The organism is Massilia genomosp. 1 (genome assembly GCF_011682185.1).
GTDB classification, from domain to species: Bacteria; Pseudomonadota; Gammaproteobacteria; order Burkholderiales; family Burkholderiaceae_D; genus Telluria_A; species Telluria_A rubra.
Window position 1 is genome coordinate 1 of sequence record NZ_WHJF01000034.1, and the last position, 55,412, is coordinate 55,412.

The window sequence follows — 55,412 nt, forward strand, 5'->3', positions numbered from 1 at the left end:
AGTATCGATTTAACCGGCGCTTCGATTTGTCGACCATCTTGACGCGCCTCTTGTACGCTGCTGTCGCCACGGGCAACCGAACCGAAGCGTGGTGTCGGTTAGCTGAAGATCAGCGCTAATCACCAATGATAAAGAGGAACGCATCAAGCAGGTCGACGCATGGGAGCGACAGAAGGCGGCGTCATTGCGTTACCCCACGAATGACGACTCGATCGGTATCGAAGTCGTTGGCGCCCCGGAGAAGAACGTATATGTCAGTTCGACCGATGCGCAGAATGCTTCCTCGCGCTGGCTAGTGAGCGAGTTGCTCATGACGTTAAAACTTGACCGCAAGCGCATTTTCGCGCACGGCAGTATGGATCCGCGCAAGTTTCCAACCGAAGGTGGCATGATTGCTTACTAATTCCTCGGGTTTTGTTAAAAGAATCCTCAAAATCGCTGCGGTGATTGTCGCCTTGTTGGTCGTCGCATTTGGGATGCTGCGTGTATGGTGGTATTGGCCAGTGTCGGTCGAAGCGAAAAATATTGTCAAAGTGACGTCCAGTCAAATCGTTGAGGAGGAGGTCGCTTTCTGTGCTGCGTTTACTATGACTCCGGAACAATTCCGCGCGTTTTGGAAAAACGTCAGGCCAATACTCACTTCCGAACTTCATGGCTATGCTTTTGGTTCCTGCCACTTCAAAGCGACAGAATATGGCAAGGAATTTATAGTGTCAGCTGGCGATGTGGGTATTGTTACCAAAGGCGATACGTCCTATTACTACGTCAAAAAGGACGCGACGAATGACTTGTCCGGCCTGGACTGACTTATTGCCCCCACGCAAATGACCGACAGAGGGTCGCAGGATTGCATACCAATTTATCGAGCGTTCTTAAGAAATCACTCAAAGTCGTTGCTGTGATTATCGCCGTTTTGCTTGTTGCTTTCGGGCTCTTGCGCCTGTGGTGGCATTGGCCAGTTGCGGTCGACGCGAACAGCATCATCAAAGTGATCGATCAAGACATTCCCCAGGACATGGTGTCGTCCTGTGCGGCGTTTACCATGACCCCGGCCCAGTTTCGGGCCTACTGGAAAGACGCCAGGCCGATACTGGCGTCCGAATTACATGAGTACTATTTCGGTTCATGCCATCTCAAGGCGACGGAAAATGACAGGGAATACCTGGTCGGCATCGGCGACGTGGGCATGGTGAACAAAGGCGAGACGACCTATTACTACGTCAAAAAAGGCGCAAAGTCGGACTTTGAAGACATGCAGTGATCCGCCGCTGACGCTGCACTATACCGGCGTCCCCAACGCTTGGCGCTGCATGCCCCAGCGCCGCACCGTCAGGCGTTCCAGGAATGGACCAGCACGAACACCAGGCTGGCGCGGCCCAGCCCGAACCACAGCAGCGCCAGCGGCAACAAGGCAATCGCCGGCAGCGGATTGAACATCGCGGTCAGGGTTTCCAGCAGGTCGCGCCCGAAGCGGGTGTCGATCGCCAGCGAGGTCAACAGCAGCGCCCCGGCCACGCCCAGCGCATAACCCTGCACCAGCACCGCCAGCGAGGCCGCCACGTAGCCGGGCAACTCGCCCGACACCATGCCGGCCGCAAACGCGCGCGCCGTCGGTAGCGCGCCCGGCAGCAGCAAGTCCTTATCCTTCCAGCGCGCCAGCGCTTCCCATAGCGCCGCCAGGACCAGCAGCAGGAGCGACTTGCGCAGCCAGGCATGTCCCAGCGCGCGCCGCGCCAGCGCCGGCGCAGCAGCCGGCACCAGCGCGGCGGGCACGCTCAGGGGCGCCACGTATTCCGGCCGGATCGGCGGCAGCGGCCGCGCGCTCATGCGTGCAGCCCGGTGGATAACTGGGTGGATAACTCTGTGGGCAAGGCTGTGGGCAAGCGGGTGGACAAGTGCATGGATAAGGCTGTGGGTAAGCCGGTGTACAACTGTGTGGACAACGCTGCCTGCGCGGGCGCCGCCAAGGTATCTTCGTCGAACAGCAGGCGGTGAATGCGCTGCGCGGCGGCCTGGAAGGCCTCGCCGCCGGCGCTGCCGAGATCGAACTGGTGACTGTTCAGTTCGGCGCTCACGCGGCCCGGATGGGGCGACAGCAGCACGATGCGGTTGCCGACCACCAATGCTTCCTCGATCGAATGGGTGACGAACAGCATCGTGAAGCGGATTTCTTCCCACAAGGTGTGCAGTTCCTCCTGCATGCTGCGGCGCGTGAGCGCGTCGAGCGCGGCGAACGGCTCGTCCATCAGCAGGATGGCCGGTTGCATCGCCAGCGCCTGCGCCCCGGCTTTGCCCATGCCGCCGGCCAGCAAGGGGAACATGACATTGCCCTTGACCGTCTTCCACGGCGGCAACTGGTCGAATTCCTGGAACACCACGATCCGGTCCGGCCCGGGGTACACGATCGGGCGGCCGTCCAGGGTCAGGCTGCCGGCGCGCGGCGTGATGAAGCCGGCAATGGCCTTGAGCAAAGTCGACTTGCCGCAGCCGGACGGCCCCAGCAGCACCAGGCGGTCGCCCCGGTGCATTTCGAAACTCACATTCTCCGTGGCGCGCACGGTGGCGGCGCCGCTGCGGTACTCGAGCGTGACGCCCTCGGCGCGCAGCAGCGCCGCGCCGGGCGCCAGGGAACAGCGGGGCGCATCCATCTCAGCTCCCCGAGGCCACGGCCGGGCTCTGGAAAAAGTAATCGCGCCAGCTTGCCGGCTGCCTTTTCAGCGCGCCAGCCTGGAACAGGAATTGCGCGAGGCCGAAGGTGTTTTGCGGCGCCACCTGGAACTGAACTGTCGGGTTCTTGATGACTTTCAGCAGCAGGGCGCGGTTGATGTTGCTCTTGTTCACGCGCAGATAGGCATCGGCCGCCGCTTCCGGGCTGGCGCCGATGAATTGCGCGGCCTCGGCCAGCGCATCGACAAAAGCGCGGTAGGTCTTCGGATGATCCTTCCAATATTTTTCGGTGGCGTACAAGACCGTCGAGGAACCGGGGCCGCCCTGCACTTCATAGGAATCGAGCACGATGTGCGCCTTGGGATTGGCCGCCAGTTCCTGCTCCTGGTAGGGCGGCGTGGCGAAATGGGCGTTGATCTCGGTCTGGCCGGCAATGATTGCGGCGGCCGCGTCTGGATGCGGCAGCGCTTGCGTCAGGCGGTCGAGCTTCTTGAACTCGGCCGTGCCCCACTGTTTCGCCGCCGCCATCTGCAAAATCCGCGCCTGCACCGACACTGTTACCGCCGGCAGCGCGATGCGGTCCTTGTCGCTCAAGTCGGCGATGGTCTTGACGTTCGGATTGGTGCTGATCAGGTAATACGGAAAGTTGCCGAGCGACGCCACGCCCTTGATGTTCTGCTTGCCGGAGGTACGGTCCCACACGGTCAGCAGGGGGCCGATGCCGGCGCTGGCGATGTCGATCGAGCCCGACAGAAGCGCATCGCTGACGGCAGCCCCGCCCGACAGCTTGACCCAGTCCACATCGATCTCCACGCCTTGCTTGCGGCCATGCTTTTCGATCAGTTTCTGGTCCTGCGCCACGTTCAGCAACAGGTACACGATGCCGAACTGCTCGGCGATGCGGATGCGCCCCTCGGCCTGCGCCGGGTTCGATACCAGCGCCCCGGCGCAGGCGAGAGCGATGGCGGCCTTGTTCAACAGTGTCATGAGGGTTTCCCTGGTTGGCGCCGCTCAGAACGGCACACTGCCTTCAATGGTGGTGCGGTACAGCAAGCGGCGCTGGTCTTCCGGGCAACCGGCGGCCTGGTGCATGACCGAGCGGTTATCCCAGAACACCATGTCGCGCGCCTGCCACTGGTGGCGGTAAATGAATTCCGGGCGGGTGCTGAAGGCGAACAGTTCATCGAGCAGGGCGCGGCTGTCGCTGTCCGGCAGGCCGATCACGGGGGTGGTGAAATGCTCGCTGACGAACAGCGCGCGCCGCCCGGTTTCCGTGTGGGTGCGCACGATCGGATGCACCACCGGCTTGACTTCCTCGATCTGGGCGCGGGTCAGCTTGGGACGCCACGGGCTGCGTTTTTGCAGTTCGGCATACTTGGCCAGGTAGCTGTGTTCGGCGCTGCGCCCGTCGATGGCGCGCCGCAGGTAGCCGGGCAGCTTGTCCCAGGCCAGGTGCTGGTTGGCGAACAGGGTATCGCCCCCGTCTTGCGGCAACTCTTGCGCGTGCAGCATCGAGCCCAGGCTGGGGATGGGTTTGTACGACACGTCCGAATGCCAGAAATGGCCGGCGTCGCCCAGGCCGAGCGACTGGCCCTTGTGCTTGATGTTGGAAATTCGCAGCACTTCAGGCTGGGTTGGCAGCTGGAACTGGCGCAGCACATGAATTTGCAGCGGGCCGAAGCGGCGGCTGAAGGCCACCTGCTGCGCCGGCGTGATGTGCTGGTCGCGAAACACCAGCACATGGTGCTCGAGGTGGGCGCGGTGGATCAGGGCGAAGTCGTCCCGGCTGAGCGGGATCGACAGGTCGAGCCCGTTGATGGCCGCGCCCAGCGGGGCGTCGAAGGGGACGATGTCGAAGCGGGTATCGAGGACGGCGGCCATGGCGGTGAGCGAGTGATGAGCGAGCACCAAGCTTATCGGCGCGCGTTTGGCGCGGCAACGAAGCATTTCAACTATGCTAATGCGGCGCGCGGCCGCCCAGCGCGCCCCGCTGGCGGCGTACAATGGCGTTATTGAAAAAACCACATTACGGGAGTCAGATGGGTATTCCAATGCGGTCCCCGCGCAGGTCTTGTGCCCTGCTGCTCGCTGGCGCTCTGCTGGCCGGCATGCCGGCACTTGCGGCACCGCTCGACGCGCAGCACATCCGGCCATCCGGCTTGACCTTGCAGCAGGCCAGGAAGGTGCTGTCCGTGGTGCTGAAACACGAAAAATTTCAGATGAACAGGAAAGACGCATATCTATGGTTCGACAATCCCTACAAGAATGCGCCGGATGCTGATGGCTACTATTTATTGCAGCTGTACCACAGCCCGCCCAAGGCGGCGATGATGTACACCTTGGGACATTTCTCGGTCAACATGTTCACTGCCGAGGTGTGGGACTTCATGCGCTGCGAACGCTTCAGTTTTCCCGCCTTGTCGGCCATCCAGCAACGCGTTTCCGCCCGTACAGGCCAGCGCGCGCCGGACGAACAGAAGGTACGCGACGCGCTCTGCCTGAACTAATCGTCCCCCGGCGGCCGCCGGCGGGGCGCCGCCCGCCCGGCGCATGCACTGGCATATAATGACGTGCCCCTCTTATCCCCGATCGACGACCCATGCCCTCCATCCGCCCTGCGCAGGCGATCATCCGCGACCTCGGCCGTGCCGACTACGAGCCGGTGTTTGCCGCCATGCGCGCGTTTACCGACGCGCGCGAGCCCGACACCACCGACGAACTGTGGATCGTCGAGCATCCGCCCGTGTTCACCCTGGGCCTGGGCGCCGACCGTGGCCACCTGCTGGCCGGCGCGCACGCGGTGCCGGTGGTCCAGACCGACCGTGGCGGCGAAGTGACCTACCACGGCCCCGGCCAGGTGGTGATTTACCTGTTGATCGATCTGCGCCGCAACAAGCCGGGCGGCAAGCTGTACGCCCGCCAATTCGTCGAAAAAATCGAGCAGGCGATCATCAATGTGCTGGAGGCGTATAATCTTGCCGGTGAGCGCATCGCTGGCGCGCCCGGCATTTATATCGCCGGCGGGCCGCGCAAAGGCGCCAAGATCGCCGCGCTCGGCCTCAAGGTGCGCGGCAACGGCTGCACTTACCATGGCGTGTCGCTCAATGTGGCGATGGACCTGGGACCGTTTTCCTGGATTAACCCGTGCGGTTACGCGGGCCTGGAAACGGTCGACATGCGCAGCATGGGCGCCGACGCCGCGCTGGCCGACGTGCAGCAAGCCCTGGCGCATGAACTGGTGCGCCAGCTCGGCCCGGTCAGCGCAGCGCAGGACGAACCGCAAGACGCATCGCAGAATACGCCGCATACCGCATCGAACAACACCACAGAGCCCCACGGGCAAGCAGCCAAATGACTTCTGACACCGACACCAGCATCGCCCCAGTCTACAACGCCAGCGACAAGCAAAAAGGCGCCAGCAAGACCTCGCGCATTCCGATCAAGATCGTGCCGATCGGACAAATCGAGCGCCTGAAAAAGCCGGACTGGATCCGCGTCAAGGCCGCTTCGGCGTCGTCGCGTTTCTACGAAATCAAGGACATCCTGCGCGCCAACAAGCTGGTGACCGTGTGCGAAGAAGCGAGCTGCCCGAACATCGGCGAATGCTTCGGCAAGGGCACGGCGACCTTCATGATCATGGGCGACAAGTGTACCCGCCGCTGCCCGTTCTGCGACGTCGGCCACGGCCGTCCCGATCCGCTCGATGTCAACGAGCCGCACAACCTGTCCAAGACCATCGCCGAGCTGCGCCTGTCGTACGTGGTGATCACCTCGGTCGACCGTGACGACCTGCGCGATGGCGGCGCTGGCCATTTTGTCGAGTGCATCAAGCAGACGCGCGCGCTGTCGCCGAAGACCCGCATCGAAGTGCTGGTGCCCGACTTCCGCGGCCGCCTGGCCAAGGCGCTGGCGATCTTCGCCGACGGCTTGCCGGACGTGATGAACCACAATCTGGAGACAGTGCCGCGCCTGTACAAGGAAGCCCGTCCCGGTTCCGACTACACCCACTCGCTGGAATTGCTGCGCGACTTCAAGGCGCTGTATCCGGACGCGGTGACCAAGTCCGGCATCATGGTCGGCCTGGGCGAAACCGACGACGAAATCCTGCAAGTGATGCGCGATCTGCGCAGCCACAACGTCGACATGCTGACCATCGGCCAGTACCTGTCGCCGTCGGGCGACCACTTGCCGGTGCGCCGCTATGTACACCCGGACGTGTTCAAGATGTTCGAGGAAGAAGCCTACAAGATGGGCTTCGTGCATGCGGCCGTCGGCGCCATGGTGCGCAGCTCGTACCATGCGGACGAGCAGGCCCATAACGCGGGCGTGGCGATCAGCGCGTAAGTTTTGCCGCTGGTGACCGTGGTACTGCTTCCGGGAATGGATGGAAGCGGCGACCTGTTCGCCGGCTTCATCGCCGCGCTCGGGGGCCAGGTTGACGCCATCGTCGTCTCCTACCCTTGCGCGCCGGCGCTCGCTTACGTCGGCCTGACCGACTATGCGCGGGCGCAGTTGCCGCGTGACCGTCCGTTCGTGCTGATCGGCGAGTCCTTCTCCGGGCCGGTGGCCATCGCGCTGGCCGCGTCAAAGCCGCCCGGACTGATCGGGCTGGTGCTGTGCTGCACCTTTGCGCGCAATCCGCGTCCGCTGCTGGCGCCGCTTAAACCACTGGCTGGCGTGCTGCCCATGTGGTCCGTCCTTACTCCCCTGATCGCCCCTTTCCTGCTCGGCTTCGATGCGCCGTTGGTCTTGCGCAAAGCCCTGCGCGCCGCGCTCGACAAGGTGCCGCCCGCGCGCCTGCGCCAGCGCTTGAAGGAAGTGATGGCGGTTGATTACACCGGGCGCGCGCAGGCCATCAGCGTGCCCGTGCTGTACCTGCAAGCGACGCGCGACTGGATCGTGCCGGCCTCGGCCGCCCGCCTGCTCGCTTCGCTGTGCGCCGACTGGCGCCTGGTGGCGCTGCCGGGGCCGCACCTGCTGCTGCAAACGATTCCCGAGCAAGCAGCAACAACTGTCATCAAATTTATGGACCCGCTGGCCATGGAAGGAAACCAATGAAAGACCTGCACGGCAATGAGGTTGCGGTAGGCGATATTGTGCGCGTACTTCAGATCGACCAATGGTTGCTCGACTTGCTCCCCGCCGACGAGCTGCCGCATACGCTTGCGATGTTGAACAACGAGTATCCCATTGACGACTTTTCGGAGGACGGCAAAATCAGCGTCACCAACTGGTGGGAAGCGGGGCCGGAGCAGTGGGCATGCAGTAGCTTGTACCTGCTTGCGCACGAATTCGAACTCGTGAAAAAAGCCGGACGCACCGGCTGATTGTGCAACTGCCCATACGCCCGGTGATCCACCCGGGCGCACGGGCGTTCTTAACGCACCTGCGTGTAATTCACCGGCACCCACTGATACGATTTTCCGGCGCTGCGCACGTGCCCGATGCCGGGAAACTGCAAGTGCGATGCGCCCACCCAGGCGCCGTCCTTGGCGGCGGCGCTGAACGCTTTCAGGCGCTGTGCCAGCGCGGCTTTCTCGTCCGAATCGAACGCAATCGTCACCGTCGGCTCGTCGAACTGCACCGCGCCCACGTGGATCAGGTCGCCCACCAGCAGCAGCTTCTGTCCGCCGCTTTCAACCACGTAGCTGGTGTGCCCGGCCGTATGACCATAGGTCGCGCTCGATTTCACGCCCGGCACCAGTTGCGTATCGCCTTCGAACGGCTGGAAGCGCTTGGCGTCGATGTAGGGCTTGAGCGAGGCCATCGCACCCTGGAAGAAACCCTTGGCGTCGGCCGGGGCTTTTTCCATGTTGGCCTGGCTCAGCCAGAAGTCGGCGTCGCGCTTGTCGGCCCGCACCACGGCATTGGCGAAGGTCGCCGCGCCGTCTTTCGCGATGCCGCCCGCGTGGTCGGAATGCAAGTGGGTGATGTAGATTTCATCGACCTGCTCCGGCTGGTAGCCGGAGGCCTTCAGGTTCGCCACCAGCTTGCCCAGGTTGGGGCCGAACAGGCCGCCCGCGCCGCTGTCGACCAGCACCAGCTTGCCGCCGGTGTTGATCAGGTAGGCGTTGAACGAGGTTTCGACCGGGCTGGCCAGGAAAGACTTGGCCAGCGCCTTGTCGACTTTCGCCGGGGTGGTCTTGAGCAGTTTGTTGACCGGCAGGTCGGTGGTGCCGTCGGACAGCGCGGTCACTTCGAACTCGCCCAGCATCATGCGGAAGTAGCCGGGGGCCGACACCTTGGCCATCGGCGCGGCGGCGTGGACGGTGCTGGCGGCGGTAAGGGCGGAAAACGCGGCGACGCCAAGGGCGGCCGCCAGGATCAGGGTGCGCGGGGTGCGGAACAATTCAGTCATGGCGTCTTTCTTTCAGGGTGATGGGAAAAACCTAAGTCGCAGCAACACAGCAGTATGCAGCGTTGCGCCGCGCGGAACAATATGGCAATGTGCAAACTATCTTTGCGTTGTGCGCAAACCTCAACGGAGTCGTTTTCATGTTCGATGCCCTGCATTGTTTTCTCGCCGTCGTCGACAGCGGCAACCTGTCGCGCGCCGCCAAGACCTTGCAGTTGGCGGTGTCGTCGGTGTCGCGCCGGATCGACTGGCTCGAAGCCGAGGTCGGCGCCAGGTTGTTCGTGCGCGGTTCGCGCCTGGTGCTGCTGACCGATGCCGGCGAGCGTTTCGTGCCGCGCGCGCGCCACCTGATAGCCGAGCTGGCCGAAGCCAAGGCGGCCGTCACGGCGGTCGATCCCGAGCCGCGCGGCGTGCTCACGGTGACCGCGCCGCGCGCGTTCGGGCGGCGCCATATCGCCCCGATCCTGGGCCAGTTCCTGCACCGCTATCCGCTGATGGAGCTGGAGTTGCAGCTCAACGACGACGTGGTCGACCTGTCGGCCCAGCGCGTCGATGTGGCGATCCGCCTCGGCCCGCTGCCCGACAGCGACCTGCTGGCCACCTGGCTGGCGCCGCGCCGGCGCATCGCCTGCGCCAGCCCGGCATACCTGGCGCGGCGCGGCACCCCGGCCACCCCGCTCGACTTGCTCGAGCACAACTGCATGAGTTACGTCAGCCGCAGCGCCCTGGCTTGCTGGTGGACCTTCGAGGGCGTCAACCGCAACAAGCCCTTGCCGGTCAGCGGCACCCTGCGCAGCGACGATGTCGATTTCATGCTGGACGCGGCGGTCGGCGGGGCCGGCGTGGCGCACCTGCCGAGCTGGCTGGCGAGCGAGGCGCTGGTCGCCGGGCAACTGGTGCCGCTGTTCGGACCGGCCAGCCAGGGTGCGTCGGTCGTCACCGACGGCATCCACGCGGTGCGCTTGCCGGGACGTTCGCATCCGGTCAAGGCGCAGCTGTTCATCGCTTACCTGCGCGACCATGTGGGCGCGCCGCCGTATTGGGAACGGGCGCTGGCGCTGCACGAAGGCGTGCTCGAGGGGACTTGAATCGGTCCGCAGGGCTGCGGGGGACTGGAGCCGGGCAGGGCGGCGCTTGCCGCCCTGCCCGCTCCGGGAAACGCCTGCGAGCGCAGGCGCTTTTGCTACATTTGCTCTGAAACGCTTACTTGGAAATGGCTTGCCGGAATGTGTCGTCATCCAGCAGCTTGCTGATCAGCTTGCGGTACTGGCCTTCATACTCGCGCGCCGCCAGTGGAATGGCGACCGCGCCCATGAACGACGAATCCCAGCTCGACTCGATCTTCAGTTCGCGATCGTAACGCACCTTGGCCGCGCGGGTGACCACGAAGCGCGCGGCGAGCACGCCCTTGCCGGTACCGATCGAGGCATCCACGTCGGTTTCGGTCAACGTGCCGGTGACGGTGGTGGCGGCGTTGGCGTCGAGCAGGCCGGCCGACAGCAGTTCGGCTTTCAGCGTCTCGCCCAGATACTGCGCGAACGAGCCGCCCGGAGCGACTACGGCGCTGGCGCGGATGCCGTGGCTCTTGTCGAGGCTGGCGTTCTTGCTGGCGTCCAGCGTGAAGCTGCCGACGGCAACTTTGTCAAACGCGGCATTGCGCAGCTTGACGGTATTGTCCATCGACGCCGTTGGTACCGACATGCTCATCGGCGCGCAGCCGACCAGTTGTACTGCCAGGGCGCCGGCGGCGATGAGGGAGGTGAGGCGAAACATTGAGGCCATGCGTATTCCTTGCTGATGGGTTGATTAAGGATTGAATGCAGGGTCGAACGACAGGTCGCGCAGCGCATTGCTGAGCACTTCGCGCGCCATGGTCTTGACGGCCAGTTCGTGTTCCATCGGCTTGCCCGCGGTTGCCGGCGGGCTGGCATTGCCGATCGTGACGTGGATCGCATGGCGCGCCACCTTGACGATCGGTTTGGCCTGGCCTGGCGGCAAATACGATACGGTGCAGATGTAGCCGTCGGTCACGGCGGTGCCGGCCAGGCCGAAGGTCATGCCGGTCATGAATGCTTTGCCGGTCGGGTCGTCGCCGACTTTCACATTGTTCAGCGAGACCATCAGGATACCGGCCGGTGTGCCGCTGCCCTCGGGCGCGAACAAGCCGCTTTCCTTGACTTCGGCCGTTACGGTATCTTTCAGAAAATTGGTTGGGGCGGCCGCTGGCGCACCGAGGGTGAGGAATTCGAAAGTCAGCTGGACTGGTTTCGGCTCAGCCACTTTCTTCATCTCCGAGACCGGCACTTGCCTGGTCGCGGTGTCGAGGTACATCGGGCTGACGCAACCGGTCAACAGGGTGGAGCCGGCCAGCAGGCAGGCGGCGAACAGGGAGCGTACAGCGCCCGCGCGGGAGGTGGTAGGGTAGGTCATCAGCGTTTTCCGTATTTTTGAATGCAATTTCTGTTTCTGAATGGTAATCGGCGTGAAGCGTAACCGACCTGTGATCAAGTTGCAAATTTGTTCATGCCGCTGAGCGATCATGTTGTAAATATGAAACTCTCTGGGCGCGGGGCCCGCTGTAACCCCTTTTTCGTCCCCCATCCGTTTCAGTGAGTACCGATCTTCCTAACTCCTGTCCGAAAGGCTCACATGCGCTATCCCTTCCTCGCTGCCCTCGCCTTCTTTAGCGAAACCGGCCTGGCCAGCACCAATGCCCCGGTCACGGCCGTCACCTTGTATCCCGGCAGCGCCACCGTGGTGCGCACCGCCCAGGTGGCCGCTGGCGCCACCGAGGTCGTCATCGACGGCTTGCCGGCCAACTTCAACCTCGAATCGGTACGGGTGCAGGCCGCGCCCGGCATCCGCGTGGCCGACGTGGTCTCGCGCGACAAGGCCGGCAGCGAAGCGGTCAACCCGCTTGAAGCGAAGCTGGCCGGCGAGATCGAGCGCCTCAAGGACCAGAAGGCCGTACTCGACGCGCAGGCCAAGTCGGCCGCCATCGTCAAGGGCTATCTGGAGCGCTACAACGGCGGCGCCGCCGACGGCGCCAGGGCGCAGGGGCCGGACAACGGCAAGGCGCTGGCCGGCGTGCTCGACACCCTGGGGCGCGGCGCCAGCGAGGCCCTGCTCAAGATCCAGAAGCTGGCCGTGCAGCAGCGCGAGCTCGACAAGAAAATCGCGGCGCTCGAAAGCGACCTGGCCGGCCTCGATTCGCACGAAAAAGAGGTGCGCAGCATGGTGGTGCGCCTGGCGGCGGCCAAGGCCGGGACCCTGACCATCAGCTACCAGCGCGACAATGCCGGCTGGAAACCGGGCTACCGCGCCAGTCTCGACTCGGCCGCGTCCAGGGTCGACCTGGAGCGCCTGGCCACGATTTCGCAGAGCACCGGGGAAGACTGGAGCAACGTCAAGCTGACCCTTTCGACCAGCCAGCCGCGCCTGTCGCCCAACGGCCGCGAACCGCAGCCGTGGCTGCTGGGCTACCGTCCGCCGCAGCCGCCCCAGCAAATGCAAGCCTACGCCGCGGCCCCGGCCCCGGCCCCGGTCATGTCGAGGGAACGCAGTCAAAAAGTGGAGATCACCGGCAGCGCGATCAAGCGCGCGAACGAGTACGATATCGCCGAACTGCAGGGCGTTTTCGCCACCGAGTTCGAGGTGCCGGGCCGGGTCAACCTGGCTTCCGACGGGCGCGCCACCTCGGTCACGCTGTCGACCCTGGCGCTGCCGGTCACCCAGCACCTGCGCGTGACGCCGCGCCTGGAAAAATTTGCCATCGTCATGGCCGAAGCGGCCCGCCCGGAAGGCGTGTGGCCGTCAGGTAACATGCAATTGTTCCGCGATGGCGGCTACATCGGCGCCACCCAGTGGAATCTGCAAGAGGGCGAGAAGGCGCTGTTCTCGTTCGGGCGCGACGACCTGGTCAAGGTGGCGCTCGATCCGGTGGCCGGCAAGACCGGCAGCAAGGGCATCTTCGGCGGGCGCGCGACCAGCGTGCGCGCCGACGTGTTCACCCTGGTCAACCGCCACAGCACGCCGGTCGAGCTGCTGGTATTCGATTCCTCCCCGGTCAGCACGTCCGAGGAGGTCAAGGTCGAGGCGGTGTTCGATCCGAAACCGTTCACCGGCACCTGGGAACAGCGCCGTGGTGTCGTGGCCTGGAAAAAGACCCTGGCGGCCGGGGCGAGCGCCAGATTCCAGGTCGAGTACAAGATCGACTATCCGAAGGAAGGCACGGTCAGCGGCTTGCGCTGACGGCGGCTTTGACGGGCGGATTGAAGCGGTAGTGCCCGGTCAGCGGATAGGCGAACAGGCTGTCTTCGATCTGGGTGCCGCGCCCGATGTTGTGGATCACCAACGGCACCCCGGCCGCGCTGCGCTGGCCGGAGACGATGCCGATGTGCGGCAGCTTACCCGGCAGCATCCAGGTGACGACATCGCCCGCCTGGTAGGCGGCGCCGTCGCGCGCCGGTGTCATCGACTTGCCGTGGCGCGTGAAAAATGTGGCCAGGTTGGGCACGCGGCGATGGTCGATATTCGGATCGGGGCGCTTGAGTTGCCACAGTTTCGGATACGCATTCCAGGACGTCTTCATGTCGCGATGCACCAGTTCCTGCAAGTCCACACCCACCTTGCGATAAGCGCGCACCACCACGTCGGTGCAGACGCCGCGCTCGACCGGCACGTCGCCGCCGGGGAAGGCCAGGCGCTCGTAGCGCGGGTCGTACCTGGTGGTCACGCCGATCTGGGAGCGCGCCGCCTCCACCAGGCGGGCCGGCGCGGCGTCCTGGGCCAGGGCGCCCGGGGCGCAGGCCCACGCGGACAGCAGCACGGGCACGTACAGCATTCTTAACGCAAATTTTTTCAAGATCGGACCTCTGCTAACCGGGCTGGGAATAAAAACGTACAATCGTGCTTATTTTAAACACGAACGGAAACGCCATGAACACGCACCAGTTTACCCCTGAATCGATGAACAGTTTCGGCGCCGGCACGCTGCCCGCTTACATGGGCGTGGAAATTACCCGTGTCGGCGGCGGCGAAGTCGCCGCGCGCCTCGACATCAAGCCGCACTTGCTCGCGCCCAACGGCTTCCTGCACGCCGGCACCGTCATCACCCTGGCCGACACCGCCGCCGGCTACGCCTGCGTGGCCAACCTGCCGGAAGGGGCGAACAGCTTCACCACCATCGAGCTCAAGTCGAACCACCTGGGCACCGCGCGCGACGGCGCCATCGCCTGCGTGGCCAAGGCCGCCCACCTCGGCAAAACCACCCAGGTGTGGGACGTGGTGGTCACCAATGAAGCGAACGGCAAGACCATCGCCCTGTTCCGCTGCACCCAGATGATTCTGTATCCCAAATAAGCGCTGGCGCGCTGGCCCCCGATCGTCGAGTCAACGTTATACATCGGGTAACTTCCGTTTGACAATTGTCTGGAAAGGCGCATCATGGCCGGACGCCTGGCGCTGCTCCAGCTCGTCGCGGCGCCACTCCACCAGCCAGAGAGTGCCGGATGCCAATCGACTTCGATCAGCTCATACTTAGCGAAGCCCCTGGCGGGGTGATTGTCACCACGCCGGGCCACACCGTGTTGCGCTGGACTAAAGGCGCCGAGCGCATCTTCGGCTATCGCAGCGAGGAAGCAGTGGGGCGCGACCTGCGCGAACTGATCGCGCTGCCCGGCAAGCAGGAGCGCGACCTGGAAGCGGCGCGCCAGCTGGAAGAGCACGGTGCGTTCGATTACGAAACCTTGCGGCGCCGCAAGGATGGCGCGTTGATCTACGTCGACTCGAACAACAAGGTCATCTACGACGAGCACGGCAAGATTGCCTACATCGTCTCGAGCAAGCGCGACATGACGCAGTCGAAAGCCGCACGCGACACCCTCCTGATCGAAGCGAAGTTCCGCGACCTGCTCGAATCGACCCCGGACAGCATCATCATGGCCAACCCGACCGGCACCATCGTGCTGGCCAACGCCCAGGCCGAGCGCATGTTCGGCTATGAACACGGCGAACTGAACGGCAAGCTGATCGAGGTACTGCTGCCGGCCCGCTTCCAGCATGGCCATGTGGCGCACCGCTCGCGCTACTTCGAACAGTCGCGCACGCGCACCATGGGCGCCGGGCTGGAGCTGTACGGGGTGCGCAAGGACGAGGTCGAATTCCCGGTCGAAATCAGCCTCTCGCCGATCAGCACCGACGCCGGCGCCTTTGTGATCAGCGCGATCCGCGATGTCAGCGAACGCAAAAAGGCCGAGCAGAAATTCCGCGGCTTGCTCGAATCGGCGCCGGATGCGATGGTGATCGTCAACCGCGATGGCGAAATCGTGCTGGTCAATTCGCAGACTGAAAAATTGTTCGGCTATCCGCGCAGCGAACTGCTTGGAAGAAAAGTCGAGATCCTGATTCCGCAGCGCTTCGCCGAGCAGCATCCGCACTTCCGCACCAGCTTTTCGGCCGCGCCGCGCCCGCGCTCGATGGGCGCCGGGCTCGAACTGTACGGTTTGCGGCGCGACGGCACCGAGTTTCCGGTCGAAATCAGCCTCTCGCCGCTGGAAACCGAAGATGGCGTGCTGGTGTCGTCGGCGATTCGCGACATTACCGACCGCAAGCGCATCGAGCGCGCCCTCAACGACAAGAAGGTCGAGCTCGAACGCGCCAACCAGGCCAAGGATCTGTTTCTGACCAGCATGTCGCACGAGTTGCGCACGCCGCTCAACGCCATTCTCGGCTTCACCCAGTTGCTGGCCAACGAGTCCTTGCCCTCGACCACCGTGCAAAAGCGCAGCTTCGTGCGCAATATCCTGACGGCCGGCGAACACCTGCTGACCTTGATTAACGAAATCCTCGACCTGGCCAAGATCGAATCGGGCACCCTGAGCGTGTCGCTCGAACCGGTGCTGCTCTGCGCCGTGCTCGATGAAGTGCAATCCATGGTCGGCGACAGCGCGGCCCGGCGCGGCATCCGCATGGTGTTTCCGAAGCCGGAGCCGCTGAAGGTGGTGGCCGACCACACGCGCCTCAAGCAGATCATGCTGAACCTGCTGTCGAACGCCATCAAGTACAACCGCGAGCAGGGCGTGGTGGTGGTCAACGCCAACCTGATCGGCCCGGCGCGGGTGCGCATTTCGGTGCAGGATACCGGCAAGGGTTTGCGTCCCGACCAACTCGGTTCGCTATTCCAGCCGTTCAACCGGCTCGGCCAGGAAGGCGGCAGCGAAGAAGGCACCGGCATCGGGCTGGTGGTGACCAAGCGCCTGGTCGAACTGATGGGCGGCGCCATGGGCGTGTCGAGCACGGCCGGCATCGGCAGCGTATTCTGGATCGAACTCGACCTGAGCGGCAGTGATCACCTGGCCGAGGGCGCGCCCGCCGCGCCCGCGCCGCGCGCCATGCCGGCCGTGCCAGCGGGCGACCCGTCGGTGGCGACCTTGCTGTATGTGGAAGACAATCCGGCCAACCTGCGGCTGGTCGAAGAAATCGTCGGCTTCCGGCGCGACCTGGCGCTCATTTCCGCGCCCAGCGCCGAACTTGGCATTGCACTGGCGCAGAGTTATCTGCCGAACGTGATCCTGATGGACATCAACCTGCCCGGCATGGACGGTCACGAAGCGCAGCGCCTGCTGCGCGACGATCCGCGCACGGCGCATATTCCGGTCATTGCGCTCAGTGCGAATGCGATGGAGCGCGACGTCAAGCGCAGCATGGCCGCCGGCTTTTTTGCCTACCTGACCAAGCCGATCGATATCGACGCCTTCACGGCGGCGGTGGACCGGGCGCTGGCTCCTGCCGCCGCGTCCGGCTAGGCACGATGCCTTGCCAGGTTTGACTGTCTGTTAACCATGACTGGAAAAAGAATGAACACGCTGACCCGGCTTTTTTGCATCGGCACGCTGGCGCTGGCCAGCGGCTGCGTCCACGGTCCCGCCGGCGACGACAGCACCTACCAGGGGCTGGGCGGGCAGGGCGGGATCAAGAAGATCGTGGACACCTTCGTGCCGCTGATCATGGCCGACGCGCGCATCAAGGAATCGTTCAAGGATACCGACCTGAAAAACTTGTCGATGCGGCTGGAAGAGCAGTTTTGCGCGCTCTCCGGCGGCCCGTGCAAGTACAAGGGCAAGGACATGAAGGAGATCCACGATGGCTTGAACATCACCAATGCCCAGTTCAACGCCCTGGCCGAGGACTTGCAGGCGGCCATGGACAAGCACGGCGTGGCGCCGGCGGTGCAGAACAAGCTGGTCGCCAGGCTGGCGCCGATGCAGAAGGAGATTGTGACGAAGTAGGCGCCGCCACCCGCGGGTAGCGGTATTTCTCCGCTTACAACCTTACCCAATTCCCTTTATACACAATCGGCCCGGTCGGTCCATTCGGATCGGGCGAGCCCCCCTTCGGCTCCAGGGTCACCGCCAGCACCGCCACATCGTCGCTGATGGCATTGTCCGTCAAGGTGAAGCGGCCCTTGTTGTCGGCCAATACCCCCAGCGAACGCGGCTTGCCCGACTTCGGCACCGCCCACAGATGCAGGCTCTTGTCGGCCGCGACCGGCGCGCCGCCCACCACGCGCGCATCGAGTGCATGGTGCTGGCGGTCGGCGGTCAGCACCATGGCGGGCTGGGCCTTGTCGTCGCTCAAGGTCGCCACGTAGGAAATGACCGGCGCATCGAGCGGACGGTAGCTTACTACCACCATCAGCAGCAGGGCCGCCATGGCGGTCGACACCATCCCCAGGTTGCGCCAGAACGCCAGGTTGTCGCTCTGCCAGAAGCGCCAGCCGCCGGTCTTTTTCGGCTTGAGGTCCAGACGCCGTTCGATGCCGCGCCACACGCTTGTCGGCGGCCTCGCATCGCCGGCAAACTCGGCCATGGGCGCCAGGCGCTGCTGCCACTGCGCGGTGATATTGCGCAAGTCGGCGTCCTGGTGCAGCCAGCCTTCGAAACGGCGCCGCGCGCCGCCCCTGAGCGTGCCCAGCACGTATTCCGCCGCCAGTTTCTGGCGCAGGACAATGTTATGTCGGATGTTCATGTTTGCTCCCGTTTCGCGAGGCAGGTGCGCAGCTTTTCCAGGCTGCGCCTGATCCAGGTTTTGACGGTTCCGACTGGTAGTTTCATCTGCTCGGCCACTTCGCTGTGCGACAGGTCGTGGTAATAGGCCAGCGCGACAACCTGGCGATGCATGCCGTCGAGCGCGGACATGCACCACGCCAGCGCTTTCGCATCGCCACTCATCTGCAAGGCCTCGATCGGCGTCGCCTGCGGATCCTGTAGAGCATTCATGACGTCACTATCAAACTGTTCCGCATCGATTTCAACCGAGACGTCGCTGCGCCGGAGGTGGTCGAACGCCTTGTTGCGGACAATGGTCGCCATCCAGGTCATCGGCGCTGCGAGATGACTCTGGTAGTTGGCGGCATTGTTCCAGATGGCGACATAGCTCTCTTGCAAAACTTCTTCAGCGAGCTCGCGCTTGTGCAATATACGCAGCGCGAAGCCAAACAGTTTCGGCGAAGTTGCATCGTAGAGGGAACGGAAGGCGCCGCCATCGCGTTTGCCGGCTGCCAGGAGCCAGGTGCGTAGTTGCTGCGGGTCGAGCGGGTTGACGTCGATGGACACTGAGCGCCTTGACAGTGGGTTCGGGTGGCCGCGGCGTGGCGCGGAGTGCCCGGTGAGGTTATCGCAAAGGCATATCGGATTACAACAAACATATTTGCAAAATACAGCAAAATAGTTGAATCCAATCGCGCGCGGTTTGCGTACGCAGTATTGTAGAGACGGCTGAGCTGGTTCGTGCAACACCTTCATCGGGAGACAATATGCAGATCGCGCGTGTGGGTAGTTTGTTCTTGGCGGCAAGTTTGACGGCTGGTGCGGCGCATGGACAGGGCCGGCCCGACCTGGGCAAGCTCACTGCGACGGGCGGCGTCAGCCAGCTCGAAGGTGCCGGCGGCGGCGGCCTGAGCCCGTGGGCGCTGATCACCGGCTACGGCAGCCGCGACAGCTGGGGCGCGAACGTACACTACACCGGCGTGCGCACCCAGGATTACACGCTCGACACGGCCGGGGTGGCGCTGGGGCTGGCCGACCGGGTCGAACTGTCGCTGGCGCAGCAGCATTTCAAGGGCAGCCTGGCGCCGCTGAACCAGCTGAGCATCAAGCAGGATATTCTTGGCGTCAAAGTGAAAGTGGCGGGCGACGCCGTGTACGGGCAGGATAGCTTGATGCCGCAGATCGCCGTCGGCGCAATGTACAAGCGCAACAAGGGCGTGGGCGGGCTGGGGGCGCTGGGCGTGAGCAAGGTCACGCAACTGGGCGCGAAGGAGGACAGCGGGACCGATCTGTACGTGGCCGCGACCAAGCTGCTGTTGCAGCAGAGTTTGCTCTTGAACGCCACCGTGCGCGCGACCAGGGCCAATCAGATGGGCTTACTGGGGTTTGGCGGCGACCAGGGCAATGTGTACAAGGCGATGCTGGAAGTGTCGGCCGCCTGCCTGGTGGAGCGCCAGCTGGTGGCCGGCGTGGAATACCGCCGCAAGCCGCACAATCTGGGGGTGGACAAGGAAAAGGCGTATTACGACGTGTTCGTGGCCTGGTTCCCCAGCAAGCATGTGTCGGTGACGGCGGCGTATGCGGTGCTGGGCGAAATCACGGTGTTCAACCCCAAGCGCCAGCGCGGCGCGTATTTGTCGGTGCAGACGGGGTTTTGAGGATGTTTATCCCGCGATGGTTTTTTCCAGCAACGTTTTTTCCAATAACCTATGCAAGGCCGGAAAATCCGGTTCCCCCACATAGCGCTTGATGATCTTGCCATCCTTGTCGATCAAGAACGTGGTCGGCGTTAACGTCACCTCCCCGAAGGCCTTGGCAATATCGCCGGCACTATCGAGCGCCACGGTAAACGGCAGGCGGTTGGTCTCGGCATAATTGAGCACGTAATTGGGCGCGTCGTACTTCATGGCCACCGCCACGAACGCCATGCCCTGGCCCTTGAACTTGTTGTACGTATCGACCATCTGCGGCATTTCCTTGACGCAGGTTGCGCACGAGGTTGCCCAGAAATTGACCATGACCACCTTGCCGCGCAAGCTGTGCGAGCTGATTTTCTGGCCCTTGATATCGATGAAGGTCACGTCCGGCGCGGGCGTGCTGCGCGCCAGCGAGCAATAGCCGATGGCGGCAATGGCCACCAGCGCCGCGCCGATCAGCGCCGGTTTGAGCCAGGAAGTACGGGGCGGGGTCTGGGTGGACATGACTGGAAGCGGGAATGGAACAGAAAGTCATTATAGCCGCGCTGCAAAAACGCTGCCCGCGCGGCCCTTCGCGAGGGGCCGTACTACAACTGGACCGACGAGGACCGTGGCGAGATCGCCTTGAGCTCGTCGTCGCTGATGTATTCCAGCACTTTGACGACTTTTTTCACGCCCGACACGCCGCGCGCCACATCGGCGGCGACCTGGCCTTCGCGCTGGGTCACGCGGCCCATCAGGAACACGGTGCCGCGCTCGGTGATGACCTTGAACGAGGTCGCCGAAATGGTCCGCATGTCCACCAGGCTGGCCTTGACCTTGGTGGTGATCAGCGAATCGCTCGACCGCGAGGTATAGGTGGCGGGCGAAGCGATGTCGAGTTCGTTGATCACGATCGCCACGCCATCGATGTTGGCCACTTCGCGCTCGACCGCCGCCTTCATGGCTTCGTCGCGCACTTCGCCGCTCAGCAGCACCTTGCGGTTGAAGCTGTTGACATTGATATGCACGTCTTCACCGGTAATTTTCGGCAAGCGCATGTCGGCCTTGAGCGCAATGGCCTTGTCGTCGGCTTGCGCACCGAGCGTGCGGCGGTCGGCCGTGGCCACTGCGCCAGCCACGGCGCCGCCCACGAACAGCCCGATGCAGCCTTGCAGGCTGCCCAGCAGGGCGAGCGCGACGATGGCCTTGGCCAGCGGGCGCATCGCACGTAATGAATCATTCATTCACATCTCCTCCGAACAAGGCGACGTCGATACCGTCGCAAATGCAGTGGATGGTCACCAGATGCACTTCCTGGATGCGCGCGGTGCGCGTGTGCGGCACGCAGATATGCACGTCGGCGTCGGTCAGCAACTTGCCGAGCGCGCCGCCATCCTTGCCGGTCAGCGCCACGACGCGCATTTCACGCTCGAGCGCCGCTTCGACCGCGGCAATCACGTTGGCCGAGTTGCCCGAGGTGGAAATGGCCAGCAGCACGTCGCCGGCTTGGCCGAAGGCTTGCACCTGCTTCGAGAAAATCTCGCGGTAGCTGTAATCGTTGCCCACCGCCGTCATGATCGAGGTATCGGTGGTCAGCGACATCGCCGGCAGCGGAAAGCGCTCGCGCTCGAAACGGCCCACCAGCTCGGCCGCAAAGTGCTGGCAGTCGGCGGCCGAACCGCCATTACCGCAAGCAAGAATCTTGTTGCCGTTCGACAAAGCGAAGAACATCAGTTCGATCGCTTGCGAAATAGGTTGAGCCAGGGCAGAAGCCGCCTGAATCTTGAGTTCGGCGCTTTCGTGGAAGTGGGCGAGGATGCGTTGAGTATTCATAGTGGGGGATTATAGTGCAGCAGATGGCGAACCCGGAGAAGTACGACGAAATTTGCTCAGCCGCTCTGTTATAACTGGATGGCGTTGCGCAGCCATTCCATGCGTTCGCCGTCGATGGCGACCACGTCGAAGCGGCACGGCGGCGTCTGAGGAAAGCGCAGCAGGTAGGTCTGGGCCGCGCGCGCCATGCGGCCGATCTTGGCGGCGGTGATGCTGGCGGCCGCGCCGCCGCAGCGGCTGCTGGCGCGCTGGCGCACTTCGACGAACACCAGTTCTTCGCCGTGGCGCAAAATCAGGTCGATTTCGCCGCCCCGGCAGCGGTAGTTGGCCTCGACCAGGCGCAAGCCCTGGCTGGTCAGGTAGTCGAGTGTTTTCTGTTCCCACAGCTGGCCCTGGCGCTGCTTGCCGCTCAGCCGGGCCGGCCACATCTTACTGCCCGCCGCCCGACGGCTTGAAGCTGCCGCCCTGGTACACCGCGGTCGGCTCGATCCGCTCGAAGCGCGCCGGGCCGTCGCCGAAGCTGACCGACAGCCGTCCCGTCACGCCATCCATGGTGAACGACGCGCCCGGGTGCAGGGTGATTTCGCGCGCTACCCGGAAGGCATCGATGCCGAGCGCGTACAGGCGGTCGAGGTCGAGCGTGCGGCGGCTGGCGTTCCAGCGCGGATACACCATCACGGCCGGATGGTCGGGTTGCACTTCCCACGGCAGGTCGAGCAGGCGTACGCCGTCGAGCTCGGCCAGGGCCGTGCCCGGTTCCGTGCCCGGATTGACCGACGAGGTGCCGTAGGCCGGCACGCTGGTGCCGATCGAGGCGCGCACCTGGCGCAGCTGGTCGGCGTCGAGCGCGGTAAAGAGCAGGGTCGGCTGTTCGGCATCGACCCGGTTTCTCAGCTGCGAGATGCCCGCTTCGCTCAGGTAACCGTTCGAGGCGGCCAGTTCCAGGGTCTGCGACTCGTTGCCCAGCTGCTTCCACTGGGCGGCGAAGGCGCTGGCGATGCGGCGCTGCCAGGCATTCGCGCCGGATACCACCAGCGCGCGCGCGCCCGGATGCTCGCTCGCGGCCCACCGCGCCACCTGGCGCGCTTCGTCTTCGATCGACAGGCCGATCACCAGCAGGTTGTGGGACAGCGCGCCGCCCGTGCCGCGTCCGTCCGGATGATTCAGGGCGACGGTCGGCTTGCTGACGGCCACGCCGGCGCCGGCGATCGCGCTCACCGCCGAGCGCGCCAGCGGGCCGACCACGATATCGTTCTGCGCCAGCGCCGTGGTGTAGGCGGCCAGCACGTCTTGCGGGCTGTCGCCGGTTTCGATCAGGTTCACTTCGAAGCCAGTGCGGTCGCGCTCGTAAGCGGCCATGAAACCGGCGCGCAGCGCGCCAGCCGGCGGGCCGAGCGCGTCGGAGCGGGTCGGCAGCAGCAGGCCGATGCGGGTGGCCGCTTTGTTGTCGGGCGCGGCGGCGGGCACGGCGGCCGCGCGCGGATGCTCGGCCACGGCGCCCGGCGGCGCGTCGACCGGCATGGTCTCGACCTCGGCTTCAGGGATGACCGGCGCGAGGACCTCGGGCGCGCGCGGCTGGGCCGGTGCGACACTTGTGTTTGGCTCGATAGGCGCGCACAATCCCCCCGGCCTGTCGCAGGGCGTGCTGCAGGCACTCAACATCGTGAGCGCGCTAACGGCGAGCAGGCCCTTCAGACTTTTAATCAGCATTACCACTCCCACATGACAGAATTCCAGACCAGTCCGATCGCCCAGCTTCCCGTCATTGGCGAGGCCGTGCATCAGTCCTATCCTACAGCAACCCTGTATATCGTGGCTACTCCCATTGGCAACGTCACCGACATTACCGTGCGCGCTTTGCACGTGCTCTCGCTGGTCGACGCGGTCGCTTGCGAAGACACCCGTAACACCGGCAACCTGCTGACCCGCTTCGGCCTGTCGCGCCCGATGATCGCCGCGCACCAGCACAACGAACGCGAAGTGGCCGACAAGCTGATCGCGCGCCTGCAGGCCGGCGAGCGCATCGCGCTGGTGTCGGACGCCGGCACGCCGGGCGTGTCCGACCCGGGCGCGCGCATTGTCGACGCCGTGCGCGCCGCCGGCCTGCGCGTGGTGCCGCTGCCGGGCGCCTCGGCGGCGGTGACGGCGCTCTCGGCCAGCGGGCTGGTCAACGATCAATTCTATTTCGTCGGTTTTTTGCCGGCCAAGGCCAAGCAGCGCGAAACCGCCCTGCAAAAACTGCTGACGGTCGGCGCGACCATGGTGTTCTACGAAGCGCCGCACCGCATCCTGGACTGCGTGGAAGCGCTGGCCGGCGTGTTCGAGCCGGCGCGCCAGGTGGTGTTCGCGCGCGAGTTGACCAAGCTGTTCGAAGAAATCCACCGTTGCCCTTTGTCCGAGGCGCTGGCCTGGGTCAAGGCCGATCCGCACCGCGAAAAGGGCGAGTACGTGGTGCTGCTCGAAGGCGCCCGGGCCGAGGGCGATGCCGAAGAGGCCGAGGCCGAGCGCATCCTGAACATCCTGCTGGCTGAATGTTCGGTCAAGCAGGCCGCCAACCTGACCGCGCAAATTACCGGGCGCAAGAAGAATGCCCTGTACGACCGCGCGCTGGAAATCAAGGGTCAGCAGGACTGATCTGCATCAATCGCACTTTCGCGCCATCGTCATTGTCCAAACGGGACGCGGGCTGCTTCGCACCATCGACCGTGCAAGTCGTATCGGGGGACGATGCCCGGCGGCTGGCGCGGAGCGGCGCCGCGTACCGGCGGGCAAACATTCGGGATCAAAAAGATTCCAATAAATAGCTGATCCACGACGTCGGCCTGCTCAACGCCCTGGCCACCTTGCCGGCCACCCGCAGCGCACTTGAGCAGGCGTCGCAGGAACTGAAGCTGCGCCTGGAATAAGCAGGCATGACCGGCCCTGTGCAACGCAGGCCCGGTCGCTTGGCTACCACTTGCACCCGCTATCCTTCTTGTCGAGCAGGAGGAGGAGCGGAGCGAGCAATCCGCCCGGAATCCCATCTTTGCAGTTGGACCGCCTGGCCTGGGCGATCACGCGGGCCGCCTTGGTGTCGGTGGCATACGGCTTGGGCGGAATCTGCGCCACGGCCATGCCGGCGCGGGCCGGGTCCGGCTTGGTGGCGATCTCGCGCGCAAACTTGCGGGCCGCGTCCGGATCGAACTGCGGCGTGCCCGACGGCGGCGCCACCGTGAACGCTTCCGGCGCATGCGCTTGCGTCTCCGGCAAGGCAATCACATCGGGCGCGGCGATACTCTCCGCTGGCGCTGGCCGTGTACTTGCCGTTGGCGACGCTGTCGCCGGTTCCGCTTCCGCTGTTTTCTTCCTTTGCGTGTTTACTGCCTGCTTCGGTTTGAATGCTGGCGTCGGTTTGATCTCAGGCTGAACCTGCGGCGTCGGCTCAGGCAGCACCTCGGGCGTCGGTGCGGGGCGCGCGCGCAAGGTCACCGTCAGCGCTTCGCGCGGCTGGCCGGCATCGTCCCGCCACGGCGGCGCCAGCCCCAGCCCCTGCCGGTACCCGAACAGCAGCAGCCCATGCAAGGCGATCGACACCGCGATGCCGGCGCCAATCCGCAGCAAAACGCGGTCGTTGATGGTTGGACTGTGGGCGGATGCGTAAAAATTCATCTATTTCGAAGAAAAATGCGAAAAAATCATACTGACCCTTGACCAAGTGTATTCCCTCCGCTATGATTCTTGTCCTCGGAGTGTGGCGCAGCCCGGTAGCGCACCTGGTTTGGGACCAGGGGGTCCAAGGTTCGAATCCTTGTACTCCGACCATGAATTGATATGCAGGCTGATGAAGAACACCTCATCAGCCTGTCATACTCCCCCGGCAGCATATCTTCCAGCAACATCATTCTCCTTCCCAGTAGTCGACCGATTGGCCAATGTGGCCTACTGTCCGTTGTGGCAAGGTGTTTGCACCGCCGCCCGCACCCTGCAGCAGTGTCGCATACTTCCCGGAATCGGGAAACTCCACCACTTCCGGCGACTGGTTCGTGCTCAGCGCGAGATAGCGCAACTCCCCCTCCCCTGTATTGATAATCTGATGTGCCGTTTCCTGCCCACCGGCCGGACAGGCAACAATATCGCCCTGCCGCAGCGGATAGCTGGCGACGCCGATCCTGACCGTTCCACACCCTTGGACAACGATGAACACCTCTTCGTTCACCCGGTGGTGATGAAAAGGGAAGGCGCGCTTGCCGGGCGAGAGCACCGTCAGGTTGCAGCCCAGCGCGCGCATGCCGATCAGTTCGCCAATCATCGCGATACGCGGCGCGAACCGTTCTGCGGCCGCGCCGGTGGGCGCGTACTGCGGCGGCATGTCTTGCGGCGTCAACTGGTCGAGATTGATGACGGGATGGGGCATGGCGGTCTCCTTTGCTTGATTGATCGGTCATTATAGGAGTGCTGCCCGGGAAGAAAAACAGCGGCAACCGTAATACACTGTCAAATTGCATTGACAATCGATCTCCCATTTATGCTGAACCTGAACCGGCTGCAAATGTTCGTCGCCATCGTCGAGACCGGCTCGTTCACCAAGGCTGCGGCCAGGCTGGACGTCACCAAGGCCATGCTGAGCTTCAACCTGAAGCAGCTCGAAGGCGAGCTCGGCGTGTCGCTGCTGACGCGCACCACGCGCCGCATCGCGCTCACCGATGCGGGCCAGCGCTTCTTCGACAGTTGCGTGCAGGTGCTCTCGCAAGCGGAAGCGGCCATCGACGCGGCGCGCAGCAGCCACGCGGCGCTGACGGGGACTTTGCGCGTGACCTCGACCGCCGAATACGGCGCGCACATGGTGGTGCCGGCGCTGGCCGCGTTCGCGCGCGAGCATGCGGGTTTGAAGGTGGATTTTTCGGCCTCGCCGGGATTGGCCGACCTGGTGTCGGACCGGTTCGACCTGGCGCTGCGTTTGGGCAGCCTGCGCGACTCGACCTATCGGGCCGCGCTGATGGAGCGCTTGGCCACCGTGCCGGTCGCCAGTGTCGCGTATGTGGCGCGCCACGGGGCGCCCGAGACGCCGCAGCAGCTGGCGGCGCTCGACGGCATCTTCCACGCGCGTTTTGAAGGGGCCTTAAGCTGGACGCACACGGCCAGCGGCGCGATCGTCGCCACCACGCATCCACGCCAGCGCATCGTCACCGACAACGCGGCCGGCATGCGCAGCTTTGCGCTGGCCGGTGCGGGCGTGGCGATTTTGCCGGAGTGGCTGGTGAGGGAGGACGTGGCTGCGGGCCGTTTGCTGCGGCTACTGCCCGCGTATGCGCTGCCGGAACAGGGCGTGTACGCGGTTTATCCAAATACGCGCCATCTGCCGGTCAAGGTGGGGATGTTCATTGCCTTTTTGCGCAATTTCATGGGTCGTGAAATCTTATAGAAACCATTACCCAATGAGCCGTCGTCCCCGCGCAGGCGGGGACGACGGATTCACAGTTAGAGGTTCTGAACGGTTACCCGGCCCGCTTCGCCGCAATCGCATTCCCCGCACGGCTCGACCCCTTGCGTCCCAGGTGCTGCGAAATGAACTGCCCCGCATCGACCACCATATCGAGATCGATCCCGGTTTCAATCCCCAGCCCCTGCATCAGATACAGCACATCCTCGGTCGCCACGTTCCCGGTCGCGCCCTTGGCGTACGGGCAGCCGCCCAGGCCCGACACCGACGAATGAAAGATCGACACGCCCACTTCCAGGCTGGCGTAGATATTCGCCAGCGCCTGCCCGTACGTATCATGAAAGTGTCCGCAGATCCGGTCCAGGTGAAACTCCTGGGCCGCGCGCAGCATCACCGCCTGCGTCTTGCGCGCGGTCGAGACCCCAATCGTGTCGGCGATGTCGATCTCGTCGCACCCCAGCTCGCGCATGCGGCCCACCACGTCGGCCACGGCGTCGAGCGAGACCTCGCCCTGGTACGGACAGCCGAACGCGCAGCTGATGCTGCCACGCAGGCGCAGGCCGTGTTCCTTGGCCGCCCTGGCCACGCTCTCGAAGCGCGCAATCGACTCGGCGATCGAGCAGTTGATGTTCTTTTGCGAGAACGCCTCCGAGGCCGACCCGAAAATCACCACTTCATCGGCCTTGGCCGCCAGCGCCGCGTCAAAACCCTGCATGTTGGGCGTGAGCGCCGAATACATGGCGCCCGCGCGGCGCGTGATCCCGGCCATCACCTCGGTGCTGGTCGCCATCTGCGGCACCCATTTGGGCGACACGAACGACGCCGCTTCGATATTCGCAAAGCCGGCGCGCGATAGGCGGTCGACCAGCTCGATCTTGACGGCGGCGGACACCGACTCTTTTTCGTTTTGCAGGCCGTCGCGCGGCCCCACTTCGACAATCTTGACTTGTTGCGGCAGGGTGCTCATGGCGGTTCCTTGTTCGAATATTGGTACATGCGCGCTTAATACCCGCGTGCCCGGTCGACCACGTCGGCCACGGCTTCGCCGCGTTCGAGCGCGCCGATCTTGCCGGCGATCTGCGCCACGCTTTCGCTGCGCAAGGTCAGGGCCGAGATATGCGGCGTGATGGTAATGCGCGGCTCGTCCCAGAACGGGTGCGGCCCCGGCAGCGGCTCGTTGCGGAACACATCGAGCGTGGCGCCGGCGATATGGCCCGACTTGATCAAGGTCAGCAAATCCGGTTCGGCCAGATGCGCGCCGCGCGCCACATTGACCACATACGCCCCTTCGGGCAGCTTGGACAGCTTGGCGCGCGTCAGCAGGTTGGTGGTGTCGGGCGTGAGCGGCAGCATGCACACCAGCACCCGCGTGCCGCGCAAGAATTCATCGAGGCCGTCTTCGCCGGCAAAGCAGGTGACGCCATCGATCTCCTTGTGGCCGCGGCTCCATCCGCGCAGCGGAAAACCGAACTGGGCCAGCGAGTCGAGCACGCGCCGCCCCAGCATTCCCATGCCCATCACGCCGATCGTGAACTGCGCCTTGTCGAACTGCGGCAGCGGCGCCCACAGGCCACGGCGCGCCTGGCGTTCGTATTCGTCGAAACGGCGGTAGTAGCGCAGCACCGCGTGCGCCACGTATTCGGCCATCTGGAGCGCCATGCCGGCGTCGCCCAGGCGGATGATCGGCACCGGCGGCAGCGCGTCGCCGAACTTGAGAATGGCGTCCACGCCGGCGCCAGTCAGGAAGATCGCCTTGACCTTGGCCAACTGGTCGAGCAGCGCCGCCGGCGGCGACCACAGGACCGCGTAATCGCAAGGCGCGCACGGCACGCCCTCCTGCCAGAGCACCACCTCGGCTTGCGGCAGCACGCTGGCGAAATCGCGGACCCACGGCTCGGTAACGCCATCGGCCCGATGTAGAAGAATGCGCATGCTTGTCTCCACTATGCTTTTCTGTTTTGTTTTTATGCAGCCTTGAATGCCAACAGCGGGGCGCCGTCGGCGACCTGGTCTCCTACCTGGTACAAGATTTCTTCAACCAGCCCGTCGCCTGGTGCGCCGATGGTATGTTCCATCTTCATCGCTTCCATGATGACGAGCGGATCGCCCTTCTTGACTTGCTGTCCTTTGGTGGCCAGTACCGCCACCACTTTGCCCGGCATCGGCGCGGTCAGGCGCCCGCCTGCGGCTTCGGCCTCGCCGGCGTGCGCCATCGGGTCGTTATAGACCAGCACAAAGTGCCGTCCGCCGGTGAACACGTGAAAGGTGTCGCCGTCACGCCGCACGGCGCCGTGAATCGACGTCGCCCCGAGCTTGATCGACAGTTCCGCGCCAGCGTGCATGGTCACCGCCAGATCGGCGTCGATGCCATTGACCGACAAATCCCAGCCATGTGGGCGGTAGGTCAGGCCAACCTGGTAGGCCTTGCTTTCTTTCGCCGCCGAATACTCGTCGGTGAACGCGAGCTGGCGCTGGTAGGCGCTGTTCAGGCGCCAGCCGAGCGCATTGCCCCACGGGTCGGCCACGTTGTGCGACTGGCCGATCGAGGCCTGCTTCTCGGCTCCGATCAAGGCCACCGCGGCCAACGCCAGCGCGCCGACGGGCGCCGCTTTTGGTGCCGGGAACAGGGTATCGGCATTGCGTTCGATCAGGCCCGTGTCCAGGTCGGCCGTCGCAAACGCGGCGCCTTCGACCAGGCGCTTGAGGAAGGCGATATTCGTGGCCAGGCCGACGATCCGGAACTCGGCCAGCGCCTGCGACATGCGCGCCAGCGCCTGCGTGCGGTCCGCACCCCAGACAATCAGCTTGGCGATCATCGGATCGTAATACGGCGAGATGGCGTCGCCCTCGCGCACGCCCGAATCGATGCGCACCGGCGCCGGCGAGCCACCCGCCGTTCCGCCCAGTTCGAAACTGACCGCGCTTGGGGTATCCATATGGCGCAAGGTGCCGATCGACGGCAGGAAGCCCTTTTCGGGATTCTCGGCATAGATGCGCGCTTCAATCGCGTGGCCGTGGATGCCCAGCTCCATCTGCGTTTTCGGCAGCGCCTGGCCGTTGGCCACGCGCAGCTGCCACTCCACCAGATCGGTCCCGGTGATCATTTCGGTCACGGGGTGCTCGACCTGCAGGCGCGTGTTCATTTCCATGAAGTAGAACGAACCATCCTGGTTGGCGATGAATTCGACCGTGCCCGCACCCACATAGCCGACCGCGCGCGCGGCAGCGACCGCGGCCTCGCCCATGGCGGCGCGGCGCTCAAGCGACATGCCCGGCGCCGGCGCTTCTTCCAGCACCTTCTGGTGGCGCCGCTGCACCGAGCAATCGCGCTCGTGCAGGTAGACGCAATTGCCGTGGGTGTCGGCGAACACCTGGATTTCGATGTGGCGTGGACGCAGCAGGTATTTTTCGGCGAGGACCCTGTCGTCCCCGAAAGAGCTGATCGCTTCGCGCTTGCACGAAGCCAGCGCCGCCTTGAAGTCTTCCGGTTTTTCGATCACGCGCATGCCCTTGCCGCCACCGCCGGCACTGGCTTTCAGCAGCACCGGGTAACCGATGCGGTCGCCCTGCTTCTGCAAGAAGTCCGGGTCCTGCTCATCGCCGTGATAACCGGGCACCAGCGGCACGTTGGCCTTTTCCATCAGCGACTTGGCGGCCGACTTGGAACCCATCGCACGCATGGCCGAACCCGGCGGGCCAATGAACACCAGGCCGACTTCGGCGCAGGCATCGGCGAAGTCCGCATTCTCCGACAAAAAGCCGTAGCCGGGGTGGATCGCTTCGGCGCCGGTGGCCAGCGCCACGGCGATGATCGTGTCGCCGCACAGATAGCTCTCCTTGGCGGCGGCGGGGCCGATCAGCACAGCTTCATCGCATACCGCGACATGCTTGGCGTTCGCGTCGGCCTCGGAGTACACGGCGACAGTCCTGATGCCCATGCGGCGCGCGGTAGCGGCTACACGGCAAGCGATTTCGCCACGGTTGGCGATGAGGATTTTTGTGAACATGCGTTGATCTCGATCGATTGTTATTCTAGGTTGTTGGGATCAGCCGCCGCAGCTGGCCTTGGGCGCCGATTCCAGCGTCGATGCGCGCGTCACCAGGCCCAGTTTGGCCAGCAGCACGCGGTCGTCTTCGGCTTCCGGGTTGTCGGTGGTGAGCAGCTTGTCGCCATAGAAAATCGAATTTGCGCCAGCCAGGAAGCACATCGCCTGCACCGCTTCGCCCATCTGGCGGCGGCCCGCCGACAAGCGCACGCGCGCTTCCGGCATGGTGATGCGGGCCACCGCGATGGTGCGCACGAATTCGAACGGGTCGAGCGGGTCCATGCCGTGCAGCGGCGTACCTTCGACCTGCACCAGGTGATTGACCGGCACCGATTCCGGGTACGGGTTCAGGTTCGCCAGTTGCGCGATCAGGCCGGCGCGCTGCAGGCGCGATTCGCCCATGCCGACGATGCCGCCGCAGCAGACCTTCAGGCCGGCGCTGCGCACGCGGCCCAAGGTATCGAGGCGGTCCTGGTATTCGCGGGTCGAGATCACGTTGCTGTAGAACTCGGGCGCCGTATCCAGATTGTGGTTGTAGTAGTCCAGGCCAGCTTCTTTCAGGCGATCGGCCTGGCCTTCTTCGAGCATGCCGAGGGTGGCGCAGGTTTCCAGGCCCAGGGCCTTGACTTCACGCACCATCTCTTCGACTTTTTCCATGTCGCGCTCTTTCGGGCTGCGCCAGGCGGCGCCCATGCAAAAGCGCGTGGCGCCGTTGGCCTTGGCCTGGCGCGCGGCGTCCAGCACCGTCTCGATGCCGAGGATCTTCTTCGCTTCGACGCCGGTGTCGTAACGCGCCGCCTGCGGGCAGTAGCTGCAGTCTTCCTCGCAGCCGCCGGTCTTGATCGACAACAGCGTGGCCAGTTCGACGTCGCCCGCCGGGAACTGCTTGCGGTGTACCGTCTGGGCCTGGAACATCAGGTCATTGAAGGGCAGCTCGAACAGCGCCAGCACGTCCGCCAGCGGCCAGGTGGCCGTGTCAGGCAGGGTGATCGCGGCCGCGGGCGGATGGAAAGAGACAGCTTGGGTTTGGGACATCATGGTTCCTTCAGGTTCAGTCGCGCGCGGACGGCCAGCCAGGCAGCCCCGCGAAATCAATAAATTTGGCCGCTTCGGCAGCCGTCGGCTGCTCGAGGTAGGGGATGCGCCCCAGGAGGCGCGCCGGAATGCGTTCGGCCAGCGCCTCGACATTCTCGTCGGCGAATTGCATGTCCGGGTCGATCTCGTTGACCACCCAGCCGGCCAGCACCAGGCCGCGCGCGATAATCGCTTCGACCGTCAGCAGCGCGTGGCTGATGCAGCCAAGGCGCAGACCCACCACCAGGATCACCGGCAGGTTGAGTTGTTCGGCCAGTTGGGCGCTGTCGAAAAGGTCCGAGAACGGCACCCGGAAGCCGCCCACGCCCTCGACCACCACGGCGTCCGAGGCGGCCGCGATTTCGGCATAGGCGGCGATGATCGGCACCGGCTCGATGGTCACGCCATCGAGTTTGGCGGCGATGTGCGGCGCGCAGGCTGCGCGCAGCATGTAGGGGGTGGTGATGTTGACCGGCAGGTGTACGCTGCTTTCGGCGACCAGCATGTCGGCGTCGTCGTTATGCAGTTCGCCGTCGCGCTCGGTGGCGCCGGCGGCCACCGGCTTCATGCCGCAGGCGCGCACGCCCCCGGCCACCAGCGTGTGCAGGATCGCGGCCGAGACCAGGGTCTTGCCGATCTCGGTGTCGGTGCCGGTCACGAAGCAGCAAAAGCGGAACGGCAGGCCTTCGGCCGCCAGCGACGGCTGCGGCTCGGCCACCAGCACGGCTTCGGCGTCCGGCGCCGGTTCGGTCACCACGGGTACGATGGGATCATTGAGGCTCATCTCACGTCCTTTCCAGGTCGTTGAGCACAGCGGCGAGCTGCGCGACTTCTTCATGCGTGTGCGCGGCCGACAGGGTCACGCGCAGGCGCGCAGTCCCTTCGGGCACGGTCGGAGGTCGGATCGCCGGCACCCACAGGCCGTGGCCATGCAGGCCGGCGCCGATGCGCAGGACTTCTTCGTTGGTGCCGATCACAATTGCCTGGATCGCGGTGTGTGACGGCACGCGCTGCCAGCGTTTCAGGTCGATCTGTTGGTCGAAAGCGGCAATCAGGGACGCCAGGTGCGCGCGGCGCGAAGCGCCTTCGTCGCCGCCGATGATGTCGATGCTGCTCAAGAGCGCGTGCGCCAGCGCCGGCGGCGCGGCGGTGGTGTAGATGTAAGGCCGGCCGCGCTGGATCATCAGTTCGATCACGCTGGCATGCGCCGCCACGAAGGCGCCGCCGACGCCGGCCGCCTTGCCCAAGGTGCCCATGTAGACGATGTTCGGGGAGCGCAGCTTGAAGTGTTCGAGCGCGCCGCGCCCGTGCGCGCCCAGCACCCCGAAGCCGTGGGCGTCGTCGATCACCAGCCAGGCGTCGTGCTGCTCGCACAAGGCCAGCAGTTCGGGCAAGGGTGCGATGTCGCCATCCATGCTGAAGACGCTGTCGGTCACCACCAGCTTGGCGGTGGCGTTGCTGGCGGCGAGCATGGCGCCCAGGGCCGCCAGGTTCGCGTGCGGATACACCTTGACCGAAGCGCGCGCCAATCTGGCGCCGTCGATCAGCGAGGCGTGGTTCAGCGACTCCGAGAAAATCTGGGCGTCCCCATCGGCGCCGAGCGCGGTCAGGATCGCCAGGTTGGCCATGTAGCCGGTGCAAAAGCTCAGCGCGCGCGCCGATTCCAGGTGCGGGCCGACGAAGTCGGCCAGCCGATCTTCCAGCCGCTGGTGCGCCACGCTGTGGCCCGAGATCAGATGCGAGGCGCCGCTGCCGGCGCCGTACAGGTCCGCCCCTTCGCGCAGGGCGTCGATGACGCGCGGGTGCGCGGCCAGGCCCAGGTAGTCGTTGCTGGCAAAGGCCAGCAGCGCGCGCCCGCCGACCATCAGGCGCGGCTTGCAGGGCGTTTCCACCACGCGCCGTTCGCGCGTCAGGCTTTGCTCGTCCAGCTGGCGTAGCTGGCCCTCGATTGCGTCAATCAATTTCATCGGTCAGCTCGCGATCACGGTGTCGAACACGGCGCGGGTGCGCTCGGCCAGGCCATCGCTTTCCTCGTCGCTGAGGATATACGGCGGCATCAGGTACACGGTGCGGCCGATGGGGCGCAGCAGCAGTTCGTTTTCCAGCGCGCTGGCAAAGAAGCGGCGCGAAAAGGTGGCGGCGCGGGCGGCGTCGGGTTCCACCGCATCGAACGCCCAGATCATGCCGCGCTGGCGGAAATTGCGCACGCGGTCATGTTCCGCCAGCGGCGCCAGCGCCATCGTCAGGCGCGTGGCGCGTGCGCGGTTGCGGTTCAATACATCGTCATCCTGGAAGATCTGCAGGGTCGCCAGCGCCGCGCGGCAGGCCAGCGGATTGCCGGTGTACGAGTGCGAATGCAAAAAGCCGCGCCTGACATCTTCGCTGTAGAAGGCCTGGTACACCTCGTCGCGCGTGAGCACCAGGGACAGCGGCAGGTAGCCGCCGCTGATGCCTTTAGAGAGGCACAGGAAGTCGGGCCAGATGGCGGCCTGCTCGCAGGCGAAAAAGGTGCCGGTGCGTCCGCAGCCGACCGCGATTTCGTCGAGGATCATGTGTACCTGGAAGCGGTCGCACAGTTCGCGCACCAGCGTCAGATAAAGCGGGTCGTGCATCGCCATGCCGGTTGCGCACTGCACCAGCGGTTCGATGATGATGGCGGCGATGTGGCCGGCGCGTTCTTCGAACAGCCTTTCCACGTCGTCGGCGGCGCGGCGCGCCACGTCCTGCGCGCTTTCGCCTTCCTGCGCGTTGCGCGCGTCCGGCGACGCCACCACGCGCGCGGCGCGCAGCAGCGGGCCGTACGCATCCTTGAACAGGGCAACATCGGTCACGGCCAGCGCGCCGATGGTTTCGCCGTGGTAGCTGCCCTGCAGGCAGACGAATTCCTGCTTGTCGGACAGGCCCGCGTTGCGCCACGCATGAAAACTCATTTTCAGCGCGATTTCGACCGCCGAGGCGCCGTCCGACGCGTAGAACGCGTGGCCGAGCACCTTGCCGGTCATCTCGGACAACTGCTCCGACAGGCGCACCACCGGTTCGTGCGTGAAGCCGGCCAGCATGGCGTGCTCGAGCCGGTCCAGCTGGTCCTTCAGGGCCGCGTTGATGACCGGGTTGGCGTGGCCGAACAGGTTGACCCACCACGAACTGATGGCATCCATGTAGCGCTTGCCCTCATGGTCGTACAGCCAGGCGCCGCGCCCGTGGCTGACCGGGATCAAAGGCACACTGTTTTCACCATGCGCGTGATGCTGCATCTGTGTGCATGGGTGCCACACGCTGCGCAGGCTGCGCGCTACCCAATCCTGGGACATGTCCGCCATCGCCTTAGACCAGCCACGAAGGCTTGCGTTTTTCGAGGAAGGAGGCCACGCCTTCGCGGCCTTCGTCGGACGCGCGCACCTTGGCGATGCGTTCGGCGGTGTCGACCACCATGGCCGCGTCGACCGCCTTGCCGGTAATCTCGCGCACCAGCACCTTGGCTTCGTACACGGCGTTCGGGCTGCTGGTGACAAGCGCGTTGACGATCGCCGCCACATGCGCGTCGAGCGCGTCGGCCTGCACGATATCGTGTACGAAGCCGATGCGGTGCGCTTCCTGGGCGCTGAATTTTTCGGCCGTGAGGAAGTAGCGGCGCGCCGCGTTCTCGCCCATGGCGCGGATCACGTACGGCGAAATGGTGGCCGGGATCAGGCCCAGTTTCACTTCGGACAGGCAGAAGCTGGCGCTGCCCACGGAGACCGCGATGTCGCACGCGGCCACCAGGCCCATGCCGCCGGCGTAGCAGTCGCCCTGGATCTTGGCGACCACCGGTTTCGGGCACAGGTAGATCGCGCGCAGCATCTCGGCCAGCTTGGACGCGTCCTCGCTGTTTTCGGCGTGCGAGTAGCCGGCCATTTTTTTCATCCAGTTCAGGTCCGCGCCGGCGCAAAAGGCCGGGCCGTTCGCATCGAGCACGATGGCGCGGATATCGTCGCTGCGGCCCAGTTCATCGAAGGCCAGCGACAGTTCGGCGATGGTGATTTCGTTGAAGGCGTTGCGCACGTCCGGGCGGTTCAGGGTGACGGTGGCGACCTTGCCGGCGATGGCAACGGCGAGTGTTTGATATTGCATACTGTTCCTTTACATGCGGAAGACGCCGAACTTCGTGTCCGGGATCTCCGCGTTGAGGGCGGCCGACAGGCCCAGGCCGAGCACCATGCGGGTATCGGCCGGATCGATCACGCCATCGTCCCACAGGCGCGCGGTGGCGTAGTAAGGGTGGCCCTGGTGTTCGTACTGGTCCTTGATCGGCTGCTTGAAGGCGGCTTCTTCGTCAAGCGACCACTGGCCGCCCTTGCCCTCGATGCCATCGCGCTTGACCGTGGCCAGCACCGACGCGGCCTGGTCGCCGCCCATCACCGAGATGCGCGCGTTGGGCCACATCCACAGGAAGCGCGGCGAGAACGCACGGCCGCACATGCCGTAATTGCCGGCGCCGAAGCTGCCGCCGATGATGACCGTGAACTTCGGCACCGCCGCCGTGGCGACCGCCGTGACCATCTTGGCGCCGTTGCGGGCGATGCCCTCGTTTTCGTATTTGCGCCCAACCATGAAGCCGGTGATATTTTGCAGGAACACCAGCGGGATCTTGCGCTGGCAGCACAGCTCGATGAAGTGCGTGCCCTTCAAGGCCGACTCCGAAAACAGGATGCCGTTGTTGGCGATGATGCCGACCTTGACGCCGTAGATATGGGCGAAGCCGCAAATGAGGGTGGTGCCGTAGCGCGCCTTGAATTCGTCGAAGTCGCTGCCATCGACGATGCGGGCGATGACTTCGCGCACGTCGAACGGTTTGCGGGTATCGACCGGAATGACGCCGTACAGTTCTTCGGACGCGTATTTGGGTTCGACGGATTCGCGCAGCGCCATCTGGGCCGGCTTGACCCGGTTCAGGTTCGACACGATCGTGCGCGCCAGCGACAGCGCATGCAGGTCGTTCTGCGCCAGGTGATCGACCACGCCGGACAGGCGCGTGTGGACGTCGCCGCCGCCCAGGTCTTCGGCCGTGACCACTTCGCCGGTGGCCGCTTTCACCAGCGGCGGGCCGCCCAGGAAAATGGTGCCCTGTTCCTTGACGATGATCGACTCGTCGCTCATGGCCGGCACGTAGGCGCCGCCGGCGGTGCAGGAACCCATGACGACGGCGATCTGCGGGATGCCCTTGGCCGACAGATTGGCCTGGTTGAAGAAGATGCGGCCGAAATGGTCGCGGTCGGGGAACACGTCGTCCTGGTTCGGCAGGTTGGCGCCGCCCGAGTCGACCAGGTAGATGCAGGGCAGCTTGTTCTGGTCGGCGATTTCCTGCGCGCGCAGGTGCTTCTTGACCGTCATCGGATAGTAGGTGCCGCCCTTGACGGTGGCATCGTTACAGACGATCACGCACTCCTGGCCCGATACGCGGCCGATGCCGGTGATGATGCCGGCGGCCGGCGCGGCGCCGTCGTACATGTCGTACGCGGCCAGTTGCGACAATTCGAGGAAGGGCGTGCCGGGATCGAGCAGCATCTGCACGCGGTCGCGCGGCAGCAGCTTGCCGCGCGCGACATGCTTGGCGCTGGCGGCGTCGCCACCGCCGGCGGCGGCTGCCGTGACCTTGGCGCGCAGGTCGTCGACGATGCGTTGCATGGCCGCGGCGTTGGCCTTGAAGTCGTCGCTGCGCGGATTGAGTTTGCTGTCGATGTGGGGCATTGCGATCCTTTTTTAGTCCGGGAAACTGCCGTCCAGGTAGTACCAGCGCGCCACGCCATCGTGGGTCTCGCGAACGAAACGGCTCACTTCGTGCAGGCGGTGCGCACGCCCGCCAATCTTGTAGCGGGCGACGAATTCTACGGTATCGGCGTCCGGCGATTCTAGCAGGTTTGCTTGACGTTTACGTAAACGTAAAGCAGATTTAATCTCCAGTCCCAGCCAGCGGGTTTGCTCGTTTTCGCCGACGATGGGATCGGCCGGCACGGTGTTCGGGTGCCAGGTGGCGCGCAGGTAGGCTTCATTGCCCAGGGTGTAGGCGCTGTAGCGCGAGCGCATCAGGGTTTCGGCCGTCGGCGGCACGGCCTCGCCCGCCAGGAAAGGGGCGCAGCAAGTGGCGAAGGTGGCGCCGCCGCAGGGGCAGGTGGAGGGAGAAGGCATGTTGGTTTGCAAAAACGGAATCTTGCAATTATCCGCCATATTGCCGGCGGCGATGGGATGACGTGCGCCTTTGCGTGTGCACGCGCGCATCGCCCTGGCTCAGAAGAAGCGTATTGTATGCCGGCACTCTGTCGACCCACATTGTGGGACGCGCTTGGTTCCGCTTCCTTGTAACTTGCAGTTTGAAAGATTGTTATGCCAACTGGAAAATTCGAGTTGACGGTTTCCGATCCCGATCCTGCCGAGGATGCGGATGACGATCCTGAAGTCGATGCACTATGGGAGCACTTGCCATGAAAAAAACGACTCTGCGTAAAAATCGCTTTCCTGCTCAAGCACGTCAGGCGCCGCACATCTCGTCCAAGCGCAAACTCAGTGGAAAGCTGCGACGTTTCCACGACAATCCCAACGGCGCCAACGCCAGCTTGCGGGAGAGGTTGATGCGTCAATTGGATGACTCCGGCATTGCCGAGCTTCTGGCTGCGACCGTGGGCCGCCCAACCCCGCCGGAAGCGCAGGCTTTGTACGACCATATCGACGCCGTGAAGGCGGGCAAGGCGACCTGGGATGAGCTTGAAAAACCATTCGTCAACGCGGCCGCTCAAGCGCGCAATCCAAGCCCCTCCAGGCTGACCGGCGGCGCCTCTCCCCGCATCACAGCGGCCAATATGCTGGCCGACCCGCACGCAAACGTGAACCCCAGCGGCCCGTGCCCCACGTTCAGCCACAGATTGCTCAAAGGCGTGGCCCCGATGATCGGCGCGCTGCCGGGCGTGGCCGGACGCAGCCCCGCCCAGGCGCTGACCTGCCCGTAATCGGCAGCCTGCGGCATCGTCGCGCGCGCCTGGCGCAGCAGGCCCGCGATCCGCCCCGCGTCGAGCGAAGCATCCTCGCCCACCAGGTCGACCATGGCCGCCACCCGCAACTGCCCGCCGATGCGCGCGTACAGCACCTTGCGCTCGAAGTCGGTCACGCTGATGTCCGGCGCCACGTCCCCGGGCCGGACCGGCGCGGACAGGCTGTAGCCCTTGAGCGGATACAGCGGCAGGTACATGCCCGCCGTGGCCGCCAGGGTACGGCTGCGGATGCCCGCCGCCAGCACGAAGTCATCAAACGCCAGCATGCCGGTGCTGGTATCGAGCCAGCGCACCTTGCCGCGCTCGACCACGAAGCCGCGTGCGTCGCCGCGCACCACCCCGCGAAAACGCGGATGCGTGCGCAGGCGCTGCCCCAGCCCCACGCAAAACGCATGGCAGTCCGCCACCGCTTCGCCGCGATTGAACATGCCGCCGGCCAGCACCGCCTGCGCCGCCGCCAGCGCCGGTTCGCGCGCCACGCACTCGGCCGCCGACAGCACCTCGCCGCCCGCAGCTAGCCGCGCCGCCGCGTCGAAGGCCCTGGGCGAGCGGTACACCACCAGCTTGCCCGCCTCGCGCCAGGCGAACTCTTCTTTAGGCAGGATGCCGTCCAGCCGTTCCATCGCCGTGCGGCTCAGTTCGCCCAGTTGAAGCAGGCGCGTCGTGGTGCGGCGGTGCGTGCCGGCATTGCAATGCGCCAGGAACTGCGCCAGCCAGCGCCACTGGCGGCGGTCGGCCTCGGGCCGGAAGCGCAGCGGACCATCTTTTTGCAACAGCCAGCGCAGCGCCTTGAGCGGCACCCCGGCGTCGGCGAACGGCGCCACGTAGCGATAACTGAGCTGGCCGCCGTTGCGAAAACTCGCGCCCGCGCCAAGTTCGGCGCTCGCTTCGAGCAGGGTCACGCCGAAGCCGGCCTCGGCCAGCCACCAGGCGGACGCCAGTCCCACTACCCCGCCGCCGATCACGATCACCTCGCGCATGCCGCCCCGTCCTTCGTTGTACTCATCGCACCAGCTTACGCACAGGGCGCCGCCTGCGCCAATGAATCTTGCGGCCGCACCCATAACCGCCGCTCATGAGTCTTGTCGATGAAATAAGAACTCTGGCGCCTGTGGCGGCACGGCATAAAATTTCCGGCGCGGCGCGGGAGCCGGCCACCCAATCAGGCTAGAATGTACGACCAGCGCCACACTATTTTGCCGCCAGCTATAAGGTGCTGATATGCGCGCGGTGAATAATTTCATACTGGCGCATACTGACCGGCAGCGGCATTGCGACTACACTATCGCGCGCGCCGGCATGACGGAGCAGCACAGGACCATGACCATGAGCGGAACCGTAATGAGCACTACCCACACCGATTTCAAGGTCGATTCGAACGACAATTCCCCGCTGTACATGCAAGTGGCGCGCAAGCTGATCCAGGATGTGCGCGACGGGCGCTACCAGGTCGACCAGGCGCTGCCGTCCGAACGGCTGCTGTCCGAGCAGCTCGACGTCTCGCGCGTGACCGCCCGCAAGGCCATCGACCAGCTGGTCGAGCAGGGCCTGGTGGTGCGCCGCCGCGGCTCCGGCAACTACGTGGCGCCGCGCATCGAGCAGCCGCTGTCGAACCTGTCGAGCTTTTCCGAACAGTTGCAGCAGCGCGGCTACCGTCCCGGTTCCCAGTGGCTCAGCCGCTCGCTGGTGGTCGCCTCCGCCGACGAGCAACTGAGCCTGGGCCTGTCGCCGAACGCCCGTGTGGCCCGCCTCGAACGCCTGCGCCTGGCCGACGACGTGGTCATGGCCTACGAGGTGAGCGTGATTCCCGCCAGCGTGCTGCCCAGGCCCGAGGCGGTCGGCAATTCCCTGTACGAGCACCTGGCCACCACCGGCCACACCCCGGTGCGCGCGCTGCAGCACATCCGCGCCATGAACGCCGGCGCCGTCCTGGCCGGCCAGCTCGGCGTGCCGGAAGGCCAGGCCGTGCTGTACATCACGCGCGTGGGCTACCTGGAATCGGGCCAGGCGGTCGAGCTGACCCATTCGTATTGCCGCAGCGACCATTACGACTTCGTGGCGGAGATGCGGCGCGTCGCCTGATGCGATTCTTTTCATACTGAACGCTAGTCCTTTGGCATTACACTGGCCGCATCCCAGCATCCCGGAGTGGCCATGTTGAATACCGAAACGCCCGATGGCCAGCATGCGGCCCTCGACCAGTATCCGACCGCCGACCTGGTCAACGCCCTGGTCGACGACCAGTTCAATGCCGTGCGCGCGGTGCGGGCGGCCTCAGGCCAGATCGCCGCCGCCGTCACGGCCGCCCTGCCGCGCATCGAGGCCGGCGGGCGCCTGATGTATGTGGGCGCCGGCACCTCCGGCCGCCTCGGCATGCTCGACAGCGTCGAACTGTACCCCACCTTTTCCTGGCCGCACGAACGTGCGCTGGCGCTGCTGGCCGGCGGCATCGACGCCATGTTTGTCGCCGTCGAAGGCGCCGAGGACGACAGCGCCCAGGGCGCGGCCGACCTGTGCGCCTTCAATCCCGGACGCGACGACGTGGTGCTGCTGCTGGCCGCCTCCGGCGCCACCCCCTACGTGCTGGGCGCGCTGCAAGCGGCCACCGACGCCGGCGCGCTCACGGTCGGCTTCGCCAACAATCCGGACGCGCCCGTGGTGCGCGGCGCCCAGATCGGCATCACGCTCGACACCGGTCCCGAAGTCATTTCCGGCAGCACCCGTTTAAAGGCCGGCACCTCGCAGAAAATCGCCCTCAACACCTTTTCAAGCGCCCTGATGGTGCGTTTACACAAGGTCTACGGCAACCTGATGGTAGACTTGAAACCAAGCAATGCCAAGCTGGTGCTGCGCGCGGTCCGCCTGACGATGTTTGCCACTGGCGCCGACGAGGCCGCCGCCCGCGCGGTGCTGGAACAATGCGATTTCCATGTCAAGGTCGCCATCGTGGCCCTGACCAAAAAAACCAGTATCGGCCAGGCCAGGGCCTTGCTAGAGCGCGCGCGCGGCAGCGTGCGCGACGCACTGGCCGCTTGAGCCCATCCCGTGACCTGCGCGGCCCGGCGCCAGCGGTCCGCCCTGCCTGCATGATCACGAAAGAATAATACGAACCGCGATGCAAACTGCGATGCAAACCAAGCAAGACAGAAGCCCCTGGCTGTGGGTGCCTTCCCTGTATTTCGGCCAGGCCATTCCCTACGTGGTGGTGATGACCCTGTCGGTCCTGATGTACAAGGAGCGCGGCGTCAGCAACAGCGACATCGCCTTTTACACGAGCTGGCTGTACCTGCCCTGGGTCATCAAGCCGCTTTGGTCACCGCTGGTGGACATGGTGCGCACCAAGCGCTGGTGGATCATTTCGATGGAGCTGCTGATCGGCGCCGCGCTGGCTGCGGTCGGCTTCACCATGCACCTGCCGGGCTGGTTCCAGCTCAGCCTGGCGGTGCTGTGGGTGATGGCTTTCTGTTCCGCCACCCACGACATCGCGGCCGACGGCTTTTATATGCTGGGCCTGAAGCAGCACCAGCAAGCCGCCTTCGTCGGCGTGCGCAGCACCTTTTACCGGATCGCCACCCTCGCCGGCGGCGCCGCCATGGCCGGGCTGGCCGGCAGGCTGGCCAAACGTACCGGCGATGTCGGCTTTGCCTGGTCGGTCGTGTTCTTCGTGCTGGCGGCATTGTTTATCGCGCTGTTCGCCTACCACAGCCGTGCCCTGGTGCGTCCGGCGGAAGACAAGACGGTGACCGGCGAAAACCGACTGAAGGAATTTGTCGCTACCTTCGTCTCCTTTTTCCGCAAGCGCGATATCTGGCTGATCCTCGGTTTCATCCTCACCTTCCGCCTGGGCGAGTCGCAATTGCTGAAGCTGGCGCTTCCCTTCATGCGCGACCCCGTTCCCAAAGGCGGGCTGGGCATGTCGGTCGAAGATATCGGTACGGTCTACGGAGGCATCGGCGTGGTTGCGCTGACCTTGGGCGGGCTGCTCGGCGGCTACCTCATTTCACGCCACGGCTTGAAACGCTGCCTGTGGCTGATGGTATTTGCGGTGCATATTCCCGACATTGTTTTTGTGTACCTGGCTACCGTCCAGCCGCAAAACATTGTGCTGGTCGCGTCCAGCATCGCGTTCGAACAGTTTGGCTACGGCTTCGGTTTCACCGCCATGCTCCTGTACATGATCATGGTCTCGGAAGGCGAACATAAAACCGCCCACTACGCCCTCTGCACCGGGCTGATGGCGCTTGGCATGATGGTGCCGGGCATGTTCAGCGGCAAGATCCAGGAATACCTGGGCTACCAGCACTTCTTCATCTACGTCTGCCTGATGACCATTCCCGCCTTCATCATGGCGGCGCTGGTGAAGATCGATCCTGAATTCGGCAAGAAGACCGAGCAATGACGGCCCCAGCCCGCCTCGCCTCGCTGGACGCCTTCCGCGGTTTCACCATCGCGGCCATGACCCTGGTGAACAATCCGGGCGACTGGAGCCATCTGTATTCCCAGCTGGCGCATGCGCACTGGCACGGCTGGACCTTCACCGACTGGATTTTTCCGTTTTTCCTGTTCATCGGTGGGGTCTCGATGGCGTTTTCGCTGGGCCGCCTGGCCGCCGACGGGGCCGACAAGCCGGCCCTGCTGCGCAAACTGGCGCTACGCGCCGGCATCATTTTCCTGATCGGCCTGGCGCTGAACCTGATTCCGGGGTTCGACTTGTCCACCGTGCGCATCCCCGGCGTGCTGCAACGGATCGCCATCTGCACCCTGCTGGCCGCGCCCATCGTGCTGTATTTCAGCTGGCGCCAGCAAGTGCTGTGGATTATCGGCCTGCTGGCGCTCTACAGCGTGCTGATGCTGTGGGTGCCGGTGCCGGGCATCGGCGCCGGCGTGCTCGAACCGGGCCAGGACTTCGGCGCTTACCTCGACCGCCTGCTGCTGGACGGCCACCTGTGGCCGCAGTCCAAAACCTGGGACCCGGAAGGCTTGCTCTCGACCATTCCCGCCCTGTGCAGCGAGCTGCTGGGCGTGCTGGCGGGGCGCTGGCTGTTGTCCGGCCACTCGCGCACCGAACAGACCGTCTGGATGCTGCTGGCCGGCCTGGCGCTGCTGTGGACCGGTGCCATGCTCGACGTGATCCTGATGCCGATCAACAAAAGCCTGTGGACACCCTCGTTCTGCCTGTTCATGACCGGTTGGGCGCTGATCGTGTTTTCCAGTTTTTACTGGCTGCTCGACGCCAATCCGCACGCCGCCATCCGCGGCAAGGCGGCGCGCTGGAGCACGCCGCTCATCATTTACGGCATGAATGCGCTGTTCATCTTCGCCTTTTCCGGGCTGGTGTCTAAAATGCTGGGTTTTATCGCGCCCGGCGGCGTGCCCCTGGCGGCGCGCCTGTATGCACAGGTGACGGCGCTTGGCGTGTCGCCTGTCAACAGCTCTTTGCTTTATGCTCTGCTGTTTAATGCGGCAATGTTCTTGATCGCATGGACCATGTGGCGCAAGAAGTGGTTTGTAAAAGTTTAAATTGGGGAATGGTTTGCAGCCGAACAGGACAAGACGCGCATTTGCGCGAGCAGGGGTAGCCGGCGCCATCGCGCTGAGCGGCTTGATGACAGCGTGTACCACGGACAAGCCGGTGGCGCCGGGCGGGGCATATGGCGTGGCGCCCAGCCCGGCCACCATCCAGGGCGGCAGCGAGACCGTGCCGCCGGTGGCCCCGCGCGAGTTTCGCGCCGCCTGGGTCTCGACGGTGGCCAATATCGACTGGCCCTCGCGCGCCAACCTGTCGGCCGAGAAACAGCAGGCCGAGGCCATCGCCATCCTCGACCGCGCCAAGGCGATGAACCTGAACGCCATCGTGCTGCAGGTGCGTCCGAGCGCCGACGCCATCTATCCATCCAAGCTGGAGCCGTGGACCGAGTACCTGAGCGGCACCCAGGGCCAGGCCCCCCAGCCCTGGTACGACCCGCTCAAGTTCTGGGTGACCCAAGCCCACGCGCGCGGGCTGGAATTGCACGCCTGGTTCAACCCCTACCGCGCGCGCCACGCCACCGCCAAGTCGGCGCCCGCGCACGATCATATTTCGAAGGCCAATCCAGCCGCCGTGAAAGCCTACGGGCGCTTTTTGTGGATGGACCCGGGCGAAGAATCGGCGTCGAAACACACGCTCGACGTGATCCTCGACGTGGTGCGCCGCTACGACATCGACGGCGTCCACCTGGACGACTATTTTTATCCGTACCCGATCGAAGCGCCCGGCGCCAGCGGCGCGGAAACGGCCGCGCTCGACGGCGCCTACGTGCCCAAGGCCGAGCTGGAGTTTCCCGACCAGCCGGCCTGGCAGCGCTATTTGCTTTCCGGCGGCAAGCTCGAGCGTGCCGACTGGCGGCGCCAGAACGTCAACAAGCTGATCGAAGCGATGTACAGCGGCGTCCACCGCGAGAAAAGCTGGGTGCGGGTCGGCATCAGCCCGTTCGGCATCGGCCGGCCGGACCGCCGTCCGAAAGGCATCGTCGGCTTCAGCCAGTACGACAAGCTCTATGCCGACGCCGAGCTGTGGCTCGCCAACGGCTGGCTCGATTACCTGTCGCCGCAGCTGTACTGGTCGATTGCCCAGCCGCCGCAAGCCTACGACGTGCTGCTCGACTACTGGGTGGCGCAGAACGGCAAGCGGCGCCACATCTGGCCGGGCTTGTTCACCAGCCGCATCGGCGCCGCCACCAAGGGTTTTCCGGCCAGGGAAATCGTGCAACAGATCGGCGTCACGCGCAGCCGCGCGGGCGCCGGCGGCCACGTGCATTTCAGCATGGTGGCGCTGATGGAAAACCGCCAGGGCCTGAGCGACCAGCTCAAGGCCGGCCACTACATTGCCCCGGCGCTGGTGCCGGCTTCCCCATGGCTGGGCAACGACACGCCCGGCGTGCCGACGGTAACGGCGCGGCGCGAGGGCAATGGCGTGGCGCTCAAGCTCACGGCCGGCAAGTCGAACGCGCAGTACGCGATCTGGTCGCGCCACGGCGGCGAATGGCGCTTTGCCGTGGTGCCCGCTTCGCGTGCCGACTGGACCGTGCCGGACGACCTCAAGCACGGCCCTGCCAGCGCCGTGTTCGTCAGCGCGGTCGACCGCCTCGGTAACGAAAGCGAACGCGTTCCGGTCCTCAAGCCATGAGTGGACTCGGCCTCGGCATCGACGCCGGCGGCACCTGCACGCGCTGGGCGCTGGCGGGGCCGGATGGCGCCATCGTGGCCGAGGGCGAGCTGGCCGGCTTGTCGGCCTTGCAGATGGGCAGTAGCGACGGCCGCGCCAGCGTGCAAGCCAGTTTTGCCGCGCTGGCCGCCGCGGTGCTGGTCCACGGCCAGCCGCGGGCAGTGCGCGCCGGCTTGACCGGTTTCGGCGGCGATGGCGCCCAGTTGCGGCAATGGCTGGCCGCGCCGCTCGGCTTGGCGCCCGGCGCGGTGCTGCTGAGCAGCGATATCGAAATCGCTTACCTGGCCAGTTTTGCGCCGGGCCAAGGTTACCTGGTGTACGCCGGCACCGGCTCGATCGGCGCCTTTATCGATGCCGATGGCGTATTTCAGCGTGCCGGCGGACGCGGCGTGATCCTGGACGACGGCGGCGGCGGTTTCTGGATCGCGCGCGAGGCGCTGCGCCACATCTGGCGCAACGAGGATGAAGAACCGGGCCGCTGGCGCGCCTCGCCGATGGCGCAGGCCATGTTTGCGCAGATTGGCGGCGACGATTGGGCGCTGTCGCGCCAGTTCATGTATGGACAGGAGCGCGGCGCGGTCGGGCGGCTGGCGCTGGCGGTGGCCGCCAGTGCCGAGGCCGATCCGGTCGCGGCCGCGATGTTGCGAGAAGCGGGACGCGAACTGGCGCGCCTGGCGCGGGCCTTGACGGCGCGTTTTGGCGCGCGTCCGGTGGTGCTGGCCGGCCGCGCCGCCACGCTGCATCCGCTGATTGTGAACACGATGCGCGCCGAGTTGCCGGATACGATAAGCTTGACGCAAACGACAGCCCGCGCTCATCATGCAGCGGCGCGTTTAGCCGCCACCCCCGTCGTTCCCGCGCAGGCGGGAACCCAAGTTCGTAGCGCAGCCAGCAACTGAGCGTGAAACTTGGATTCCCGCCTTGGCGCGGGAACGACGGAGGGAACTTGAACTTTTACCTCCATATGACTAGCCGATGAAAACCCTGCTCGCCGCCCTCCTGATCGCCCTGCTCACCGGCTGCGCCACCGGCCCCGCCATCGACCACAGCTACTCGGCCAAGGGCCAGAGCAGCCGCGTCAAGTTCGTGGTCCTGCACTACACGGCCATCAACCTGCCGCAATCGATCAAGGTACTGAGCCAGCAAACGGTGAGCAGCCACTACCTGCTGACCGACGAAACGGTCCCCGTGGTCTACGGCCTGGTCGACGAAACGCGCCAGTCCAACCACGCCGGCGTATCGAACTGGAAAAACTACACCCTGCTCAACGGCAGCTCGATCGGCATCGAAATCGTCAACCCCGGCTTCACCGACTCCCCCAGCGGCCGCGTCTGGTATCCCTTCCCGCAAGCCCAGGTCGAGCGCCTGATCGTGCTGTTGCAAGACATCGTCAAGCGCCACAACATCCCGCCAGAAAACATCCTCGGCCACAGCGACATCGCCCCCCAGCGCAAGCAAGACCCCGGCCCGATGTTCCCCTGGGACCAGCTGGCCCGGCACGGCCTGGTGGCCTGGCCCGACGCCGCCAAAGTGGCCGCCGCGCGCCCCGTGTACGAGCTGATGCTGCCCGACGTCGCCTGGTTCCAGGCGCGCCTGGCCACGGTCGGCTACGCGGTGCCGCAGACCGGCCTGCTCGACGAAGCGACCCGCAACGTCATCGCCGCCTTCCAGATGAAATACCGCCCGGTCGCCATCGACGGCGCGCCGGACGCCGAAACGGCGGCCCTGCTCGATGCCCTGACGGCGCCCGCCATCAAGCCAGCGGCATAGGCACGCCCGCCATGCGCCTGCGCCACATCGAAGTCTTCCACGCCATCATGCAGGTGGGCACGATCAGCGGCGCGGCCCAGGTGCTGCACATTTCGCAGCCGGCCGTGACCAAGGTCTTGCAGCATTGCGAGCTGCAACTGGGCATGCCGCTGTTCGAGCGCGTGCGCGGCAAGCTCTATCGCAAGCCCGAGGCGCACCGCCTGTTCGCCGAAACCGAAAAACTGCACCGCGACCTGCAAGGCATCCGCCGCCTCGCCGCCAGCCTCAAGGGTGGCGCGGTCGACACCATCCGCCTTGTCGCCACGCCGACGATTGCCATCAGTGTGCTGCCGCAGGCCATGACGGTGTGGCGCAAGGCGTTTCCGCACACGCGTTGCGAGCTCGGCACGCACCACACCAGCGAGATCGTCCAGACCCTGCGCCTGGGCGAAGCCGACCTGGCCCTGTCGCTGCAAGACCCGCGCCACCCCGGCATCGTGGCCGAAGCGCTGGCCGGGGGCGTGATGACGGTCATTGCCCCGGCTGGCAGCTGGGACGAGCACGCGTGCGTCCATCCGGTGTTCCACACGGTGGTGCAGACTTACCAGATCGCCCGCTCGCTGGTCGAGGCGGGCGCCGGCATGGCGGTGGTCGATCCGTTCACGGCGGCGTCGGCGCAGGACGCCAGGGTGCAGCGGCGCGCCTGGACGCCGCCGATTCCCGTGCAGCTGTTTTTGCTCACCGCCAGCAACGCGCCGCTGTCGCACGGCGCCCGTGCCCTGGTCGCTTGCATCGGTGCGGCGGCGCGCCAATGCCTGACGCGTGGAGTGGCGCCATGATCGACGGCTTGCCGATTGAACAGCTAAGTCAATGCGCCGACTTCCGCCATCTGTCCAGCATCGGCAGGATTGCCGTCGACCTGCGCTACGCGGGCGTGGATAACTTCACCGGGCGCGACCTGTACTCGCCGTTCGATTGCGCCTGGCTGCATGTCGAGGCCGCTGCCGCGCTGGAACAAGTGGTGGCCTGGCTGGGGTCCCGCCGGCCCGGCTGCACCGCGCTGATCCTCGATGCGCTGCGCCCGCAGCGGGTGCAGGAAGCGCTGTGGGACGCGCTCGACGGCACCGGCCTGCGCATGTACCTGGCGCCGCCCGAGCGTGGTTCGATCCACTCGTTCGGCATGGCGCTCGACATCACCATTCTCGATGAGCACGGGCGCGAACTCGACATGGGCACGGGGTTTGACGACATGAGCGAACGTTCGCATCCGGCGCGTGAAGACGTGCTGCTGGCGCGCGGCGAGCTGACGCCGCTGCATGTGGAAAACCGGCAATTGCTGCGCGCCGCGATGGCGCAGGCCGGGTTTGCCGGCATCTCCAGCGAATGGTGGCATTTCGATTATGGCGAGCGCGACTGGGTGCGGCAAACCTTCCAGCGCGTGCTGTAATCAGGCAGGCAGGCGCGAGCGTAGGGGCGGCGCGGTCAGTTAGGTTCCAAGCTGAGAATGAATGAGCTGAAGTCGGCAGAAAACGTCACGAGGAAAAAAGCTCGGTACAAGTTACCAGCGTTACATCGAACGCGCTGATGGCCGCAAACTTCAACACCGCCAGTCCCGTACGAACCGCAATCGAACAGTATTCAATTGCCTGAAACGGGATTTTGCACATCGCCCGGATAAGCGATCGCGCCGCCTGTTACGATTGAACATTTCCAACCCCTGGCACACGCCTGTCACCAACGATGAAAATCAGCCTGAACGACCAGATCCAAGAAGCCGAAGTCATCGCCCTGTACCGCGCCAATGAATGGTCCTCGGCCGACAAGCCCGAGCAGCTGATGGCCGCGCTGCGCAACTCGCACAGCCTGGTCACCGCACGCGAAGATGGCGTTTTGGTCGGTATCGGCAACGCCATTTCGGATGGCCACATGGTGGTCTACTATCCGCATTTCCTGGTCGATCCGGCGCACCAGCGCAAAGGTATCGGACGCCTGATGATGCAGGCGCTGTGCGCGCACTACGCCGGCTTTCACCAGCAGATGCTCACAGCCGACGGCGACGCCATCGCCTTCTACGAATCGCTGGGCTTTGAGCGCGCTGGCCGCACCGCGCCGATGTGGATTTACGCCGGTACCGAGCACTGAGCTACCGCCCAGGGCGCCCTTCTTCAATCCAGGCTTGGGTTTCTTTCATGCCGAGCCGGTATCGCGCACAGTTAAAATCGGCCAGGATATTGAGTTCCTGCGTGAGCAATTCCTGGAACCTTGGCGCGTCCTCGGCGGGCAATTCCAGGGAAGCTATTGCCTCCGTCATTGGTTGACGGCGTCGGACCACCGATCCCACCGCTTCGCTGAGTGCTTCGCGATACTTCACGCGGAACGGATCTGGCGCATCCAGGGCTCCCGCCACGGCCTGGTATTTGGTTTGGGAGCGCCGATAGGTCCATTCGAAGAGGTCGACCGCCATCGAGACATCGCACGCCTCATACACACCCATCATCGCCAGCGCATAATCCTCACGGTCCACATCCAGAAACGACAATGGCGCCTGGTTATACAGCATCAGCGGAATATTGGCGGCGATCCGGCTCACGCGTTTATTGCCGTCCTCGAAAGCCTGGAGGTACGCCAGGTTTACCCAGAGGAAAAAGGATGCTTCCAAAGGATTCTTGATTTGCTGCGCTTTCACGATGATGCGCTCGAACATCTCTTCCAGCACTGCCGGGACTTGGGGCGGAATATACGTACTGCCGCTGATGTTGACTACTTTCGTGCGGATTGTGCCGAGTGAGGCAGCATCGACCAGGAGATCGTGCATGAGTACGGCATGCACATTGCACACCAGGCGGGTGTTGAGTCCTTGCAGGGGAACCGCCTCCACAATGAACTCGATGGCCGCTTTGTGATTGAGCAGCATGATGGCGTCGCTGTCGGTCGCGGCAGCGCCGCTTTTGAACAGCCTCTCCGTATCCAGAAGGGTGTAGCGATTGCCTTCGAGACGAGAGGAGGACCACGACAGGTCGATGAGCAATTGCTCCAGCACTTTACGGGCATACGTTCCCGCCGGAAGCCGGCCGGGGAGGTGGCCGAGCGCAACCAGTTCGTCCGCGAGTTCAGGAGACAGCAAGAAAGTATCGTTGGGCTTGTAGTTGTCGACAAATTCCCGGCGATACGTGACGGGGGTGCGTGCAGCCACAGGCCGTGCCAGTTGTTGCCGGAGCTGCAGGCTGGCGGCGCTCCAGCGGGGACCGGCGGCGGTGAAAATGGCGCTGGCCGGCATTGGTGTTGTCGCCTGTTCAGGGACAACAGGAGCACTGCTTGTCAGCCGGCGATATCGCGTTGCGCGGCCCTTGCTCGATACCTCGACCTTGCCAGCTGCCGCCAGTCGCGACAACATTCTTTTCACCGTAGACCTGCTTGAGCCAGTGGCGTTGACCAGCTGGGACGATGAGACGTACTCGTTCCCAGCCGTGGCAATGTTGCCTAAGGCTTGCAGCAGAGCTTCCGGGGTCAGATGATCTTTACTTAGCATTTTGGTGCGATCTATGGGCCGATTCTACCCAAATTTGAGCCAGCTTCATCAAAATCGGCTCATTTTTCTTCAACAGCGGCCCAAATTTCGTAGAATCAGCTCAAATTTCAGCGTATCGGCTCAAAATTGTCAGTATCGGGTCAAATTTCTCGGAATCGGCTCAAATTTCCGTATATCGGCTCAAATCACATAGTATCGGCCCATAGTTCCGAGTTACGGCTTAATCGTTCCTGCCGGCGTAAGCTGAGGTCGTGGTAAATCACGACCATGTTGGGACAAGACCGCTGCCGCCTTAATTCGGCCCTCCCGAGCGCGCCACCCAGTCGACCAGCGCATCGAGCACCGCGCGGCCCTTGCCGTTGCCGATCAACTCGCTGTTGATCATGGCCACCACCACGCATTGCTGCCCGCCGGCATCGCGCACATAACCGGCCACCGCCACCACATTGCGCAAGGTCCCGGTTTTCAGGCGCGCGCGCTGGGCCGCCGGGCTGTCGGCCAGGCGCCGGCGCAGGGTGCCGTCCACCGCCGCGATCGGCAAGCTGCTGATGAATTCCGGCGACCAGTTGCTGCGCAGCCCCGCCTGCAGCACGCCGCCCATCTGCACCGCGCTGATGCGTTCGATGCGCGACAGGCCCGAGCCGTTTTCCAGCACCAGCCCGGCATCGTCGATGCCGCGCGCGCGCATCCAGTCGCGTACGGTACGGTCGGCGCGCGCCACCGTGGTTTCGCCGGGATTGGCCGCCAGCGGGCGGCTGCCCGCCACCGGATCGGCTTCCAGGCTGCCCAGGGTCAGGAACACGGTGCGCGCCAGGGTGTTGTCGGAACTCTTGTTGTAGTCGCGTACGATCTCGGGCAGGGTGCGCGAGACGTGCTCGGCCAAGAGGCGCGTGGCCGGCGGGCTGGCCGCTTCGACCGTGTCGCCCACCAGCACCCCGCCCAGGCGATGCCAGGTGGCGCGCAACAGGCGGTCGAGGTAATCCTGGCGGTCGAGCACGTTGACCCGGTAGGACTTGGCGCAGTGTTTCGGAAAACTTCCCTTGAGAACGACCGTGATCTTGCCAAGCCGGTCGCGCTGCACGTCAGGCTGCTTCCAGCCGTTGGCCCAGCTGCCGCAGTCGGCGTCGACCAGGGTCATGGCCGAGCTCACCGTCACGCCCTCGAGCGCCGGAGTCGCCGCCACCGCCACCGTGCCGGCGCCCGAGCGCAGGTCGAGTTCGAGCATGTTCTTGTTGACCATCAAGGCGTCTGGAATCACGTTGGTGTAGGCCTCGGGCGATTCGTCGAACGGTGGCGCGCCGACATCAAGCCGGGCCGGGTTGAACAACTGGCGGTCCAGTACCAGGCGGCCGTCGATCTTGCGGATGCCCTGGTTGCGCAGCGCTTGCAGCATGCGTTCGAGCACCTCGCCGCTGAAATCGGCGTCGGCCCCGCCGCGCAGCACCAGGTCGCCGCGCAGCACGTCGCCGCTGATGCTGGCGCCGCTGCGCAGTTCGGTGCGGCCGCGAAACGCCGGCCCCAGTTGGTCGAGCGCGACCATGGTGGTCACCAGCTTCATGGTCGAGGCCGGATTGAGCGGACGCTCGGCCAGGTGCGACAGCAGTGTCGTGTCGCCGCGCAGCACCAGCGCGCTCATGGCGTCTTCCGGAATGTTGGCATCGAACAGCAACTGGCTGACCGGCGCCGGTAACTGGGCACTGGCGGCGTGTGAAAAAGCCAGCAGCACGGCGAGGGCGAGGGGACGCAGCGTCTTGATATTCATAGTCAGCCGAAGAACAGGTAAGCGACGAAGATGGCCGCGACGATGCCGGCAAAGTCGGCAATCAGGCCGCACGAAATCGCGTAGCGCGTCTTGCGGATGCCCACCGAGCCGAAGTACAGCGCCACGATGTAGAAGGTGGTGTCGGCCGAGCCCTGGAAGATGCAGGCCAGGCGCCCGACGAAGGAATCGACGCCATAGGTGGTCATGGCGTCGATCATCATCGCCTTCGATCCGCTGCCCGAGAGCGGCTTCATCAGCGCGGTCGGCAGCGCCGGGGTGAATTCGGTCGGCATCCCGAGGTGGATGAAAATCCATTCCAGCCCGCGCACCACAAAGCCGAGCACGCCCGAATTGCGGATCACGCTGATCGCCACCAGCATCCCGACCAGGTAGGGAATGATGGTCAGCGAGGTCTGGATGCCGCCCTTGGCGCCTTCGATAAACGCTTCATACACGTTGACCTGCCTGCGCATGGCGCCGAGGATGAAGATGATGATGATCGAGAACAAAATCAGGTTGCTCGACACGCGCGAAACCAGTTCGATTTCCGGCTTGCTCAGGTAGTTGGTGAAAAAGAAGATCAGCGCGCAGATGGCCGCCGTCATCCCGCCCAGCCAGCCAATCACGACGCGGTTGAGCAGGTTGATGCGCTGCTTGATCGACACCACGATGATGCCGGTCAAGGTCGCCACATAGGTCGCGATCATGCAGGGAATAAAGATATCGGACGGGTCTTTGGCGCCGAGAATCGCGCGCTGGGCCATGATGGCCAGCGGAATGAGCGTCAGCCCGGAGGTGTGCAGTACCAGGAACATGATCTGGGCGTTGCTGGCCGTATCCTTGTCGGGATTGAGCGTTTGCAAGCTTTCCATGGCCTTCAGGCCGAACGGCGTGGCGGCGTTGTCGAGCCCGAGCAGGTTGGCGGAAAAATTCATCACCATGTGGCCGGTGGCCGGGTGGTCTTTCGGCACATCGGGAAAGATGCGCGAGAAGAAGGGCGAGATGACTTTGGCCAGCCAGCCGATGGCGCCGGCTTTTTCGCCGATGTTCATGATGCCGAGCCACAAGGTCATCACTCCGGCCAAGGGCAGGGCAATATCCATCACCGCCATCTTGGCCGAGTCGAAGGTACCGTCGACGATCTTCTTGAAAATCTCGGTGTCGCCGAGGAAAATCCACTGCGCCAGCGCCGCCAGGAAGCCGACCAGGAAAAAGCCGGACCAGATGTAATTTAATGCCATGTCGTCATCGTTTCGCGTTAGGGAGCCGGTGTTTCAGCGAGAGTATAGGCGCAGGTTACCGCGATTTAAGCAAACCATGCAGCTTGGCTATGTAAAAAGCCGGCAGGCATCGCCTTGGCCTATCATACGCACCGGACCACGAGGACTTGCCATGACGATTCGCCGCCTGATAGCTTCCAGCGTTGCAGCCCTGCTGCTGCTCGGCGCGCCCGCGCATGCGGCCGAGAAAGTCCTGCATACCCTGCTGACCACCAGCGAAACCGGGCTCGACCCGGCGGTGGCGTCCGACATCGCCACCCTGAGCCTGCTTGAAAACCTGTTCGACCCGCTGCTGCGCTACGACTACGCGGCCCGGCCGGTGGCCCTGGGCGGCAATGCCGCGCTGGCGCTGCCCGAGGTGAGCGCGGACGGCCTGGTGTACACCTTCCGCCTGCGTCCCGGCATGCTGTTCGGCGCCGATCCGGCCTTCAAGGGCCAGCGCCGCGAAGTCACGGCCGCCGACTATGTTTACAGTCTCAAGCGCCTGTACGACCCGGCCCTCAAGTCGCCCTGGCTGTTCCTGTTCGAAGGCAAGCTCAAGGGCGACGCCGCGCTCAAGGGCGCGTTCAGCGACACTACCGGGATTGCCGGCTTGCAGGCCCTGGACCGCCACACCCTGCGCATCACCCTGTCCGCCCCCGACAGGAATTTCCTGTTTTACCTGGCGATGCCGGCGTCAAGCGCGGTGGCGCGCGAGGTGATCGAGGCCTATCCGGGCCAGGCCGGCAACCATCCGGTCGGCAGCG

Annotated in this window: 57 protein-coding genes, 1 tRNA gene and 2 pseudogenes (1 of these 60 running past the window's edge); 29 read left to right on the forward strand and 31 right to left on the reverse strand. The window is 64.7% G+C overall.

Translation table 11 applies throughout. From position 1 onward, the window contains the following. The 4 genes and pseudogenes from F1735_RS14745 to F1735_RS14760 all read left to right on the forward strand — a co-directional run. Positions 1-119, forward strand: a pseudogene (locus F1735_RS14745) (IS1595 family transposase); the annotation flags it as partial. A gap of 23 nt (positions 120-142) precedes the next feature. Beyond that, positions 143-403 (forward strand): N-acetylmuramoyl-L-alanine amidase, encoded by a 261-nt coding sequence (locus F1735_RS14750; RefSeq protein ID WP_373888529.1) that lies wholly within the window; start codon positions 143-145, stop codon positions 401-403. After that, positions 393-806, forward strand: a complete 414-nt coding sequence (locus F1735_RS14755) for a hypothetical protein (RefSeq protein WP_167237639.1) — start codon at positions 393-395, stop codon at positions 804-806. The genes F1735_RS14750 and F1735_RS14755 overlap by 11 nt, the downstream gene beginning before the upstream one ends. A gap of 41 nt (positions 807-847) precedes the next feature. Beyond that, entirely contained in the window at positions 848-1,261 is a 414-nt protein-coding gene (locus F1735_RS14760; protein WP_222852994.1) for a hypothetical protein, read from the forward strand. Positions 1,262-1,341: 80 nt separating this feature from the next. Here the strand turns inward: F1735_RS14760 and F1735_RS14765 are convergent. The 4 genes and pseudogenes from F1735_RS14765 to F1735_RS14780 form a co-directional block, all read right to left on the reverse strand. Then, a pseudogene (locus tag F1735_RS14765) lies at positions 1,342-1,827 on the reverse strand (ABC transporter permease); the annotation flags it as partial. After that, positions 1,824-2,648 carry an ABC transporter ATP-binding protein gene (locus F1735_RS14770; protein WP_167237641.1) on the reverse strand — a complete coding sequence of 275 codons (825 nt, stop codon included), beginning with the start codon at positions 2,646-2,648 and terminating at the stop codon, positions 1,824-1,826. The pseudogene F1735_RS14765 and the gene F1735_RS14770, both read right to left, overlap by 4 nt. A gap of 1 nt (position 2,649) precedes the next feature. Next, entirely contained in the window at positions 2,650-3,654 is a 1,005-nt protein-coding gene (locus tag F1735_RS14775; RefSeq protein ID WP_167237642.1) for an ABC transporter substrate-binding protein, read from the reverse strand. A 24-nt stretch (positions 3,655-3,678) separates the two neighbouring features. Next, on the reverse strand, positions 3,679-4,548 hold the full coding sequence (locus tag F1735_RS14780; protein ID WP_167237643.1) for a TauD/TfdA dioxygenase family protein: 870 nt from the start codon (positions 4,546-4,548) through the stop codon (positions 3,679-3,681). Positions 4,549-4,670: 122 nt separating this feature from the next. Between F1735_RS14780 and F1735_RS14785 the strand changes: the two genes are divergently transcribed. The 5 genes from F1735_RS14785 to F1735_RS14805 all read left to right on the forward strand — a co-directional run bounded on the left by F1735_RS14785 (position 4,671) and on the right by F1735_RS14805 (position 7,994). Then, entirely contained in the window at positions 4,671-5,174 is a 504-nt protein-coding gene (locus F1735_RS14785) for a hypothetical protein (RefSeq protein ID WP_167237644.1), read from the forward strand. A 92-nt stretch (positions 5,175-5,266) separates the two neighbouring features. Further along, positions 5,267-6,022: a lipoyl(octanoyl) transferase LipB gene (gene lipB / locus F1735_RS14790; protein ID WP_167237645.1), complete on the forward strand. Its 756-nt coding sequence runs from the start codon at positions 5,267-5,269 to the stop codon at positions 6,020-6,022. Further along, positions 6,019-7,011, forward strand: a complete 993-nt coding sequence (gene lipA, locus F1735_RS14795; RefSeq protein ID WP_167237646.1) for a lipoyl synthase — start codon at positions 6,019-6,021, stop codon at positions 7,009-7,011. The genes lipB and lipA overlap by 4 nt, the downstream gene beginning before the upstream one ends. A gap of 18 nt (positions 7,012-7,029) precedes the next feature. Beyond that, positions 7,030-7,725 (forward strand): alpha/beta fold hydrolase, encoded by a 696-nt coding sequence (locus F1735_RS14800; RefSeq protein WP_167237647.1) that lies wholly within the window; start codon positions 7,030-7,032, stop codon positions 7,723-7,725. Beyond that, entirely contained in the window at positions 7,722-7,994 is a 273-nt protein-coding gene (locus tag F1735_RS14805) for a hypothetical protein (protein WP_167237648.1), read from the forward strand. Before F1735_RS14800 ends, F1735_RS14805 begins: the two co-directional genes overlap by 4 nt. A gap of 50 nt (positions 7,995-8,044) precedes the next feature. Here F1735_RS14805 and F1735_RS14810 read toward each other — a convergent pair whose 3' ends face one another. Next, the gene (locus F1735_RS14810) at positions 8,045-9,025 is read right to left on the reverse strand and encodes an MBL fold metallo-hydrolase (protein WP_167237649.1); all 981 of its coding nucleotides are present in this window, start codon (positions 9,023-9,025) and stop codon (positions 8,045-8,047) included. 137 nt (positions 9,026-9,162) lie between these two features. On the opposite strand from F1735_RS14810, the gene F1735_RS14815 reads away from it, so the two are divergent. Further along, a complete protein-coding gene (locus tag F1735_RS14815) occupies positions 9,163-10,110 on the forward strand; it encodes a LysR family transcriptional regulator (RefSeq protein WP_167237650.1) in 948 nt (315 codons plus the stop codon). Between the two features lie 115 nt (positions 10,111-10,225). Here the strand turns inward: F1735_RS14815 and F1735_RS14820 are convergent, their stop codons facing one another. Continuing rightward, positions 10,226-10,804 carry a hypothetical protein gene (locus F1735_RS14820; protein ID WP_229505785.1) on the reverse strand — a complete coding sequence of 193 codons (579 nt, stop codon included), beginning with the start codon at positions 10,802-10,804 and terminating at the stop codon, positions 10,226-10,228. A gap of 24 nt (positions 10,805-10,828) precedes the next feature. Further along, positions 10,829-11,452, reverse strand: a complete 624-nt coding sequence (locus F1735_RS14825) for a hypothetical protein (protein ID WP_167237651.1) — start codon at positions 11,450-11,452, stop codon at positions 10,829-10,831. Positions 11,453-11,671: 219 nt separating this feature from the next. Between F1735_RS14825 and F1735_RS14830 the strand changes: the two genes are divergently transcribed. Next, positions 11,672-13,273, forward strand: coding sequence for a mucoidy inhibitor MuiA family protein (locus F1735_RS14830; protein ID WP_167237652.1), 1,602 nt, complete (start codon positions 11,672-11,674; stop codon positions 13,271-13,273). On the opposite strand, the gene F1735_RS14835 is transcribed toward F1735_RS14830, so the two are convergent. Continuing rightward, complete coding sequence (locus F1735_RS14835; protein WP_167237653.1) at positions 13,257-13,865, reverse strand: DUF1287 domain-containing protein; 609 nt, start codon at positions 13,863-13,865, stop codon at positions 13,257-13,259. The two genes, F1735_RS14830 and F1735_RS14835, sit on opposite strands and share 17 nt — an antisense overlap. Before the next feature lie 95 nt (positions 13,866-13,960). On the opposite strand from F1735_RS14835, the gene F1735_RS14840 reads away from it, so the two are divergent. The 3 genes from F1735_RS14840 to F1735_RS14850 all read left to right on the forward strand — a co-directional run bounded on the left by F1735_RS14840 (position 13,961) and on the right by F1735_RS14850 (position 17,310). Beyond that, on the forward strand, positions 13,961-14,383 hold the full coding sequence (locus F1735_RS14840) for a PaaI family thioesterase (RefSeq protein WP_167237654.1): 423 nt from the start codon (positions 13,961-13,963) through the stop codon (positions 14,381-14,383). A 149-nt stretch (positions 14,384-14,532) separates the two neighbouring features. Further along, positions 14,533-16,827, forward strand: coding sequence for a PAS domain S-box protein (locus F1735_RS14845; protein WP_167237655.1), 2,295 nt, complete (start codon positions 14,533-14,535; stop codon positions 16,825-16,827). A 51-nt stretch (positions 16,828-16,878) separates the two neighbouring features. After that, entirely contained in the window at positions 16,879-17,310 is a 432-nt protein-coding gene (locus tag F1735_RS14850) for a group I truncated hemoglobin (protein ID WP_167237656.1), read from the forward strand. Between the two features lie 34 nt (positions 17,311-17,344). Here F1735_RS14850 and F1735_RS14855 read toward each other — a convergent pair whose 3' ends face one another. Continuing rightward, entirely contained in the window at positions 17,345-18,049 is a 705-nt protein-coding gene (locus F1735_RS14855) for an anti-sigma factor (RefSeq protein WP_167237657.1), read from the reverse strand. Then, entirely contained in the window at positions 18,046-18,630 is a 585-nt protein-coding gene (locus F1735_RS14860) for a sigma-70 family RNA polymerase sigma factor (protein WP_167237692.1), read from the reverse strand. The genes F1735_RS14855 and F1735_RS14860 overlap by 4 nt, the downstream gene beginning before the upstream one ends. Positions 18,631-18,836: 206 nt before the next feature. Between F1735_RS14860 and F1735_RS14865 the strand changes: the two genes are divergently transcribed. Then, positions 18,837-19,727: a DUF3034 family protein gene (locus F1735_RS14865; protein WP_167237658.1), complete on the forward strand. Its 891-nt coding sequence runs from the start codon at positions 18,837-18,839 to the stop codon at positions 19,725-19,727. A gap of 6 nt (positions 19,728-19,733) precedes the next feature. Here the strand turns inward: F1735_RS14865 and F1735_RS14870 are convergent, their stop codons facing one another. The 5 genes from F1735_RS14870 to F1735_RS14890 form a co-directional block, all read right to left on the reverse strand. Further along, positions 19,734-20,270, reverse strand: coding sequence for a peroxiredoxin family protein (locus tag F1735_RS14870; protein ID WP_167237659.1), 537 nt, complete (start codon positions 20,268-20,270; stop codon positions 19,734-19,736). Positions 20,271-20,353: 83 nt separating this feature from the next. Then, the gene (locus tag F1735_RS14875) at positions 20,354-20,992 is read right to left on the reverse strand and encodes a BON domain-containing protein (protein WP_167237660.1); all 639 of its coding nucleotides are present in this window, start codon (positions 20,990-20,992) and stop codon (positions 20,354-20,356) included. Next, entirely contained in the window at positions 20,985-21,581 is a 597-nt protein-coding gene (locus tag F1735_RS14880) for a phosphoheptose isomerase (protein ID WP_166885808.1), read from the reverse strand. Before F1735_RS14880 ends, F1735_RS14875 begins: the two co-directional genes overlap by 8 nt. 68 nt (positions 21,582-21,649) lie before the next feature. Then, positions 21,650-22,009 (reverse strand): YraN family protein, encoded by a 360-nt coding sequence (locus F1735_RS14885; RefSeq protein ID WP_167237661.1) that lies wholly within the window; start codon positions 22,007-22,009, stop codon positions 21,650-21,652. 1 nt (position 22,010) lies between these two features. Continuing rightward, the gene (locus F1735_RS14890; RefSeq protein WP_229505786.1) at positions 22,011-23,291 is read right to left on the reverse strand and encodes a penicillin-binding protein activator; all 1,281 of its coding nucleotides are present in this window, start codon (positions 23,289-23,291) and stop codon (positions 22,011-22,013) included. Between the two features lie 12 nt (positions 23,292-23,303). On the opposite strand from F1735_RS14890, the gene rsmI reads away from it, so the two are divergent. Beyond that, positions 23,304-24,215, forward strand: a complete 912-nt coding sequence (gene rsmI, locus F1735_RS14895; protein ID WP_167237662.1) for a 16S rRNA (cytidine(1402)-2'-O)-methyltransferase — start codon at positions 23,304-23,306, stop codon at positions 24,213-24,215. A 315-nt stretch (positions 24,216-24,530) separates the two neighbouring features. Here rsmI and F1735_RS14900 read toward each other — a convergent pair whose 3' ends face one another. Further along, positions 24,531-25,229: a hypothetical protein gene (locus F1735_RS14900; protein ID WP_167237663.1), complete on the reverse strand. Its 699-nt coding sequence runs from the start codon at positions 25,227-25,229 to the stop codon at positions 24,531-24,533. Between the two features lie 76 nt (positions 25,230-25,305). On the opposite strand from F1735_RS14900, the gene F1735_RS14905 reads away from it, so the two are divergent. Then, a tRNA-Pro gene (locus F1735_RS14905) sits at positions 25,306-25,382 on the forward strand. A gap of 76 nt (positions 25,383-25,458) precedes the next feature. Here the strand turns inward: F1735_RS14905 and F1735_RS14910 are convergent. Continuing rightward, the gene (locus tag F1735_RS14910; protein ID WP_167237664.1) at positions 25,459-25,974 is read right to left on the reverse strand and encodes a cupin domain-containing protein; all 516 of its coding nucleotides are present in this window, start codon (positions 25,972-25,974) and stop codon (positions 25,459-25,461) included. Positions 25,975-26,064: 90 nt separating this feature from the next. Between F1735_RS14910 and F1735_RS14915 the strand changes: the two genes are divergently transcribed. Next, on the forward strand, positions 26,065-26,982 hold the full coding sequence (locus F1735_RS14915; protein ID WP_229505787.1) for a LysR family transcriptional regulator: 918 nt from the start codon (positions 26,065-26,067) through the stop codon (positions 26,980-26,982). 73 nt (positions 26,983-27,055) lie between these two features. On the opposite strand, the gene F1735_RS14920 is transcribed toward F1735_RS14915, so the two are convergent. The 11 genes from F1735_RS14920 to F1735_RS14970 form a co-directional block, all read right to left on the reverse strand. Beyond that, complete coding sequence (locus tag F1735_RS14920) at positions 27,056-27,967, reverse strand: hydroxymethylglutaryl-CoA lyase (protein WP_167237665.1); 912 nt, start codon at positions 27,965-27,967, stop codon at positions 27,056-27,058. 35 nt (positions 27,968-28,002) lie between these two features. Continuing rightward, entirely contained in the window at positions 28,003-28,932 is a 930-nt protein-coding gene (locus tag F1735_RS14925; protein ID WP_167237666.1) for a 2-hydroxyacid dehydrogenase, read from the reverse strand. 32 nt (positions 28,933-28,964) lie between these two features. Next, positions 28,965-31,007 carry an acetyl/propionyl/methylcrotonyl-CoA carboxylase subunit alpha gene (locus F1735_RS14930; protein ID WP_167237667.1) on the reverse strand — a complete coding sequence of 681 codons (2,043 nt, stop codon included), beginning with the start codon at positions 31,005-31,007 and terminating at the stop codon, positions 28,965-28,967. A 39-nt stretch (positions 31,008-31,046) separates the two neighbouring features. After that, the gene (gene bioB / locus F1735_RS14935) at positions 31,047-32,081 is read right to left on the reverse strand and encodes a biotin synthase BioB (RefSeq protein ID WP_167237668.1); all 1,035 of its coding nucleotides are present in this window, start codon (positions 32,079-32,081) and stop codon (positions 31,047-31,049) included. A 16-nt stretch (positions 32,082-32,097) separates the two neighbouring features. Beyond that, on the reverse strand, positions 32,098-32,904 hold the full coding sequence (bioD, locus tag F1735_RS14940; protein ID WP_167237669.1) for a dethiobiotin synthase: 807 nt from the start codon (positions 32,902-32,904) through the stop codon (positions 32,098-32,100). 1 nt (position 32,905) lies between these two features. Further along, positions 32,906-34,087: an 8-amino-7-oxononanoate synthase gene (gene bioF / locus F1735_RS14945; protein ID WP_167237670.1), complete on the reverse strand. Its 1,182-nt coding sequence runs from the start codon at positions 34,085-34,087 to the stop codon at positions 32,906-32,908. Positions 34,088-34,090: 3 nt separating this feature from the next. Next, positions 34,091-35,431 (reverse strand): adenosylmethionine--8-amino-7-oxononanoate transaminase, encoded by a 1,341-nt coding sequence (gene bioA / locus F1735_RS14950; protein ID WP_229505788.1) that lies wholly within the window; start codon positions 35,429-35,431, stop codon positions 34,091-34,093. Between the two features lie 13 nt (positions 35,432-35,444). Continuing rightward, positions 35,445-36,230 carry an enoyl-CoA hydratase/isomerase family protein gene (locus tag F1735_RS14955; protein ID WP_167237672.1) on the reverse strand — a complete coding sequence of 262 codons (786 nt, stop codon included), beginning with the start codon at positions 36,228-36,230 and terminating at the stop codon, positions 35,445-35,447. A 9-nt stretch (positions 36,231-36,239) separates the two neighbouring features. Beyond that, positions 36,240-37,847 carry a carboxyl transferase domain-containing protein gene (locus F1735_RS14960; RefSeq protein WP_167237673.1) on the reverse strand — a complete coding sequence of 536 codons (1,608 nt, stop codon included), beginning with the start codon at positions 37,845-37,847 and terminating at the stop codon, positions 36,240-36,242. A 12-nt stretch (positions 37,848-37,859) separates the two neighbouring features. Then, a complete protein-coding gene (locus F1735_RS14965) occupies positions 37,860-38,285 on the reverse strand; it encodes a YchJ family protein (RefSeq protein ID WP_167237674.1) in 426 nt (141 codons plus the stop codon). Positions 38,286-38,886: 601 nt separating this feature from the next. Further along, the gene (locus F1735_RS14970) at positions 38,887-40,122 is read right to left on the reverse strand and encodes a D-amino acid dehydrogenase (protein WP_167237675.1); all 1,236 of its coding nucleotides are present in this window, start codon (positions 40,120-40,122) and stop codon (positions 38,887-38,889) included. A gap of 361 nt (positions 40,123-40,483) precedes the next feature. Here F1735_RS14970 and F1735_RS14975 point away from each other — a divergent pair, with 361 nt between their 5' ends. From F1735_RS14975 to F1735_RS15020, 10 genes are all read left to right on the forward strand, one after another. Next, positions 40,484-41,224 carry a GntR family transcriptional regulator gene (locus F1735_RS14975; protein ID WP_167237676.1) on the forward strand — a complete coding sequence of 247 codons (741 nt, stop codon included), beginning with the start codon at positions 40,484-40,486 and terminating at the stop codon, positions 41,222-41,224. 72 nt (positions 41,225-41,296) lie between these two features. After that, positions 41,297-42,178, forward strand: a complete 882-nt coding sequence (locus F1735_RS14980; RefSeq protein WP_167237677.1) for an N-acetylmuramic acid 6-phosphate etherase — start codon at positions 41,297-41,299, stop codon at positions 42,176-42,178. Between the two features lie 91 nt (positions 42,179-42,269). After that, on the forward strand, positions 42,270-43,541 hold the full coding sequence (locus F1735_RS14985) for an MFS transporter (protein WP_167237678.1): 1,272 nt from the start codon (positions 42,270-42,272) through the stop codon (positions 43,539-43,541). Beyond that, on the forward strand, positions 43,538-44,662 hold the full coding sequence (locus F1735_RS14990) for an acyltransferase family protein (RefSeq protein ID WP_167237679.1): 1,125 nt from the start codon (positions 43,538-43,540) through the stop codon (positions 44,660-44,662). Before F1735_RS14985 ends, F1735_RS14990 begins: the two co-directional genes overlap by 4 nt. An 85-nt stretch (positions 44,663-44,747) precedes the next feature. Further along, a complete protein-coding gene (locus F1735_RS14995; RefSeq protein WP_167237680.1) occupies positions 44,748-46,307 on the forward strand; it encodes a glycoside hydrolase family 10 protein in 1,560 nt (519 codons plus the stop codon). Further along, positions 46,304-47,245 (forward strand): N-acetylglucosamine kinase, encoded by a 942-nt coding sequence (locus tag F1735_RS15000; protein WP_167237681.1) that lies wholly within the window; start codon positions 46,304-46,306, stop codon positions 47,243-47,245. Before F1735_RS14995 ends, F1735_RS15000 begins: the two co-directional genes overlap by 4 nt. Positions 47,246-47,321: 76 nt before the next feature. Further along, positions 47,322-48,116, forward strand: coding sequence for an N-acetylmuramoyl-L-alanine amidase (locus F1735_RS15005; protein ID WP_167237682.1), 795 nt, complete (start codon positions 47,322-47,324; stop codon positions 48,114-48,116). Positions 48,117-48,127: 11 nt separating this feature from the next. Further along, on the forward strand, positions 48,128-48,934 hold the full coding sequence (locus F1735_RS15010) for a LysR family transcriptional regulator (RefSeq protein ID WP_167237683.1): 807 nt from the start codon (positions 48,128-48,130) through the stop codon (positions 48,932-48,934). Next, a complete protein-coding gene (locus F1735_RS15015; protein WP_167237684.1) occupies positions 48,931-49,542 on the forward strand; it encodes a M15 family metallopeptidase in 612 nt (203 codons plus the stop codon). The genes F1735_RS15010 and F1735_RS15015 overlap by 4 nt, the downstream gene beginning before the upstream one ends. A gap of 293 nt (positions 49,543-49,835) precedes the next feature. Beyond that, complete coding sequence (locus tag F1735_RS15020; RefSeq protein WP_167237685.1) at positions 49,836-50,237, forward strand: GNAT family N-acetyltransferase; 402 nt, start codon at positions 49,836-49,838, stop codon at positions 50,235-50,237. 1 nt (position 50,238) lies between these two features. Here the strand turns inward: F1735_RS15020 and F1735_RS15025 are convergent, their stop codons facing one another. The 3 genes from F1735_RS15025 to F1735_RS15035 form a co-directional block, all read right to left on the reverse strand. Continuing rightward, the gene (locus tag F1735_RS15025; protein WP_229505789.1) at positions 50,239-51,489 is read right to left on the reverse strand and encodes a Fic family protein; all 1,251 of its coding nucleotides are present in this window, start codon (positions 51,487-51,489) and stop codon (positions 50,239-50,241) included. A 427-nt stretch (positions 51,490-51,916) separates the two neighbouring features. Beyond that, on the reverse strand, positions 51,917-53,386 hold the full coding sequence (gene dacB / locus F1735_RS15030) for a D-alanyl-D-alanine carboxypeptidase/D-alanyl-D-alanine endopeptidase (protein WP_167237687.1): 1,470 nt from the start codon (positions 53,384-53,386) through the stop codon (positions 51,917-51,919). Positions 53,387-53,388: 2 nt separating this feature from the next. Beyond that, positions 53,389-54,627, reverse strand: a complete 1,239-nt coding sequence (locus tag F1735_RS15035) for a nucleoside recognition domain-containing protein (protein WP_167237688.1) — start codon at positions 54,625-54,627, stop codon at positions 53,389-53,391. 151 nt (positions 54,628-54,778) lie between these two features. On the opposite strand from F1735_RS15035, the gene F1735_RS15040 reads away from it, so the two are divergent. Continuing rightward, positions 54,779-55,412: the 5' end (the start) of an ABC transporter substrate-binding protein gene (locus tag F1735_RS15040; protein ID WP_167237689.1), read on the forward strand. 1,091 nt of this gene lie beyond the right edge of the window; the window shows 634 of its 1,725 coding nt (coding positions 1-634); it begins with the start codon at positions 54,779-54,781; its stop codon lies off the right edge, out of view.

Bases quoted from the DNA above. Each gene is read 5' to 3' on its own strand.
- bioA (WP_229505788.1), bottom strand. From the start codon at position 35,431: ATGTCCCAGGATTGGGTAGCGCGCAGCCTGCGCAGCGTGTGGCACCCA.
- F1735_RS14970 (WP_167237675.1), bottom strand. From the start codon at position 40,122: ATGCGCGAGGTGATCGTGATCGGCGGCGGGGTAGTGGGACTGGCGTCC.
- F1735_RS14825 (WP_167237651.1), bottom strand. From the start codon at position 11,452: ATGACCTACCCTACCACCTCCCGCGCGGGCGCTGTACGCTCCCTGTTC.
- F1735_RS14960 (WP_167237673.1), bottom strand. From the start codon at position 37,847: ATGCCCCACATCGACAGCAAACTCAATCCGCGCAGCGACGACTTCAAG.
- F1735_RS14900 (WP_167237663.1), bottom strand. From the start codon at position 25,229: ATGAATTTTTACGCATCCGCCCACAGTCCAACCATCAACGACCGCGTT.
- F1735_RS14835 (WP_167237653.1), bottom strand. From the start codon at position 13,865: ATGCTGTACGTGCCCGTGCTGCTGTCCGCGTGGGCCTGCGCCCCGGGC.
- F1735_RS14850 (WP_167237656.1), top strand. From the start codon at position 16,879: ATGAACACGCTGACCCGGCTTTTTTGCATCGGCACGCTGGCGCTGGCC.
- dacB (WP_167237687.1), bottom strand. From the start codon at position 53,386: ATGAATATCAAGACGCTGCGTCCCCTCGCCCTCGCCGTGCTGCTGGCT.
- bioB (WP_167237668.1), bottom strand. From the start codon at position 32,081: ATGTCCCAAACCCAAGCTGTCTCTTTCCATCCGCCCGCGGCCGCGATC.
- F1735_RS14815 (WP_167237650.1), top strand. From the start codon at position 9,163: ATGTTCGATGCCCTGCATTGTTTTCTCGCCGTCGTCGACAGCGGCAAC.
- F1735_RS14930 (WP_167237667.1), bottom strand. From the start codon at position 31,007: ATGTTCACAAAAATCCTCATCGCCAACCGTGGCGAAATCGCTTGCCGT.
- bioF (WP_167237670.1), bottom strand. From the start codon at position 34,087: ATGAAATTGATTGACGCAATCGAGGGCCAGCTACGCCAGCTGGACGAG.
- F1735_RS14980 (WP_167237677.1), top strand. From the start codon at position 41,297: ATGTTGAATACCGAAACGCCCGATGGCCAGCATGCGGCCCTCGACCAG.
- rsmI (WP_167237662.1), top strand. From the start codon at position 23,304: ATGACAGAATTCCAGACCAGTCCGATCGCCCAGCTTCCCGTCATTGGC.
- F1735_RS14805 (WP_167237648.1), top strand. From the start codon at position 7,722: ATGAAAGACCTGCACGGCAATGAGGTTGCGGTAGGCGATATTGTGCGC.
- F1735_RS15020 (WP_167237685.1), top strand. From the start codon at position 49,836: ATGAAAATCAGCCTGAACGACCAGATCCAAGAAGCCGAAGTCATCGCC.
- F1735_RS14995 (WP_167237680.1), top strand. From the start codon at position 44,748: ATGACAGCGTGTACCACGGACAAGCCGGTGGCGCCGGGCGGGGCATAT.
- F1735_RS14910 (WP_167237664.1), bottom strand. From the start codon at position 25,974: ATGCCCCATCCCGTCATCAATCTCGACCAGTTGACGCCGCAAGACATG.
- lipB (WP_167237645.1), top strand. From the start codon at position 5,267: ATGCCCTCCATCCGCCCTGCGCAGGCGATCATCCGCGACCTCGGCCGT.
- F1735_RS14855 (WP_167237657.1), bottom strand. From the start codon at position 18,049: ATGAACATCCGACATAACATTGTCCTGCGCCAGAAACTGGCGGCGGAA.
- F1735_RS14770 (WP_167237641.1), bottom strand. From the start codon at position 2,648: ATGGATGCGCCCCGCTGTTCCCTGGCGCCCGGCGCGGCGCTGCTGCGC.
- F1735_RS14780 (WP_167237643.1), bottom strand. From the start codon at position 4,548: ATGGCCGCCGTCCTCGATACCCGCTTCGACATCGTCCCCTTCGACGCC.
- F1735_RS15015 (WP_167237684.1), top strand. From the start codon at position 48,931: ATGATCGACGGCTTGCCGATTGAACAGCTAAGTCAATGCGCCGACTTC.
- F1735_RS14975 (WP_167237676.1), top strand. From the start codon at position 40,484: ATGAGCACTACCCACACCGATTTCAAGGTCGATTCGAACGACAATTCC.
- F1735_RS14990 (WP_167237679.1), top strand. From the start codon at position 43,538: ATGACGGCCCCAGCCCGCCTCGCCTCGCTGGACGCCTTCCGCGGTTTC.
- F1735_RS14925 (WP_167237666.1), bottom strand. From the start codon at position 28,932: ATGCGCATTCTTCTACATCGGGCCGATGGCGTTACCGAGCCGTGGGTC.
- F1735_RS14920 (WP_167237665.1), bottom strand. From the start codon at position 27,967: ATGAGCACCCTGCCGCAACAAGTCAAGATTGTCGAAGTGGGGCCGCGC.
- F1735_RS15035 (WP_167237688.1), bottom strand. From the start codon at position 54,627: ATGGCATTAAATTACATCTGGTCCGGCTTTTTCCTGGTCGGCTTCCTG.
- F1735_RS14865 (WP_167237658.1), top strand. From the start codon at position 18,837: ATGCAGATCGCGCGTGTGGGTAGTTTGTTCTTGGCGGCAAGTTTGACG.
- F1735_RS14775 (WP_167237642.1), bottom strand. From the start codon at position 3,654: ATGACACTGTTGAACAAGGCCGCCATCGCTCTCGCCTGCGCCGGGGCG.
- F1735_RS15005 (WP_167237682.1), top strand. From the start codon at position 47,322: ATGAAAACCCTGCTCGCCGCCCTCCTGATCGCCCTGCTCACCGGCTGC.
- lipA (WP_167237646.1), top strand. From the start codon at position 6,019: ATGACTTCTGACACCGACACCAGCATCGCCCCAGTCTACAACGCCAGC.
- F1735_RS15010 (WP_167237683.1), top strand. From the start codon at position 48,128: ATGCGCCTGCGCCACATCGAAGTCTTCCACGCCATCATGCAGGTGGGC.
- F1735_RS14830 (WP_167237652.1), top strand. From the start codon at position 11,672: ATGCGCTATCCCTTCCTCGCTGCCCTCGCCTTCTTTAGCGAAACCGGC.
- F1735_RS14785 (WP_167237644.1), top strand. From the start codon at position 4,671: ATGGCGTTATTGAAAAAACCACATTACGGGAGTCAGATGGGTATTCCA.
- F1735_RS15000 (WP_167237681.1), top strand. From the start codon at position 46,304: ATGAGTGGACTCGGCCTCGGCATCGACGCCGGCGGCACCTGCACGCGC.
- bioD (WP_167237669.1), bottom strand. From the start codon at position 32,904: ATGAGCCTCAATGATCCCATCGTACCCGTGGTGACCGAACCGGCGCCG.
- F1735_RS14885 (WP_167237661.1), bottom strand. From the start codon at position 22,009: ATGTGGCCGGCCCGGCTGAGCGGCAAGCAGCGCCAGGGCCAGCTGTGG.
- F1735_RS14985 (WP_167237678.1), top strand. From the start codon at position 42,270: ATGCAAACCAAGCAAGACAGAAGCCCCTGGCTGTGGGTGCCTTCCCTG.
- F1735_RS14845 (WP_167237655.1), top strand. From the start codon at position 14,533: ATGCCAATCGACTTCGATCAGCTCATACTTAGCGAAGCCCCTGGCGGG.
- F1735_RS14890 (WP_229505786.1), bottom strand. From the start codon at position 23,291: ATGCTGATTAAAAGTCTGAAGGGCCTGCTCGCCGTTAGCGCGCTCACG.
- F1735_RS15025 (WP_229505789.1), bottom strand. From the start codon at position 51,489: ATGTTGTCGCGACTGGCGGCAGCTGGCAAGGTCGAGGTATCGAGCAAG.
- F1735_RS14810 (WP_167237649.1), bottom strand. From the start codon at position 9,025: ATGACTGAATTGTTCCGCACCCCGCGCACCCTGATCCTGGCGGCCGCC.
- F1735_RS14880 (WP_166885808.1), bottom strand. From the start codon at position 21,581: ATGAATACTCAACGCATCCTCGCCCACTTCCACGAAAGCGCCGAACTC.
- F1735_RS14955 (WP_167237672.1), bottom strand. From the start codon at position 36,230: ATGCAATATCAAACACTCGCCGTTGCCATCGCCGGCAAGGTCGCCACC.
- F1735_RS14840 (WP_167237654.1), top strand. From the start codon at position 13,961: ATGAACACGCACCAGTTTACCCCTGAATCGATGAACAGTTTCGGCGCC.
- F1735_RS14870 (WP_167237659.1), bottom strand. From the start codon at position 20,270: ATGTCCACCCAGACCCCGCCCCGTACTTCCTGGCTCAAACCGGCGCTG.
- F1735_RS14820 (WP_229505785.1), bottom strand. From the start codon at position 10,804: ATGGCCTCAATGTTTCGCCTCACCTCCCTCATCGCCGCCGGCGCCCTG.
- F1735_RS14965 (WP_167237674.1), bottom strand. From the start codon at position 38,285: ATGCCTTCTCCCTCCACCTGCCCCTGCGGCGGCGCCACCTTCGCCACT.
- F1735_RS14875 (WP_167237660.1), bottom strand. From the start codon at position 20,992: ATGAATGATTCATTACGTGCGATGCGCCCGCTGGCCAAGGCCATCGTC.